44 protein-coding genes, 2 tRNA genes and 3 pseudogenes are annotated in these 56409 nt (G+C 36.8%); 41 read left to right on the forward strand and 8 right to left on the reverse strand.

Translation table 11 applies throughout. From position 1 onward, the window contains the following. Positions 1-868: pseudogene (locus tag ACFIM8_RS04820) on the forward strand (filamentous hemagglutinin); the annotation flags it as partial. Further along, positions 865-1266, forward strand: a complete 402-nt coding sequence (locus ACFIM8_RS04825; protein ID WP_375607604.1) for a hypothetical protein — start codon at positions 865-867, stop codon at positions 1264-1266. The pseudogene ACFIM8_RS04820 and the gene ACFIM8_RS04825, both read left to right, overlap by 4 nt. A gap of 102 nt (positions 1267-1368) precedes the next feature. Here the strand turns inward: ACFIM8_RS04825 and ACFIM8_RS04830 are convergent, their stop codons facing one another. Then, on the reverse strand, positions 1369-1569 hold the full coding sequence (locus tag ACFIM8_RS04830; protein ID WP_375606826.1) for a helix-turn-helix transcriptional regulator: 201 nt from the start codon (positions 1567-1569) through the stop codon (positions 1369-1371). A 206-nt stretch (positions 1570-1775) separates the two neighbouring features. Then, positions 1776-2942: a tyrosine-type recombinase/integrase gene (locus tag ACFIM8_RS04835; RefSeq protein ID WP_375606827.1), complete on the reverse strand. Its 1167-nt coding sequence runs from the start codon at positions 2940-2942 to the stop codon at positions 1776-1778. 172 nt (positions 2943-3114) lie between these two features. On the opposite strand from ACFIM8_RS04835, the gene ACFIM8_RS04840 reads away from it, so the two are divergent. From ACFIM8_RS04840 to ACFIM8_RS04850, 3 genes are all read left to right on the forward strand, one after another. Then, positions 3115-3756 (forward strand): hypothetical protein, encoded by a 642-nt coding sequence (locus ACFIM8_RS04840; RefSeq protein ID WP_375606828.1) that lies wholly within the window; start codon positions 3115-3117, stop codon positions 3754-3756. Next, positions 3753-4571 carry an alanine-zipper protein gene (locus ACFIM8_RS04845; protein WP_375614583.1) on the forward strand — a complete coding sequence of 273 codons (819 nt, stop codon included), beginning with the start codon at positions 3753-3755 and terminating at the stop codon, positions 4569-4571. Before ACFIM8_RS04840 ends, ACFIM8_RS04845 begins: the two co-directional genes overlap by 4 nt. 225 nt (positions 4572-4796) lie before the next feature. Further along, positions 4797-5009, forward strand: a complete 213-nt coding sequence (locus tag ACFIM8_RS04850) for a hypothetical protein (RefSeq protein ID WP_375606919.1) — start codon at positions 4797-4799, stop codon at positions 5007-5009. Positions 5010-6304: 1295 nt separating this feature from the next. Here the strand turns inward: ACFIM8_RS04850 and ACFIM8_RS04855 are convergent. Continuing rightward, the gene (locus ACFIM8_RS04855) at positions 6305-6712 is read right to left on the reverse strand and encodes an ATP-binding protein (RefSeq protein ID WP_375606920.1); all 408 of its coding nucleotides are present in this window, start codon (positions 6710-6712) and stop codon (positions 6305-6307) included. 267 nt (positions 6713-6979) lie between these two features. On the opposite strand from ACFIM8_RS04855, the pseudogene ACFIM8_RS04860 reads away from it, so the two are divergent. Beyond that, positions 6980-7381: pseudogene (locus tag ACFIM8_RS04860) on the forward strand (XRE family transcriptional regulator). A 102-nt stretch (positions 7382-7483) separates the two neighbouring features. Here the strand turns inward: ACFIM8_RS04860 and ACFIM8_RS04865 are convergent. Then, positions 7484-7559, reverse strand: a tRNA-Val gene (locus tag ACFIM8_RS04865). A gap of 174 nt (positions 7560-7733) precedes the next feature. Between ACFIM8_RS04865 and ACFIM8_RS04870 the strand changes: the two genes are divergently transcribed. The 24 genes from ACFIM8_RS04870 (at position 7734) to ACFIM8_RS04985 (ending at position 35978) form a co-directional block, all read left to right on the forward strand. Beyond that, positions 7734-7810 (forward strand) — tRNA-Asp (locus ACFIM8_RS04870). A 300-nt stretch (positions 7811-8110) separates the two neighbouring features. Beyond that, complete coding sequence (locus ACFIM8_RS04875) at positions 8111-8476, forward strand: NADH-quinone oxidoreductase subunit A (RefSeq protein ID WP_375606830.1); 366 nt, start codon at positions 8111-8113, stop codon at positions 8474-8476. Continuing rightward, complete coding sequence (locus ACFIM8_RS04880; RefSeq protein ID WP_375606831.1) at positions 8467-9048, forward strand: NuoB/complex I 20 kDa subunit family protein; 582 nt, start codon at positions 8467-8469, stop codon at positions 9046-9048. Before ACFIM8_RS04875 ends, ACFIM8_RS04880 begins: the two co-directional genes overlap by 10 nt. 17 nt (positions 9049-9065) lie before the next feature. Beyond that, positions 9066-9674, forward strand: coding sequence for an NADH-quinone oxidoreductase subunit C (locus tag ACFIM8_RS04885; protein ID WP_375614600.1), 609 nt, complete (start codon positions 9066-9068; stop codon positions 9672-9674). Between the two features lie 120 nt (positions 9675-9794). Beyond that, complete coding sequence (locus ACFIM8_RS04890; protein WP_375614584.1) at positions 9795-10985, forward strand: NADH-quinone oxidoreductase subunit D; 1191 nt, start codon at positions 9795-9797, stop codon at positions 10983-10985. After that, the gene (gene nuoE / locus ACFIM8_RS04895) at positions 10985-11656 is read left to right on the forward strand and encodes an NADH-quinone oxidoreductase subunit NuoE (RefSeq protein ID WP_375606833.1); all 672 of its coding nucleotides are present in this window, start codon (positions 10985-10987) and stop codon (positions 11654-11656) included. The genes ACFIM8_RS04890 and nuoE overlap by 1 nt, the downstream gene beginning before the upstream one ends. Positions 11657-11799: 143 nt before the next feature. Next, positions 11800-13107, forward strand: coding sequence for an NADH-quinone oxidoreductase subunit NuoF (gene nuoF, locus ACFIM8_RS04900; protein WP_375606834.1), 1308 nt, complete (start codon positions 11800-11802; stop codon positions 13105-13107). A gap of 63 nt (positions 13108-13170) precedes the next feature. Then, on the forward strand, positions 13171-15240 hold the full coding sequence (nuoG, locus tag ACFIM8_RS04905; RefSeq protein WP_375606835.1) for an NADH-quinone oxidoreductase subunit NuoG: 2070 nt from the start codon (positions 13171-13173) through the stop codon (positions 15238-15240). A 22-nt stretch (positions 15241-15262) separates the two neighbouring features. Beyond that, positions 15263-16309, forward strand: coding sequence for an NADH-quinone oxidoreductase subunit NuoH (nuoH, locus tag ACFIM8_RS04910; protein ID WP_375606922.1), 1047 nt, complete (start codon positions 15263-15265; stop codon positions 16307-16309). 14 nt (positions 16310-16323) lie between these two features. Next, entirely contained in the window at positions 16324-16815 is a 492-nt protein-coding gene (nuoI, locus tag ACFIM8_RS04915) for an NADH-quinone oxidoreductase subunit NuoI (RefSeq protein ID WP_375606836.1), read from the forward strand. Between the two features lie 94 nt (positions 16816-16909). After that, complete coding sequence (locus ACFIM8_RS04920) at positions 16910-17530, forward strand: NADH-quinone oxidoreductase subunit J (RefSeq protein ID WP_375608285.1); 621 nt, start codon at positions 16910-16912, stop codon at positions 17528-17530. A gap of 14 nt (positions 17531-17544) precedes the next feature. Then, positions 17545-17853: an NADH-quinone oxidoreductase subunit NuoK gene (gene nuoK, locus ACFIM8_RS04925; protein WP_015856359.1), complete on the forward strand. Its 309-nt coding sequence runs from the start codon at positions 17545-17547 to the stop codon at positions 17851-17853. Between the two features lie 6 nt (positions 17854-17859). Then, the gene (gene nuoL / locus ACFIM8_RS04930; RefSeq protein WP_375608333.1) at positions 17860-19824 is read left to right on the forward strand and encodes an NADH-quinone oxidoreductase subunit L; all 1965 of its coding nucleotides are present in this window, start codon (positions 17860-17862) and stop codon (positions 19822-19824) included. Then, entirely contained in the window at positions 19824-21293 is a 1470-nt protein-coding gene (locus tag ACFIM8_RS04935) for an NADH-quinone oxidoreductase subunit M (protein WP_375606838.1), read from the forward strand. The genes nuoL and ACFIM8_RS04935 overlap by 1 nt, the downstream gene beginning before the upstream one ends. Before the next feature lie 17 nt (positions 21294-21310). Next, entirely contained in the window at positions 21311-22765 is a 1455-nt protein-coding gene (gene nuoN, locus ACFIM8_RS04940) for an NADH-quinone oxidoreductase subunit NuoN (RefSeq protein WP_375609391.1), read from the forward strand. 5 nt (positions 22766-22770) lie between these two features. Beyond that, positions 22771-23577 carry a biotin--[acetyl-CoA-carboxylase] ligase gene (locus ACFIM8_RS04945; RefSeq protein WP_375614585.1) on the forward strand — a complete coding sequence of 269 codons (807 nt, stop codon included), beginning with the start codon at positions 22771-22773 and terminating at the stop codon, positions 23575-23577. Positions 23578-23626: 49 nt separating this feature from the next. Beyond that, positions 23627-25303 (forward strand): ribonuclease J, encoded by a 1677-nt coding sequence (locus ACFIM8_RS04950; protein ID WP_375606841.1) that lies wholly within the window; start codon positions 23627-23629, stop codon positions 25301-25303. A 200-nt stretch (positions 25304-25503) separates the two neighbouring features. Next, positions 25504-26829 carry a proline--tRNA ligase gene (proS, locus tag ACFIM8_RS04955; RefSeq protein WP_375606842.1) on the forward strand — a complete coding sequence of 442 codons (1326 nt, stop codon included), beginning with the start codon at positions 25504-25506 and terminating at the stop codon, positions 26827-26829. Between the two features lie 11 nt (positions 26830-26840). Continuing rightward, positions 26841-28109, forward strand: coding sequence for a lipoprotein-releasing ABC transporter permease subunit (locus ACFIM8_RS04960; protein ID WP_375614586.1), 1269 nt, complete (start codon positions 26841-26843; stop codon positions 28107-28109). Next, positions 28109-28789, forward strand: a complete 681-nt coding sequence (locus ACFIM8_RS04965; RefSeq protein WP_375606844.1) for an ABC transporter ATP-binding protein — start codon at positions 28109-28111, stop codon at positions 28787-28789. Before ACFIM8_RS04960 ends, ACFIM8_RS04965 begins: the two co-directional genes overlap by 1 nt. Positions 28790-28854: 65 nt before the next feature. After that, positions 28855-29142 carry a succinate dehydrogenase assembly factor 2 gene (locus tag ACFIM8_RS04970; protein ID WP_375606845.1) on the forward strand — a complete coding sequence of 96 codons (288 nt, stop codon included), beginning with the start codon at positions 28855-28857 and terminating at the stop codon, positions 29140-29142. 5 nt (positions 29143-29147) lie between these two features. Beyond that, positions 29148-32648, forward strand: coding sequence for a transcription-repair coupling factor (gene mfd / locus ACFIM8_RS04975; RefSeq protein ID WP_375606846.1), 3501 nt, complete (start codon positions 29148-29150; stop codon positions 32646-32648). A gap of 264 nt (positions 32649-32912) precedes the next feature. Further along, positions 32913-33752: a hypothetical protein gene (locus ACFIM8_RS04980; protein WP_375606847.1), complete on the forward strand. Its 840-nt coding sequence runs from the start codon at positions 32913-32915 to the stop codon at positions 33750-33752. Positions 33753-35366: 1614 nt separating this feature from the next. Continuing rightward, on the forward strand, positions 35367-35978 hold the full coding sequence (locus ACFIM8_RS04985; RefSeq protein ID WP_375610352.1) for an invasion associated locus B family protein: 612 nt from the start codon (positions 35367-35369) through the stop codon (positions 35976-35978). Positions 35979-36067: 89 nt separating this feature from the next. Here the strand turns inward: ACFIM8_RS04985 and ACFIM8_RS04990 are convergent, their stop codons facing one another. Continuing rightward, positions 36068-38698, reverse strand: a complete 2631-nt coding sequence (locus ACFIM8_RS04990; RefSeq protein WP_375606849.1) for an Rne/Rng family ribonuclease — start codon at positions 38696-38698, stop codon at positions 36068-36070. A 606-nt stretch (positions 38699-39304) separates the two neighbouring features. Between ACFIM8_RS04990 and ACFIM8_RS04995 the strand changes: the two genes are divergently transcribed. The 4 genes and pseudogenes from ACFIM8_RS04995 to ACFIM8_RS05010 all read left to right on the forward strand — a co-directional run. Next, a complete protein-coding gene (locus ACFIM8_RS04995) occupies positions 39305-40534 on the forward strand; it encodes an N-acetylmuramoyl-L-alanine amidase (RefSeq protein ID WP_375606850.1) in 1230 nt (409 codons plus the stop codon). Positions 40535-40704: 170 nt separating this feature from the next. After that, positions 40705-43170 carry a penicillin-binding protein 1A gene (locus ACFIM8_RS05000; RefSeq protein ID WP_375606851.1) on the forward strand — a complete coding sequence of 822 codons (2466 nt, stop codon included), beginning with the start codon at positions 40705-40707 and terminating at the stop codon, positions 43168-43170. A 167-nt stretch (positions 43171-43337) separates the two neighbouring features. Continuing rightward, a protein-coding gene (gene prfB / locus ACFIM8_RS05005; protein WP_375614587.1) for a peptide chain release factor 2 occupies positions 43338-44466 on the forward strand; the annotation gives its coding sequence in 2 pieces (ribosomal slippage) (positions 43338-43406 and positions 43408-44466; 1128 coding nt in all). Between the two features lie 462 nt (positions 44467-44928). Continuing rightward, positions 44929-45357, forward strand: a pseudogene (locus ACFIM8_RS05010) (hypothetical protein); the annotation flags it as partial. Between the two features lie 192 nt (positions 45358-45549). Here ACFIM8_RS05010 and ACFIM8_RS05015 read toward each other — a convergent pair. The 3 genes from ACFIM8_RS05015 to ACFIM8_RS05025 all read right to left on the reverse strand — a co-directional run bounded on the left by ACFIM8_RS05015 (position 45550) and on the right by ACFIM8_RS05025 (position 48503). Beyond that, positions 45550-46035 carry a peroxiredoxin gene (locus tag ACFIM8_RS05015; RefSeq protein ID WP_375614588.1) on the reverse strand — a complete coding sequence of 162 codons (486 nt, stop codon included), beginning with the start codon at positions 46033-46035 and terminating at the stop codon, positions 45550-45552. A gap of 213 nt (positions 46036-46248) precedes the next feature. Then, positions 46249-47502, reverse strand: coding sequence for a tyrosine--tRNA ligase (gene tyrS, locus ACFIM8_RS05020; RefSeq protein ID WP_375614589.1), 1254 nt, complete (start codon positions 47500-47502; stop codon positions 46249-46251). A gap of 320 nt (positions 47503-47822) precedes the next feature. Next, complete coding sequence (locus ACFIM8_RS05025; RefSeq protein ID WP_375606855.1) at positions 47823-48503, reverse strand: alpha/beta hydrolase; 681 nt, start codon at positions 48501-48503, stop codon at positions 47823-47825. A gap of 160 nt (positions 48504-48663) precedes the next feature. Between ACFIM8_RS05025 and ACFIM8_RS05030 the strand changes: the two genes are divergently transcribed. The 7 genes from ACFIM8_RS05030 to ACFIM8_RS05060 form a co-directional block, all read left to right on the forward strand. Further along, positions 48664-49839: a cysteine desulfurase family protein gene (locus ACFIM8_RS05030; RefSeq protein WP_375614590.1), complete on the forward strand. Its 1176-nt coding sequence runs from the start codon at positions 48664-48666 to the stop codon at positions 49837-49839. 139 nt (positions 49840-49978) lie between these two features. Then, entirely contained in the window at positions 49979-51490 is a 1512-nt protein-coding gene (gene sufB / locus ACFIM8_RS05035; RefSeq protein ID WP_375606857.1) for a Fe-S cluster assembly protein SufB, read from the forward strand. Positions 51491-51649: 159 nt separating this feature from the next. Continuing rightward, on the forward strand, positions 51650-52405 hold the full coding sequence (gene sufC / locus ACFIM8_RS05040) for a Fe-S cluster assembly ATPase SufC (protein WP_375606924.1): 756 nt from the start codon (positions 51650-51652) through the stop codon (positions 52403-52405). Positions 52406-52416: 11 nt separating this feature from the next. After that, positions 52417-53679, forward strand: coding sequence for a Fe-S cluster assembly protein SufD (gene sufD / locus ACFIM8_RS05045; protein ID WP_375608371.1), 1263 nt, complete (start codon positions 52417-52419; stop codon positions 53677-53679). Positions 53680-53689: 10 nt separating this feature from the next. Beyond that, positions 53690-54934, forward strand: a complete 1245-nt coding sequence (locus ACFIM8_RS05050; protein ID WP_375606859.1) for a cysteine desulfurase — start codon at positions 53690-53692, stop codon at positions 54932-54934. Continuing rightward, on the forward strand, positions 54927-55328 hold the full coding sequence (locus tag ACFIM8_RS05055) for an SUF system Fe-S cluster assembly protein (RefSeq protein ID WP_273787976.1): 402 nt from the start codon (positions 54927-54929) through the stop codon (positions 55326-55328). Before ACFIM8_RS05050 ends, ACFIM8_RS05055 begins: the two co-directional genes overlap by 8 nt. 83 nt (positions 55329-55411) lie before the next feature. Further along, a partial coding sequence (locus ACFIM8_RS05060; protein ID WP_375614591.1) for a site-specific DNA-methyltransferase occupies positions 55412-56409 on the forward strand: 998 nt, incomplete at its 3' end.

Genomic DNA, 56409 nt, shown 5'->3' on the forward strand with positions numbered 1-56409 from the left:
CCCAGTAGGTGAGGTTGCGCATGATGAAAATGGCAATGTCCTCTATTTAACCGATGAAAATGGAGAACCTATAAAAGGCAATGATGGAAAATATATTACTCTGTATCACTTTTTAAAGCCAGAGGAAGAAAAGCATTTACAAAAAGGCCCTAATGGTGCTGTTTATATGTTCTACAATGGCATTTTTAATTCACCAGATGATGTTGCGGGTAATGCTGTCCAATTGGCTGTTAATAAAAAAGGCCCCCTTTATTTTACATACTTCCCCCAAGCTGACGATGCGCTAGTAGAGTTAGGGATAGCGTTTTATCAGAAGTTTTTTGAAGGGAGCACTTGGGGTTTGAGTAATTCGACGAAGAAATTCCAAGACTTTATCACTCGTTATGGCAATGACAAAGCGATTATTAGCATGCATAGCCGAGGTAGCTTTACAGGGGGCAATGGATTGCGTGACCTTAAAAATCGTGGCATCCATGGTATAGGAGAAAAAACAGATATCTATCTTTTTGGACCAGCTGATAACTCTCTATCGATAGCGAATGCATTCTATTATGTGAGTGATGGTAAAAAAGATCATGTTTATTTACAAAACCATGTATTTGATCCCATTGGTATAGGAATTGGTCATAATCCACCTACTGCTTATAAGGTACCCTTGAAGTTCTCTTATGTATTATTTCCATCAGCAATTCCAATGAGAGAGCAAGGGGGTGCTCTCATTGGCCATAACCCTAGTACCCATAATTGTTATGGTGATGCAAGTAAAGAGTGTAGTGGGCGCTATGGAACATATCATACAATAGCAGTTTATGCACCTCATGCAATTTTAGATAATTTAGGTTTAGGTAATTTATGGAGAAAAAAATGAATACACGGTTTAAATTATTCAGCGGGCTTATTCTGTTAAGTATCGCTGGATGTGACTCAAAGCCTCCTTCAAGATACTTTGTTATATGGCAAAAGCCAGATGCAGATTCTACTGAAGTAGCAAAAGCATTGTTAGAGTGTGGTAAGCCAACTCCTTATAATGCCGATACAGAAAATAGTGGATTAGGTTTCGGTGAATGGGCAATAATTCATACTTGTATGCTTCAATCTGGCTTCCACTATAGAAGTGAAAATGGAAAGTGGTGTGAAAATTGTCAAGATGATAGGATTCCGGTGTATCCTCTTAGTGGTTCTATCACGCCTCAACGAAGTGTTGAGAGACGCTTAAATAGCCCTTATTGTAAAAAGCATTCAGAACAACTTGAATGCAAACCTTAGGTCTTGCTTCAGCAGAGAAAGCTTTGAATTTACACCAAATAAAGCTCCAGGTTGATGAGCTTGAGAAAGCCTTGTCCGTTCTTACGTGACAAGGTTTTCTTTTTATGCCGCGTCGTTATAACGTTGCTGTTTTGCTTGCTCGATGACATTCAAAAGATCTGATTGTAACCAACGCGATAAAAAACCAAATTTTAAAGGTTTTGGTAAAGAGCCATTGGTTACATGACGGCGGAAAGTTGAGACACTCATATGAAGCAATTTTGCACTTTCACGGTCTGTTAAAAGAATATCATTTTTTGTCATTTTAAAATCCTTTCACGATAAAAATGGTAACAAATCATAAGTATTTATTAAGCACATTTTTGTTTATTTTTGAAGGTATTTTATTTATATAAAACAATATTTTATCATATAATTTCTGATGTGATACGTGATGAATCTTATTGAGAAAGCATGAGAGAAAAGAGAGAGAAAGTTATCCACAGATATGGGGTTATGCACCCCATATCTTAGGATTGACCAGTGACATAAGCTGCCCATTTATTCATATAGACACGGCGCTGTTCTAGATAGTCAGTACGACGATAGGAGCGCTCTACTTGCCCTCCGGCCGTATGACTGAGAATGGTTTCAGCGACCTCATAAGGGGCATCGGTTGTTTCTGCTAGCCAATCGCGTAAACTAGAGCGAAAACCATGCGGGCAAGCTTCAATTTTATTTTTTCTCATATACGCCGCCATCATCGTATGTGAAAGAGGACCACGACCGGTAAGTGAAAAGATGAAATCACTTTTAGAGATACAGCGGGCTTGTTCAATTACTTTTATTGCTTCAGATGATAGGGGCACGCGAAACTCTGTTGTGGCATCACGCTTGCCTTTCATATTCTCAGCAGGGATTGTCCAGATATCATCTTCAATCTGATCTTCACGAATATGACGCAAAGGATTGCTACGAACCCCTGTAAGGATAAGTAGACGCAAAGCTAAATGTTTTATAGTTGTTGTTTTGCAGAGAAATTGGTAAAAAGCTGGCACATCTCTCCAATCCATGGCTGGTAAGCTTTGTTTTTTATGACGTTGTTTGCCTAAGAGAGCACGTGCTTTTTCTACTACTTGTAAATCAACATCTGACCCTAATGCAGCCGCATGTTTGAGACAAAGATTAAGACGCATCAGTGCTGTTCGAGCAGTTCCAGCTTTTGTATGCCAAATAGGGGCAAGGGTATCACGTATCTCTGTTTGTGTAATCTCTGAAACGGGGAGACAGCCTAATTTAGGGAGAATATGGAGGCGTAGATGTAAAAACCAATTACAAGCCTCACCATCATTTTTTAATTCAGCTTTACGGCTTTCAAAAGCATCTAGAGCAATATCTTTTAAATAATGGAGATTGCGCATTGCCTCACGCTTTTGTTTGTTGCGTTCTTTAATAGGGTCAGGCCCCTCACGTAAAACAGCCCGCCACCTAGTTGCCAATTCACGGGCTTGTTTTAAAGAAACATCTCGCAAGTCACCCAAGCCCATTTCGCGGCGCCGACCATGAATGGTATAACGATAAAGCCATTGAGCACCACCATCTTTACGCTTGTGAAGAAGCAGGCCGGCGCCATCATTATATTTGCCAGCCCCCAATGTTGCGACAGATCTTGCATTAAGACGGTTCATAAGAGCCATTTTAAAATCCTTTCTTATACAAATTTGATCCACACACTCATCCCGCTTGTGACGTGCAAAGGTGTGGTTTTGATTGATTCAAGATAAGCAGACTTAAAATGAGAGAATCTTGCGTTATTCGAGACTCTCATTCAACATACAAAACAGTGAATTATCATTATAATTAAATGCGTTGTTACAATCAGAGACAGCGGTAAGCACGTCAGAAGAGGCAAAGGCTCTTTCAGAACAGACAAAGGATGCGTGTGATGAAGTTAAAGCATCCGTTTCCTCTGTTAAGATAGTTGCAGAAGCGGTTCAGAAGAAATCAGAGGAAGCCGAGAGAGTTGCACAGACAAGTAAGGGAGTCTGTGGAGAAGCCAAGCAACTTGCAACAGAAGCTAAAGACACTTCCACTAATGCGCTTACCTCAGTCAATGATGTCAAGAATATTTCAGAAGAAGTGAAAGGTATTGCAGAAACGGCATTATCGACCGCTACCACAGCTAAACAGACAGGTGATGAGATCGGGCAAAAAGCTTTAGAAGCGTTAACGAAGTCGAGTGAATCTAAGAGTTTAGCAGAAACAGCTCATAGCACAGCAGTAAGTTCACAGCAGACAGCCGCTGATGCAAAAGCGAAAGCCGAAAGTGTAGAGACAGTTGCTAATGCAGCGAAAACCACAGCAGAAGAAGCCAAGAGTGTAGCGGATAGAGCAACAGCGACGGCTCATCAAGCTCAACAGGATGCAGAGGAGGCTACAAAATTAGCTTCTGAAGCGAAAGTGGTAGCAGAGTCTGCGGCGCGCGTTCAGGAGAGACGGCAGGGCAGGTGAGTGGGGAAGCGGTGAAGGGCATAGCACAAGAGGCGAAGCGTAAAGCGGAAGAAGCAGAAAGAATTGCACAAGAATCTAAAGATGCTTTGGATGATGTAAAGCAAGTAGCTGGTCGTGCGAAGTCGACAGCAGAAGAGGCAAAAAAGGTTTCTGAAAGCGCCCAGAAGAAGGCAGTACAGGTAGAGACAGTAGCGGATGAAGCCGAAAAAATAGCTAAAGAAGCCAAACAGACAGCAGGTTATGCCAAACATGATGCGGAGCAAGCCCGTAGTCAGGCAGAAAAGGCAGGAAAAACAGCGAATGAAGCGTGGAGTAAAGCTTATGACGCGAATGAAACAGCCAATAACGCTAAGACTATAGCAAGATTAGCAGAAATGGCAGGCGAAGAAGCAAAGAAAATAGCGGAGAAAGCCGATGACCGAGCGTATGAAGCCAAGAATGAAGTAGAAAAAGCCAAGAAAAAAGCCGAGTCGGCAGATTCACAAGCCTATCAAGCCAAGAGCGAAGCCGAAAAAGCCAAAGAAGTAGCCGATAGAGCGAAAAGGACAGCAGAAGAAGCCAAAAAAACAGCCGATACGACGAAACAAGAGCTTGGAGGTATCAAGAGTTCCCTAGCAACGGCAACAACAGCCCATACAGTAGCTTCACAGGCAAAAGCGCTAGCGGAAGAGGTAAACAATTTACTGAAACAGTCCAATTTAACGGTTTTTTCAATTTCCACACCGTTTCTTGTAGCGACAGGGAAAAAACAACTCACATTGAAGAAAGGAACGCGTATAACCTTGGCAAGCAAAGCGAACGGCAAAAGCAAATAGAGCATGCTTTAAAGACAGCAACAACCCGTTTTGAGGTAGAAAATGAAGTTAATCGAAAAAGTGATGTTGGTGTGCGCTCTGAACTTTCTCGTTGGGTGCGCAACAAATAGATCTATTTGTTGTGGTGGCTGGTTGCCCATTTATTTGGATAATAAGGATGTTGAGGTCATCAGTTCCAACCTTGCAAGAGATATTTTGAAGCATAACAAGCAGAGGCACATTTATGTGGTTGGAAAGATGGTCAAGAAACGAAGCAGCAAAGATAAAGATCTTATCCTTCACGAGATGATAGAGACCTATCAAGGCTTAAAGATGATGTCACGCATCATGAAGTGGTTATTACTGATTATATTTGTGTTTATTCTCGATATTGCACGCCTTATAGATGCGCTAGATAATATCTTCTCACATTTAAAACAGTGTTTTTCAAAGAATTGAAGAACAGAATACTTGACTGTCTTGCTTTGATCGATGATGTAACAAATCTTTTTTAATAATATCCATAAAAGTTCTATTTCTTGCTTTTATATTCCCAATAACAGCACTTGGAGATATAACTTGTACAAATGCATTACCCCTAGAAAGACTTTCCTAATAACATTTTCCTTCTTGAGAAAAAACTTCTATGAAATGATTTGTATCAAGCAATGTATATGCAAAATCATCATCTATTTCAGCTATTAAATATAAATATATCTCATTAACACCATATGCTTTAAGGAATCTGGCATAATTACTTAATTCTGCAACGCCTGAATTTTTGTAATCTGCCGTGGGCTTTTTTAATTCTATTAAGACAACACGTTTTTTTCTTCAGAGTCGAAATAGATAGCTATATCAGATCGGCTACATAATTCTGTTTTTTTCTTTCAGAATTAATAGATAACGAATCAACATTTGAAAGAAGTTCTTGTATTGTTTTCTCACTTTGTAAATGGTTATAACTCATAAATTTATCAGCTGTTTTTCCTTGGTGAATAAATAAATTATGAATGTCTTTTTCTAAAGTTTTTGGTGTTAATAATTTAGAGAATTGATTCAAAATATCATCTCGGAACTGAATGTATTGTGTTAATTCTAAACTAGCAATTTTTTGTGCTTTTTGAATATTTTTTTCCGCGTTTTCAATAAATGAATTTTCTTTGAAGACGCCCCCAATTACATCTTTTGTATCTAGGAAGTCTACTAAATAAGGATATTCTTCAGCAATTTTTTTGAGAAGAGTGCTCTTTTTTTTCTTTAATTTCCGGAAATTGGCTGTTAATATTTTATTTAAAGTGTTTTTAACGTTTGATTAATATTATCCCAAGTTAGTTGGGTTTCTAAGTCAGGATCTATTTTATTAATTTCAAACTCATTCCTTTCGTCGTTAACATACTTATCCAAAATAGGCGATTCTAATAAAAATATCATCATCACATTGTTTATTGGATTGATATTTATAAACTTTGAAAAAGGCATAACAGTACGATTATTAGCACAATAGTAAGCCTCTACTTTAGTTTTAGAATTTGTGTTCTCTTCAAAATAATAAGAAAGGCTGAAGGGAATATTTGAAAGACCGATTTTGAGAGTTTTATTTTCTAAGTAAGGTAAATCTTGCGTATTGATTGTTCTTTTCTCTAAGCTTTCTACATTATGTACATAAAAGTTAATTTGGATATTTTCATCTTTCTTTTAAAAAAGTAAAGGAAGAAGATGATAGTAAATTTCATTATGAACTAGGTTTATATCTAACACATTTTGTTTATAAGATCCTTCAAAAGATAAATGTGTATTCCACCATTTATCTTTTTCGCCATTTTCTTTTTTAAAAGAATCTTGTGTAAACTGTTGAGTGAAATTTGAGCATGATGTTCATCTTTGCTAAAAATAATGATTTTAACTTCTTCGAATATTTTCAAGTAAGTAATACGTCTAACCCCTTTACATCCTTCTTGAATTTTATAATCACTTTTATAAGTAGAGAAAGATTTGATATTCTCTTTTGTAAATCCATCTCCATTATCAAAAACACTTATAGAAAAAATTGGTTGATTCTCCCACAAATCTGCATTGCCATAAAGTTGGAATAAAATATCAATTTTTGTTGCATGAGCTTGTATAGAGTTAACGATAGATTCCTTAAGAACTGTAACGATATTCGTTTATGAAGAAAGATCGCGGATTATAGCATTAAGATTGACAAGCATAAGTACACCAATATATTTTATTTATATATCTCGTTGTAATATTTAAATTTTATAATGATATTAAACACACTATTCCTGATGAAAAGTTAATAATTTTTCACCATAAGAGATATTGTATATGCTTGATAACGGTTTTTGTATAGAGATATTGGATAAGATCTCCACACACTAAAAATAAAGACTAACCAAAATTTGAAAAACTTTATTAGAATCAGAATAAAATACTTATTCTTTCTAAAGGATTTTTTAAATGTTACCCCCTTTGGTAAAACTTTATGCAAACTTCGTATTGATCACTCAGAACCCCTCTTAGATATGGCTAAGAAATTAGATATATCTGTATCATTTTTATCTTCTGTAGAAATTGGCAAAAAATCTGTTCCTGTAGGACTGGAAGAAAAGATAATTGAACTCTATGCTTTAGATTAAGAGAAGGCTTTACTCTTAAGAAAAGAAGCTTATGTTTGACGCAAAAGTTTTACAATCAAGACTTCTGATCCGTTGAGGCGTGAAGCTGTTGGTGAGTTTGTTAGAAATTTAGAGAATTTTTCACAACAAAACTTAGCAGAATTAAAAGATGTTCTTGAGAAAGTTTGCAAAAAAAGAGGCGTTCTATAGAGATAGGTTGAAAAATCCTATTCCCCTAACTTTATTTAGGCATCCCTTATCTTTAAAAAAATATATGAAGAATCAAAAATTTAATAGGAATATAAAACAGAATGGTGGGCGATGAGAGACTCGAACTCCCGACATCCTCGGTGTAAACGAGGCGCTCTACCAGCTGAGCTAATCGCCCAATGCAATGATCAGCAATTGAATGGAGACTATTTAAGGAAGAATTTTTCTAAACGCAAGAATAAAGATGAGATTTGATAATTTTTTTTAAAAATGCATAATCCTTCTTGACATAAACGCATGAACCCCTTACACGACCGCTTGTACCAAATTAACATTGGTTCGAAAAAAATGCGCGGGTGTAGCTCAGTTGGTTAGAGTGCTGGCCTGTCACGCCGGAGGTCGCGGGTTCGAGCCCCGTCACTCGCGCCATTTCATGATTCCTTATGAAGTTTCCTTTATTAAAACATCCATATGCTATGAGTAATGTGGTGGAGTATTTGATTGGGGAATAAATATATTTTTTCTTTCTTTTTATATGGTTTATAAGATATAGGGCTTGCGTCTTTCTTTGCTCTGCGTTACCTATGCCGATAAGAAAAGTATCGCTCTGTATGCCTTTGAAGCAGTATGAATAGAGTTAATAGAGCGATTGTTAAATTTGTCTGTTTGGTCTCGCAATATTGAATCATTGTGTTAAACTCAGGCATTTCGTTATGATGGAAGAGGGTTATGGCTTATTTATTGAGCTCTTATTTACCGGTCTTGATCTTTATTATTGTTTCGGCAGTTATTGCTGGAGCTCTATTGATTATGCCTTACATTGTAGCATATCGTTCCCCCGATCCTGAAAAGTTATCGGCTTATGAATGTGGGTTTAATTCATTTAGTGATGCTCGCATGAAGTTTGATATTCGTTTCTATTTGGTATCAATTTTATTTATTATTTTTGATCTTGAAGTTGCTTTTCTTTTTCCTTGGGCTGTTTCATTCGAATCAATAGGTATGTTTGGCTTTTGGTCGATGATTGTGTTTTTAGCGATTTTGACTATTGGATTTATATATGAATGGAAAAAAGGAGCCCTTGAATGGAATTAAGATCTAATAATTCAACGATTGAGGCTCCAAAACCAAAAGGAATCATTGATCCAAATACTGGTGGGCTAATAGGATCTGACGATAAGTTTTTTCGTGATATCAATGCTGAATTATCAGATAAGGGGTTTTTAGTTACCTCGGCAGATGCTTTGATTACTTGGGCACGTACCGGTTCTTTAATGTGGATGAGTTTTGGTTTGGCTTGTTGTGCTATCGAAATGATGCAATGCTCAATGCCTCATTATGATAATGAGCGTTTTGGATATGCACCACGAGCTTCACCCCGCCAGTCAGATGTGATGGTGGTGGCAGGTACTCTAACAAATAAGATGGCTCCTGCTTTAAGAAAAGTGTATGATCAGATGCCAGAGCCGCGTTATGTGATTTCTATGGGATCATGTGCAAATGGTGGGGGATATTATCATTATTCCTATTCAGTGGTGCGTGGCTGTGATCGTATTGTGCCTGTCGATATTTATGTTCCAGGGTGTCCACCGACAGCAGAGGCATTATTATACGGCATATTATTGTTACAGAAAAAAATCCGTCGTACCGGATCCATAGAGCGATAGAGAGTTTTCTTGTCATGATGAATGAATCATTGGTTGAACTTGCGGCTTATTTGGAAAATAAGTTAGGAAATAAGCTTGAAGAGACTGTTCTTGCTTTTGGTGAATTGACTATTGTGGCACGTCTTGATGCAATTATCGATGTCTTAATGTTTGTTCGTGATGATTCTCGCTGTCAATTTATTAATCTCACAGACATTAGTGGTGTGGATTATCCTTCCCGCGATAAGCGCTTTGATGTTTCTTACCAATTATTATCCCCTCGTGAGAATTTACGCTTACGTGTAAAAGTTCGTACGGATGAAAATACTCCCGTTGCTTCAGCTTGTACGGTTTATCCTGGTGCAGAGTGGTATGAACGTGAAACGTATGATATGTATGGGATTTTATTTTCAGGACATCCGGATTTAAGACGGATTTTAACAGATTATGGTTTTGAAGGATATCCTTTACGTAAAGACTTTCCTGTGACAGGATTTGTTGAATGCCGTTATGATAATGAAGCAAAGAGGGTGATTTATGAGCCTGTTGTTTTGCGCCAAGAGATGCGTAATTTTGATTTTCTTTCTCCTTGGGAAGGAGGACAATATATTTTACCATGTGATGAAAAAGCAGACGGTAAAAAATGATATTGGTTTTGATAAGGCGTTCTATTAGAATAGCATATTTTTAAAATAATTAATGTTTTTAATATGATAGATTTTTTTAATATTTGATATGAAGTTTTTAAAAAAAGCAAGGGGTTGATTGTGGCTGAGGTCAATGTTCGAAACTTTAATATCAATTTTGGTCCGCAGCATCCTGCCGCGCATGGGGTTTTGCGCATGGTTCTGGAGCTGGACGGTGAAGTTGTTGAGCGTGTAGATCCACATATTGGGTTGTTGCATCGCGGTACTGAAAAATTAATGGAAACAAAGACTTATCTCCAAGCGGGTCCTTATCTAGATCGTTTGGATTATGTTGCTCCTATGAATCAGGAACATGCTTTTGTTCTTGCTATTGAAAAGTTATTAGATATAAAAGTTCCTAAAAGAGGGCAATTAATACGTGTTTTGTTTTCTGAAATTGGGCGTATTCTTAATCATTTGCTTAATGTAACGACACAGGCAATGGATGTTGGTGCTTTAACACCACCGCTTTGGGGATTTGAGCAACGTGAAAGATTGATGATTTTTTATGAGCGTGCCTGTGGTGCTCGTCTTCATGCAAATTATTTTCGCCCCGGTGGCGTGCATCAAGATTTACCAGAATCTTTAGTTGAGGATATTGGTGATTTTATTGATCCATTTCTTGTTTCTCTCGGAAAACTTGATGCGCTTGTGACCCCAAATCGAATTTTTAAGCAGCGTAATGTGGATATTGGCGTTGTAAGTATTGATGAAGCTTGGGCACGCGGTTTTTCTGGGGTTATGATTCGTGGAGCTGGTGTTCCATGGGATTTGCGTAAAAGTCAGCCTTATGAATGTTACGATGAAATGGAATTCGATATTCCTATAGGTAAAAATAGTGATTGTTATGATCGCTATCTTATTCGTATGGAAGAAATGCGTCAATCAGCTAAAATTATGCGTCAATGCGTAGAACGGTTACTGGGGACTGAAAAGAATGGACCAGTTTCGAGTTTGGATCGCAAAATTGTACCACCAAAGCGGAGCGAAATGAAAAGCTCAATGGAGGCACTGATTCATCACTTTAAACTCTATACGGAAGGGTTTCACACGCCCCCTGGAGAAGTGTATGTTGCTGTAGAGGCTCCAAAGGGTGAGTTTGGTGTTTATCTTGTTTCTGATGGAACCAATAAGCCTTATCGTGTCAAGTTGCGTGCTCCTGGATTTGCTCATCTCCAAGCTATGGATTTTTTAACTCGAGGCCATATGTTGGCGGATGCTACAGCTATTCTGGGTTCGATTGATATTGTTTTTGGGGAGGTTGATCGCTAATGTCCGTACGCCGTCTTGCAGATGATATCTATCAGCCCGCAGAGTTTTCTTTTACAAAAGAAAATCAAATATGGGTAAAAAATACTATAGAAAAGTATCCTGTCGGGCGTGAGCAATCAGCTGTCATTCCATTATTAATGCGTGCACAAGAGCAAGATGGTTGGGTGACACGTGCTGCAATTGAACATATCGCTCAAATTCTTTCTATGGCATATATCCGTGTCTTAGAAGTTGCTACTTTTTATACTCAGTTTCAGCTTAAGCCTGTTGGAACAAAAGCGCATATTCAAGTTTGTGGGACAACGCCTTGTATGTTACGTGGTTCTGATGAATTGATTAAAGTTTGTCAGAAAAAAATTCATCATGAGCCTTTTACAACCAATCAGGATGGAACATTGTCATGGGAAGAGGTGGAGTGTCTTGGTGCTTGTGTTAATGCTCCCATGGTTATGATTTTTAAAGATACTTACGAAGATCTTACAGCGGAACGCCTTGAAGAGATTATCGATGCATTTGAGGCGGGAAAGGGTCCTGAGATAGCTGTTGGTCCGCAAAATAGTCGTAAATCATCGGAGCCAATTAGTGGTTTAACATCTCTTCTTGATGATGAAGAAAAAAGTAAATCTCTCAAGGGATCAAAGAAAAAGGATAATAAGGGAATGGAATCTTAGTAAAAATTTTTTTGAAAAGATATTCCATTATGTCACTCATTTATAACAACATTTGATTAAAAGTAGAAAGTTTCAAGATTTTTTTTAAATTGCATTTGAGGAAAAGCTAAAAATGCTACGGGCAATAGAAAAAAAGGTGGGGTATGCTAGCTGATAAAGATCGTATCTTCACCAATATTTATGGTTTAAAAGACAAATCATTAAAGGCTGCGATGTCGCGTGGACATTGGAATGGTCTGAAAGGGATTATTGACAAAGGTCGTGACTGGATTATTGATGAGGTGAAGGCGTCGGGTTTACGCGGTCGTGGTGGTGCTGGTTTTCCTACCGGAATGAAATGGTCTTTTATGCCAAAGCAGAGTGATGGGCGTCCTCATTATTTGGTTGTCAATGCTGATGAATCAGAGCCTGGGACATGTAAAGACCGTGATATTTTACGGCATGATCCCCATACTTTGATTGAAGGATGTGCAATCGCTACTTTTGCTATGGGAGCCAATGTTGCTTTTATTTATATTCGTGGTGAATATATTCGTGAGCGTGAAGCGCTACAGGCTGCCGTTGATGAATGTTATGATGCAGGTTTGCTTGGCAAAAAAACAAAATATGGGCATGCTTGCGATATTATCATTCATCATGGAGCCGGTGCTTATATTTGTGGTGAAGAAACGGCCCTTCTTGAAAGTCTTGAGGGAAAAAAGGGACAACCTCGGCTTAAACCACCATTTCCTGCTAATATGGGGATTTATGGCTGTCCAACAACAGTCAACAATGTAGAGTCCATTGCCGTTGTTCCAACAATTTTGCGGCGAGGAGCTTCGTGGTTTTCATCAATTGGGCGGGCGAATAATGTTGGCACAAAATTATTTATGGTTTCAGGGCATGTTAACGCCCCTTGTACATTTGAAGACGCTCTTGGTGTTTCATTCCGTGAATTAATTGAAAAACATACGGGTGGTATTCGTGGTGGATGGAATAATCTTTTAGCAGTTATTCCAGGGGGGGCTTCTTGTCCAGTCGTCCGTGGTGAGGATATGATCGATGCGATTATGGATTTTGATGGGATGCGAGATGTCGGGTCTTCTTTTGGCACAGGGGGAATGATTGTTATGGATAAATCAACCGATATTATCAAAGCAATTTGGCGTATAGCTGTTTTTTTTAAGCACGAGAGTTGTGGTCAGTGTACACCGTGTCGTGAGGGGACGGGTTGGATGATGCGTCTTTTAGGACGTATGGTTGAGGGAAGAGCGCAAAAACGCGAGATTGATCTTTTATTTGAGGTTTCTCAACAAGTTGAAGGGCATACTATCTGTGCTCTTGGCGATGCTGCAGCGTGGCCTGTACAAGGGCTGATTCGTAATTTCCGTCCAGAAATTGAACGTAGAATTGATGAATATACGCGAAATGTCGTCCAAAGAAAAAATATTGCTTTGGAAGTCGTGGGATAGAAAATTTTTTAAAGAGCAACCGAATGCAAATTTTAAGTGGATTATCCGCAGGTTGGATGGGTGATGATAAATATCAAAGTTGATGGCAAAGAGATTGAAGTTCCTGATTACTACACGCTGCTTCAGGCTGCCGAGGCAGCTGGGGCAGAAATACCACGTTTTTGTTTTCATGAATCTTTGTCAATTGCTGGAAATTGTCGCATGTGTTTGGTTGAGGTTAAGGGTGGTCCTCCAAAACCTCAGGCTTCTTGTGCTATGGGGGTTCGTGATTTACGGTTAGGACCTAACGGTGAAGCGCCTGAGATTTTTACCAATACGGAGATGGTAAAAAAAGCACGTGAAGGTGTTATGGAATTTCTTCTCATTAATCATCCTTTGGATTGTCCAGTATGTGATCAAGGGGGAGAATGTGATCTTCAAGATCAAGCAATGCTTTATGGGCGAGATTGTTCTCGTTATACAGAAAATAAACGTGCTGTAGAAGATAAATATATTGGGCCTCTTGTCAAAACTGTTATGACACGGTGTATTCATTGTACACGGTGTGTTCGTTTTACAACGGAAGTAGCAGGTATTTCTGAGCTTGGTTTGATCGGTCGTGGTGAAGATGCTGAAATTACGACGTATCTTGAAAAAGCTATGACATCTGAATTACAGGGAAATGTTATTGATCTTTGTCCTGTAGGGGCTTTAACCTCAAAACCTTATGCATTTCATGCCCGTCCGTGGGAATTGGTCAAAACGGAATCGATTGATGTGATGGATGCGCTTGGTAGTGCTATCCGTATTGATAGCCGCGGTCGTGAAGTTATGCGGATTATGCCGCGCACGAATGAAGATGTAAATGAGGAATGGATCTCTGATAAAACGCGTTTTATTTGGGATGGATTACGGACTCAGCGGCTTGATAGGCCATATGTACGCAAAGATGGAAAGCTTCAACCTGTCAGTTGGACAGAAGCTTTTGCAAAAATTAAAATGGTGATCTCTAAAATCTTTCCAGAAAAAATTGGAGCCATTGCTGGAGATCTTGCTTCTGTTGAAGAAATGTATGCCCTTAAGGCATTATTGAGTTCGTTGGGCTCAACGCTCTTTGATTGTCGCCAAAGAGGAGTTGCTTTATCGCCTGAGTTTGGGCGTTCGAGTTATATTTTTAATCCTACAATTGCAGGTATTGAACAGGCTGATGCTCTGCTTATTGTGGGATCTAATCCACGTCATGAAGCGGCTGTTTTAAATGCACGCATTTTAAAGCGCCAACGAATAGGAAATTTTCCTATTGCATTAATTGGAGAGAAAGTTGATTTACGTTATCCTTATTCTTACCTTGGATCTGGAAGTGATACATTAACGACACTTATTCGGGGAGAGGATGCTTTTTTAAATGTCTTAAGAGAAGCAAAGAGGCCCCTTATTCTTATTGGAGAGGGAGCAATTTCAGGAAATGAAGGTTTACCTGTTTTAAAAAATCTTGCTAAATTAGCGGATGATATAGGTGCTCTTAGTGAGACATGGAATGGATTTGGAGTTCTTCATAATGCAGCATCAACTGTTGGAGGGTTGGATATAGGCTTTACTTCTAAGCTTGGGGTTGCCAATATTCTAAAAACCTGTGAAATTTTATTTCTACTTGGTGCTGATGAAGTAGAATTAGCTGATACAAAAGCTTTTATAGTTTATATTGGTAGCCATGGTGACAATGGTGCGCATGCTGCTGATGTTATTTTGCCTGCATCTGCTTATACTGAAAAATCAGGGCTTTATGTAAATACAGAAGGGCGTGTTCAAATGACAAATAGGGCTGGTTTTGCTCCAGGTGAAGCAAAAGAAGATTGGGCTATTTTACGTGCTTTATCGGATGTTTTAGGACAAAGGCTTCCTTTTGATTCTCTTTCTCAATTAAGACAATGTTTGTTTAATGATTATCCACATCTTTGTGCCGTTGATGATATAGTGCCTTCTGATATAAGTAATCTTAAGGTGCTTGGTTCAAAAATGGTTTCTCTAGAGAGTCAAACATTTACTTCTATGATTAAAGACTTTTATTTGACAAATCCGATAGCACGTGCTTCTGCCGTTATGGCTGAATGTTCATCTCTTGCAAAAAACCGTGTTACGCAAACTGTAGAGTAAAGGCAAAGGAAAAGGAATAATGATGTATGATTTCTTTATGACTTGGCTGTTGCCATTACTTATTATCGTTGGAAAAACACTGCTTCTTTTAGTCGTTCTTTTGATCTTAGTTGCTTATCTTCTTTACGCAGATAGAAAAATTTGGGCAGCGGTACAATTGCGTCGTGGACCAAACGTTGTTGGCCCATGGGGTTTGTTACAGTCTTTTGCAGATTTAATTAAATTTGTTGTTAAGGAGCCTATTATCCCTGCAGGTGCAAATAAGGGTGTTTTTCTTTTAGCTCCTTTTGTTTCAGCGACACTTGCTTTATCAACTTGGGCTGTTATTCCTGTCAATGAGGGCTGGGAGGTTGCAAAGATTAATGTTGGCTTGCTTTATATTTTAGCCATTTCATCTCTTGAAGTTTATGGTGTTATTATGGGGGGATGGGCATCAAATTCAAAATATCCTTTCTTAGGAGCTCTTCGTTCGGCGGCACAAATGGTTTCTTATGAAGTTTCCATTGGTTTTGTGCTTGTGAGTGTCATTTTAATAAGTGGTTCGTTAGATCTCACAACAATTGTTTTTAAACAAACGCACGGGCTTGGTACAACTCTTGGTCTTCCTTTTAACAGTTTTCTCGATTGGAATTGGTTGGTCCTTTTTCCAATGTTTATTATATTTTTTATTTCTGCGCTTGCAGAGACAAACCGTCCTCCGTTCGATTTGGTGGAAGCAGAATCTGAACTTGTTGCTGGTCATATGGTTGAATATTCTTCAACGCCTTACATGCTCTTCTTTCTAGGTGAATATGTTGCGATTGTTTTAATGTGCGCATTAACAACCATTCTATTTCTGGGCGGTTGGCTGCCTCCTTTAGATGTTTGGTGGCTTAATTGGGTTCCTGGTATCATTTGGTTTGTTTTAAAAGTCTGTTTTGTATTTTTTTGGTTTGCTATGGTTAAAGCTTTTGTTCCACGTTATCGCTATGATCAGCTCATGCGGCTTGGTTGGAAGGTTTTTCTTCCTCTCTCACTAGCAATGGTTGTGATAACTGCTTCTTTTTTAAAATTTACGGATTTCGTTTAAGAGGAGATTTTACGATGTCAGGTTTCATTCAGGCGGCAAAGTCACTTCTTCTATTGGAATTCGTGAGTGCTTTTTTCTTAGCTATGCGTCAATTTTTTTCACCAAAGCCCACAATTAATTATCCTTATGAAAAAGGTTTTGTATCTGGCCGTTTCCGTGGTGAGCATGCATTGCGTCGCTATCCAAATGGTGAAGAACGGTGTATTGCTTGTAAATTATGTGAAGCAATTTGCCCTGCACAAGCGATTACAATTGAGGCAGGTCCGCGACGTAATGATGGTACACGGAGAACTGTCCGTTATGATATCGATATGGTTAAGTGTATCTACTGCGGTTTTTGTCAAGAAGCGTGTCCGGTAGAAGCTATTGTTGAGGGACCAAATTTTGAATTTGCAACAGAAACACGTGAAGAACTCTATTATGATAAAGAAAAACTTTTAATGAATGGAGATCGTTGGGAGCGAGAAATTGCTCGAAATATATTGATGGATGCACCTTATCGTTAAGTGTATCATTAAATGAGGTGTCGGATAGTTTTCCGATAAATTGTAATCTGGTATGAAGTTTATACCAATTGTTTGAATAATTAAGGAGAAGCCTATGCTAACAGATCTAGCGGCGGCATTTTTCTATTTGTTTGCTTTTATTATGCTAACAAGTGCAGTTATTGTTATTACAGCACGCAATCCAGTGCATTCTGTTTTGTTTTTAATCCTCGCATTTTTTAATGCTGCGGCTTTATTTTTACTTGCAGGAGCAGAGTTTTTAGGACTTATTCTGCTTGTTGTTTATGTTGGAGCTGTCGCTGTTTTATTTTTATTTGTCGTTATGATGCTTGATGTCGATTTTGCTGAGTTAAAGAGTGGAACTCTTCGGTATGCTCCTATTGGAGCTCTTATTGGCGTTATTATCGCTGTAGAATTGATTGTTGTTTTTGTAAGTAGCTATTTTTCTCCAGTCTTGAGAGCGCATGTTACGCAACCAATGCCTGATTTAGCGCAGCGAACAAATACACAGGCATTAGGAGATATTCTCTATACGGATTATGTTTTCTATTTTCAAATTGCTGGAATAATTTTATTGGTTGCAATGATTGGTGCTATTGTTTTAACACTTCGTCATAAACTAGGAGTAAAGAGGCAATCTATTGCAGAGCAAGTTTCTAGAACGGTAGAAAGTGCCATTGAAATCAAGCAAGTTGAATCAGGAAAAGGTATTTAAGGGGGGCTATATAGATGTATATTGATATTACGCATTATCTCACAGTTTCTGCTTTGATGTTTACAATTGGTATTGCTGGAATTTTTCTCAACAGAAAAAATGTGATTATTATCTTGATGTCTATTGAGCTTATATTACTCTCAGTTAATCTTAATTTTGTTGCATTTTCAGCGTTTCTTCATGATCTCGTTGGGCAGATATTTGCTCTATTTGTCTTAACCGTAGCAGCTGCTGAAGCTGCCATTGGTTTAGCAATTCTTGTCGTTTTTTTCCGTAATCGTGGTTCCATTGCGGTTGAAGATGTTAATGTAATGAAAGGCTAACCAGTGATGTATTATACGATTGTCTTTCTTCCGCTTTTGGGTTTTCTCATTGCTGCACTAGGTGGGAAAACGATAGGAGATCGTGCGAGTGAATTAATAACATGTAGCTTTATGGTGATTGTTGCCATATTGTCGTGGGTGGCTTTTTTTAGTATTGCACTTGGTCATACTCCAGTGATTGATGTATTGGTACTACATTGGATGACTGTTGGTGACTTAAGCTTTAACTGGGCTTTACATATTGATACATTAACAGCAGTCATGCTTATTGTTGTAAACAGTGTTTCGGCATTAGTGCATATTTATTCAATTGGTTATATGCATCATGACCCCTCAAGGTCACGTTTTTTTTCTTATCTTTCTTTGTTTACATTTATGATGCTTATGTTAGTGACCTCCAATAATTTGATCCAAATGTTTTTTGGATGGGAAGGTGTAGGACTTGCTTCTTATCTGTTAATTGGTTTTTGGTTTCAACGCGATTCTGCTAATAAGGCTGCAATGAAAGCTTTTGTCGTCAATCGTGTTGGAGACTTTGGTTTTCTTTTAGGAATATTTAGTATTTTTGTTTTATTTCAATCGGTTGATTTTAGCTCTATTTTTGCAAAAGCTGCAAACAATAGCTTTATACAAAATATGACATTTTTAGGTTGGCAGTTTGATGGACAGATGGCAATTACCATTACATGTCTTTTATTATTTATTGGTGCGATGGGAAAATCCGCACAATTTCTTTTACATACTTGGCTTCCTGATGCAATGGAAGGGCCAACCCCTGTATCAGCACTTATTCATGCAGCGACAATGGTAACGGCTGGTGTTTTTATGGTTGCGCGTATGTCGCCAATTTTTGAACTTTCTTCAACTGCTTTGACAGTGATTATTATTGTTGGAGCAACAACGGCATTTTTTGCAGCAACTGTGGGGTTAGTGCAGAATGATATTAAGCGTGTTATTGCTTATTCTACATGTTCTCAACTTGGTTATATGTTTGTTGCATTAGGTGTTGGAGCTTATGGAGCTGCTGTCTTTCATCTTTTTACGCATGCTTTTTTTAAAGCCTTATTGTTTCTTGGGGCGGGCTCTGTCATTCATGCTGTATCTGATGAACAAGATATGCGAAAAATGGGCGGGTTACGCAAACATATAAAGGTCACCTATTGGATGATGATGGTCGGGACCATTGCATTGACCGGTGTTGGCGTTCCTGGAACACTTTTCGGGACTGCGGGTTTTTTCTCAAAAGATGCGATTATAGAGTCTGCTTTTGCATCCCATAATATTGCTTCAGGGTATGCTTTTTATCTTCTTGTTTTTGCAGCCTTATTAACAAGCTTTTATTCATGGCGGCTTATCTTTATGACGTTCCATGGAAAACCACGAGCAACTGTTGATGTTATGCATCATGTACATGAATCGCCCCCAGTGATGTTGATCCCTCTCTTTATTTTATCTATTGGAGCAATATTTGCTGGTGTTATTTTCCAACCTTATTTTTTTGGTGATTTATACGATACTTTTTGGAAGGGAGCATTGTTTACAAGCAGCCACAATCATATCCTTCATGATGCCCACCATGTTTTTAATTGGGTAAAATGGTCGCCTTTTATAGCAATGATTCTTGGGTTTATGTTGGCTTATTTATTTTATATTGCGGCTCCCTCTCTTCCCAAGAAAATGGCGCGTATTATGCCAGGAGTGTATCACTTTCTTTACCAAAAGTGGTATTTCGATCAATTATATAACTTTTTATTTGTTCGTCCTACCTTTAGAATTGGTTCTTTTCTTTGGAAAGTGGGAGACGGTAAGATTATTGATGGTCTAGGTCCCAATGGTATTGCAGCGCGTGTTGTTGATATTACAAATAGAGTTGTTCGAATGCAAACAGGCTATCTTTACCACTATGCATTTGCAATGCTTATCGGCGTTGCATTGCTCATTACATGGATGATGATCGGGGGCGTAAACTAATGACCGATTGGCCTATTCTTTCTACGGTTACATTTTTGCCGCTTGTTGGTGTTCTTCTGATTTTGTTTATCAAAGATGATAGTGAAGTAGCACGCCATAATATACGTAATGTTGCATTTTTTACGACTCTATTTGTTTTTATTATTTCTTTAATTATTTGGATAGGATTTGATTCTAGCAACCAAAATTTTCAAATGGTTGAAAAATCCAGTTGGTTAGGGGGGGGTATTAGCTATCATATGGGGGTCGATGGTATTTCTATTCTTTTTGTTGTTCTCTCGGCTTTTCTTTTGCCTTTCTGTATTTTAGCAAGTTGGGAGAATGTTAAAGAGAGATTAAAAGCCTATATGATTGCGTTTCTTCTTCTAGAAGTTGCGATTATTGGTGTTTTTTGTGCTCTTGATGCAATGCTATTCTATGTTTTTTTTGAAGGCAGCCTCATTCCAATGTTTATCATTATAGGTGTATGGGGAGGAGCACGTCGTGTTTATGCAAGTATAAAGTTTTTCTTATATACTTTACTTGGTTCAGTGCTTATGCTGGTTGCTCTTATGGTTATGTATTGGGAGGCTGGGACACTTGATATACCAACTTTACTCAATTATCAGTTTCCTGTTCATATGCAAATATGGTTGTGGCTTGCATTTTTTGCTTCTTTCGCAGTTAAAATGCCAATGTGGCCAGTTCATACATGGCTCCCTGATGCTCACGTAGAAGCACCGACGGCGGGTTCTGTTATTTTAGCTGGTGTCTTACTTAAATTAGGTGGGTATGGTTTTCTTCGTTTTTCTTTACCAATGTTTCCTATCGCTTCAGCAGATTTTGCGCCTTTTGTTTTCACATTATCGCTTATCGCTATTATTTATACATCACTGGTTGCACTTGTTCAAAGTGACATCAAAAAACTTATTGCATATTCCTCAATAGCGCATATGGGATATGTAACGATGGGTATTTTTGCTGCGAATGAACAGGGGATACAAGGGGCTATTTATCAGATGCTATCCCATGGAATTGTTTCAGCAGCATTGTTTCTTTGTGTTGGTGTTATCTATGATCGCTTGCATACACGTGAAATTTCAGCGTTTGGTGGTTTAGTGAATAATATGCCTAAATATGCTGTTGTTTTCTTAATTTTCACCATGGCAAATGTTGGTTTGCCTGGAAGCTCAGGGTTTTTGGGTGAATTTTTAACCTTAATAGGTGTTTTTCAAGTAAATAAATTGGTTGTTGTTTTAGCAACAACAGGTGTTATCTTATCGGCAGCCTATGCTCTTTATCTTTATCGGCGTGTGATTTTTGGTTCCTTGGATAAAGAGAATTTAAAAGTATTAATAGATCTTTCTTTAAGAGAAAAATTCCTCCTTTATCCAATGGTTATTCTTACAATATTCTTTGGTATCTATCCAACGCCTATTCTTAAGGCAACGGCGTTTTCCGTAGAAACCCTCATCAATAAACTGCACTAGATAAGGGAAGAATGCACATGCAAACTGAAATAATAGCGCAATTAGTCTTAATTCTTCCAGAGCTTTTAATTGCATTAGGAGCTGTCGTGCTGCTTATGATTGGTGTTTATTCCAATACACGTGCTTCTTTAACAGTGACAGGTTTAGCCATAGCACTTCTTGTGGCAACCATTGTTATTCTTATAGTTTTTCCGAAAAATGGCTCATTTCAAACCAATGCGCTCGTTATCGATTCCTTTAGTCGTTATATGAAAATTTTAATGCTTATTGGTGCGCTCTTTTCTCTTATCATGTCTGTTGGTTTTGCCAATGCACAAAAGTTTAATATATTTGAGTTTCCAGTGCTTGTTCTTTTAGCAACCCTTGGAATGATGTTTATGATTTCAGCGGGTAATATGCTGTCGCTTTATATGGGGTTAGAATTGCAATCTTTAGCTCTATATGTTTTAGCAGCGATTAATCGTAATAATGTGAAATCTTCTGAAGCCGGTATAAAATACTTTGTTTTAGGAGCATTATCTTCAGGGTTGCTTCTTTATGGTATTTCTTTGCTTTATGGTTTTACCGGTCAAATTGGTTTTCACGAAATTGCTCTTGCTTTAAAAGGCAAGAATGTACAATTAGGGGTTATTTTTGGAATTGTCTTTATTTTAGCTGGTTTGGCTTTCAAAATTTCTGCTGTTCCGTTTCATATGTGGACACCTGATGTTTATGAAGGAGCGCCCACACCGATTACAGCATTTTTTGCTGGTGCCCCTAAAGTCGCTGCAATGGCTTTAATCATCCGTATTATTGTGGTGACCTTTATTCCCCTAGGACGTGTTGATAACGTGATGCCTGCATGGCAACAAATTTTGGTGTTCATGGCAATTGCATCAATGATACTGGGTGCTTTTGCTGCAATCGGTCAGAATAATATTAAGCGCTTAATGGCTTATTCGTCGATCAGTCATATGGGTTATGCACTTGTTGGTTTATCTGCTGGAGATATGCTTGGGATAAAAAGCGTTATCCTTTATATGACTATTTATCTTGGAATGACGCTTGGTTCATTTGCCTTTATTCTTGGAATGCGCTCTCAGAATGGAAATGTTGAAAATATTTATGATCTTTCAGGGTTAGCAAAGACGAATCCGTTTATGGCTGTTGTGATGACAATACAGCTTTTTTCTTTAGCAAGCATACCTCCTATGGCTGGTTTTTTTGGAAAGTGGTATACATTTTCTGCTGCTGTCCACGCTGGACTTACGCCACTTGCTGTCGTTGGGATGATAGCGTCTGTAGTTGGGGCTTTTTACTATTTGCGAGTCATTAAAATTATGTGGTTTGATGATGCAAAAGCGCATTTTGTTGCTTTATCGAAAGAGCTTCAATTTTGTCTTGGTCTTTCTGTATTCTTTATTTTATTTTACGCGCTTTTTGGAGTTTGGTTCGCTGAGCTAGCAGAAAAAGCAGCAACAGCATTGTTTTAACGAATATGGTTTATACTTTATCAGATTTTGCACAAAAACAGGGATACACTGTTGAAGCGTACGATAGTGTTGATTCAACAAATCTCATTGCGCAACGAAAAGCGCAAAGTGGTCATCAAGGTAATCTTTGGATTGTTGCACAAGAACAATTACAGGGAAGAGCGAGAAGAGGGAGAACTTGGTCTAGTCCTAAAGGGAACCTTTATTCTAGTCTTTTGTTAATTGAGGATATTGTGCATCAAACTGCTGCTCAACTTGGTTTTGTTGCTGGAGTAAGTGTAGCAGAGGCAATAAAACAATTTATAAAAGATGAAAAGCAAACAAACAATATTGTGAGCTTAAAATGGCCAAACGATATTTTGCTCAGAGGTGTGAAAAGCTCTGGAATTTTGCTCGAGATTTTAAAATTGCCATCACAACAATATGCATTGGTTATTGGTATTGGAATAAATGTGAAATATAATTATGAAAACGCACTCTATCCCACTTCAAGTTTAAAGAATATTGGTTTGCATATTGAAGCAGAACAGTTATTTACGGTTCTGACGGAGTTTTTTTCTAAAAACTATCTCCTTTGGAAACAATCAGGAGGACGCAATATAATTCGCGAAAAGTGGCTTTTATACTCTGCTCATCTTGGGCAACATGTCAAAATAATCAATGATGAAAAAGTCATCGAGGGTATTTTTGATGGTCTTGATAGTGATTTTAACTGCATCATAAAACAAAATAATGGTCAAACAGCCATTATAACAGCTGGGGATGTTCATTTTGGTTCAGCTGCTTCTGCTCATGCAAATCGTATTAATTGATAAAGTTTTATTTCATCATCAGATTATCTTAATGATTTAGGAGATGTTTATGGTTGCGGCCAACGAGAATGAATTTGTTTTTTTACCTTTAGGAGGAGTAGGTGAAATAGGGATGAATCTCGCTGCTTATGGATTTGGTCCTGAAAATTTTCGTGAATGGTTGCTTGTTGATATGGGAGTTAGTTTTGCTGGACCTGAATTACCGGGAGCAGATCTTGTTTTGCCTGATATTCGTTTTCTAGAAAGTGAAAAACACAATATTCATGGTCTTGTTTTAACACATGCTCATGAAGATCATTATGGGGCCGTTCTTGATTTATGGCCAAAGTTACAGGTTCCAATTTACTGTACGCCTTTTACGGCAGGATTATTGGAAAGTAAAAGGCAAGCAGATTTTGAATCTCAAAAAATTTCACTCAATATTTTTCAAGCTGGTGATTGTTTTCAGGTAGGTTCCTTTGCTGTAGAGGCTATAGCCGTTAACCATTCAATACCAGAAGCTGTCTCTTTAGCAATTACAACCTCTTTGGGGACTGTGATTCATACTGGTGATTGGAAAATCGATCATACCCCTTCACTCGGGGCTGTAACCGATGAAAAAAGATTTCGTGCTTTAGGCAAAAAAGGTGTTTTAGCATTACTTTGTGATTCCACAAATGCGTGTCGGGATGGTATATCTCCATCAGAGCAGCAGGTTCAAACCAGTCTTTCTGAAATTATTTTGAAAGCTAAAGGGCGCGTTGCGATAGCAACTTTTGCTTCTAATATTGGTCGGATACGTTCTATTGCTCTTGCCGCTGAAGCTTCTGGGCGTAAGGTACTTGTCATTGGGCGTTCCCTTAAGCGAAGTATTATGGTTGCACAAGAGCTTGGTTATATGAATGGTTTAGCGCCATTTGTAACAGAAGATGATTATGGTTACATCCCGCGAAAAGATCTTGTTTTAATCGTCACAGGAAGCCAAGGTGAGCCGTGTGCTGCTTTGGCTAAACTTTCACGTGATGGAATGAGGAATATTGCACTCTCCGCTGGTGATACCGTTATTTATTCATCACGAAGTATTCCAGGAAACGAAAAATCTATTCTTGAGGTACAAAATCGTTTCATTGATTTGGGTATTGAAATTATTACGAATGAAGATGCTCTTGTTCATGTTTCAGGTCATCCCCGTCGTTCAGAACTTTTACAGATGTATGATTGGATAAAGCCACAGATACTTGTTCCTGTACATGGGGAAGCAATGCATCTTAAGACTCACGCAACTTTAGCCCGTCAAGCAGGTATTCAAACTGTTATGGATATCAGAAATGGCTATATGTTACGTCTCGCACCAAAGCCTGTAAAAGTTGTTGATCAAGTTCCTGTTGGACGTATCTATAAGGATGGTTGCCTAATTGGGGATGAAGATGAATTAGGGATTCGTGAACGCCGCAAACTCAGTTATGCTGGTCATGTTACTATTTCTCTCCATATAAATAATAAGTATGAATTATTGGGGGATATCGGTCTATCAACATTCGGGTTACCTGAAAATAATGGAAAAGGGGAGAGTTTGAAAGATATTCTTTTAGATATTGTAGAAAATACAGTTTATAACATCCCACGGCTAAAACGGAACAATAATGAACTTATTCGAGAGGCAACACGACGTGCAGTAAGAGCAGCTGTTCATGAGATTTGGCAAAAAAAACCTATCTGTACAGTTTTTTTGCATCGGTCAAAATAAAGAATTTTCCTATTACGTTATTTAAAGAGAAAAGCATTTTTATTTTATTGCTAAATAAGAAAAATAGAGAATAGAGCACAATAAATTTTGAAACAATAAGATCGTTATATTTGCAAGTATTCAGAATGCGGCTATAGATGAATGGAGGGTGTGTTAAATTGTTTCAATATGGTAGATCTGATTAGGAGTTAATTATTTCAATGCGTCTTTCTCAATATTTCCTTCCCCTGTTAAAAGAGAATCCTAAAGAAGCAGAAATTGTTTCTCATCGTTTTATGTTGCGTGCTGGGATGATTCGACAGCAAACATCAGGAATTTATTCTTGGCTTCCTTTGGGAAAAAAAGTGCTTGATAAAGTTTGTAAAATTATTCGTGAGGAGCAAGAACGCGCTGGTGCAATAGAAGTATTGATGCCTACAATTCAATCTGCTGATCTTTGGCGTGAAAGCGGTCGCTATGATGATTATGGTTTGGAAATGCTCCGCATTAAAGATCGTCAAAAACGTGATTTACTTTATGGTCCAACCAATGAAGAGATGGTAACAGATATTTTTCGCTCTTATGTTCGTTCTTATAAAGATCTTCCGCTTAATTTGTATCATATTCAATGGAAATTTCGTGATGAAATTCGTCCACGTTTTGGTGTGATGCGGGCACGAGAATTTTTAATGAAAGATGCTTATTCTTTTGATCTTGATTATGAAGGTTCTAAAACATCTTATAACCGTATGTTTGTTGCTTATTTACGCACTTTTTTTCGTCTTGGTTTAAAAGCAATTCCCATGCGTGCTGACACAGGTCCCATTGGGGGGGAGCTCAGTCATGAATTTATCATTTTGGCTGAAACGGGAGAGAGCGCTATCTTCTGTGATAGACAATTTCTTGAACTTACCGTTCCCCATAGTTCAATCGATTTCAGTGATAAAGCTGTTTTAGATGATATTGTTAAGCAATGGACATCTTTTTATGCAGCAACGGAAGAAATGCATGAGGAAGAGGAATGGGCTAAAATTTCTGAGAATAATCGTCTTTCAGCGCGTGGTATTGAGGTTGGGCATATTTTCCACTTTGGTACTAAATATTCCGCTCCAATGGGAGCAAAAGTTATGGGACAAGATGGAAAAGAGCATGTGGTCTCTATGGGATCTTATGGTATTGGGCCTTCGCGTCTTGTTGCGGCCGCTATTGAGGCTTCTCATGATGAAAATGGTATTATTTGGCCAAAGTCGATGGCACCGTTCGATTTTGGGATTATCAATATGAAGCCTGATGATGAAAAATGCACACAGGCATGTGAGTTTCTCTATCAGGGATTAAAGAAGGTTGGTTTTGATCCGTTATTAGATGATAGAAATGAACGTCCTGGATCAAAATTTGCAACAATGGATTTGATTGGTTTGCCAACGCAAATCATTGTTGGTCCTAACAGCATTGCACAAAATGAAGTTGAAATTAAAGATCGCAAAACAGGTGTAAAAAAATCTCTAAAGGTTGAAGATGTACTCAGCCAACTTTCTATAATTTAATAGGAAATATTATGAAGAGGCTGAAAAACAAATGCTTTTCATCTTATGAGTGGATGATCGCTTTTCGTTATATGATTCCGAATAAAAAACATGTCGTTGCCTCTGTTATTTCAATTATTTCTCTTATTGGGATTATGTTGGGCGTATTTGCTCTGGTTGTTGTTATGGCGGTGATGAATGGCTTTCGTACAGAACTTCTCAATCGTATTCTTGGTATGAATGGACATCTTATTGTTCAAACAGTTGATTCTGGTTTTTCTGATTATAAGACTCTTATTTCTTCTTTAGAAACTACAAACGGTGTGAAGTTTGCTTTACCTGTTATTGAAGGTCAAGCGCTTGTTCAAGGTGAAGTTCAAGGTGGCTCTGGCGCGTTAGTTCGTGGTATGCGCAAACAAGATCTAGAAAAGCTTAAAACAGTCTCTCAAAACATTAAATTAGGATCGATTTCTCGGTTTGATCAACAAGAAGGTGTTGCAATTGGAAGTGGCTTAGCAGAAAAATTAGGACTGACAGTTGGAAGAGATATTCGTATTATTACTCCAGATGGTGATGAGACTCCTTTTGGCGTTACTCCGCGCGTGAAAGCTTATAAAGTCGTTGCTATTTTTGAAGTTGGTATGTCTGAATATGATTCAATATTTATCTTTATGCCTCTTCATGAAGCACAAATGTTTTTTAATTTAGGAGATAAGGTTCAGTCTTTAGAGTTATTTCTAAATAATCCTGATGCAGTTGATCAAATAAAACCCGTTGTAGAAAAAGCAGTTGATCAACAGGTTTATTTAATTGATTGGCGTACACGCAATCAGGCTTTTTTTTCAGCTTTACAAATTGAACGAAATGTTATGTTTTTTATTCTTTCTCTGATCGTTCTTGTTGCTGCTTTAAATATTATTTCAGGGCTGATTATGCTTGTAAAAGATAAAAGTCATGATATTGCAATTTTACGCACGATGGGGGCGCAACAGAGTGCGATTTTGCGTATATTTATCATTACAGGAATGATGATTGGTTTTATTGGAACGATATTGGGGTTAGTTTTAGGTGTTATCGCGACCGCGAATATTAATCATATCCAAGATTTTATATCTTGGTTATTTAATGTTGACGTTTTTAATCCTCAACTTTATTTTTTAACAAAATTGCCTGCACAAATTGAGTGGAGACAGACCGTCTTGGTTGCTATGATGGCTTTATTTTTGTCGTTTCTTGCTGCTCTCATTCCGGCATGGCGTGCTGCTAAGCTAGATCCCGTACAAGCTTTGAGGTATGAATAATGACAGCTATTTTAGAGCTTGTAGAGATTGAAAGACGCTTTTTCGAGGGGCATAAGCCGCTCATTGTTTTAGATAAAGCGAATTTTATTCTTAATCGTGGAGAGCTTGTCGCACTTGTTGCACCATCTGGTGCTGGAAAATCAACACTTCTTCATATTGCTGGATTATTAGAAAAACCAACCGCTGGTGATGTGATGTTACGGGGTGTTTCTTGTGCAAAGCGTTCTGATAGTGAGCGAACAGCTATCAGACGAAATGATATTGGTTTTGTTTATCAATTTCATCATTTACTTCCAGAGTTTACGGCGTTAGAAAATGTCATGATACCGCAAATGATAGCAGGATTAAAAAAATCCATAGCAGAAGATCGTGCGCGTAAATTATTAACGTATCTGCGTATTTCTCATCGTGCTAACCATCGTCCCTCAGAGTTATCGGGAGGAGAACAACAACGTGTTGCTATTGCACGTGCAGTAGCAAATGGCCCTTCGGTTCTTTTGGCTGATGAACCTACAGGAAATCTTGATCCAGTAACTTCAGCTTATGTCTTTCAAGCTTTATCTATCCTTGTTCGTCAGTCTGGTCTTTCTGCTCTTATTGCAACACATAATTACGCTTTGGCTAAGCAAATGCATCGTCGAATTACACTTAAAGAACAAAAAATTATAGAACTTCCTTAAAGCAATGTATAAAATTTATACGAATAATTGAATAGTTTATATTACTTTATTCAAGGAGATTTTTTATGACAGTTTTTGCCGTTGACAAAAATCAATTAGATGCTCGTCGTCGTCGATTGATTTTTCGTGCATGGCATCGCGGTATTCGTGAAATGGATCTCATTTTTGGACATTATGTTGATGCTCATATCATTGAGATGAATGATAAAACGCTCTCTGAGCTTGAGTATATTATGTCTTTTGATGATCGTGATTTACTCACATGGATTACTGGAGAAATTTTGCCCCCCTCTGAAGTTGATAGTCCACTTTTCCGTGATATTGCCAATTATCGTACTTGCTTAAGTTATTAATCCCGATGCCTATATTTAAAAAAATTGTTATTCCCAAAAATAATTCTGTTCGTATGATTTTAGATGGCGTTACTGATGGATTTGAAGCCTTTGCGCTTGCTAAATTAAGTTCAGAAATTGCACAAGGTAAACCGCTCATCTATGTTATCCGTGACGGAACAAAAATTGCGCATTTACAACAAGTTTTAAATTTTATTGAACCCAATTTACCCGTACTTCAATTTCCTGCATGGGATTGTTTGCCTTATGATCGTGTGTCACCAGGAATTGCTGTTATGGCACGTCGACTATCAACATTGGCACACATAGCAAATTTACGGAAAGATCCACATCCTGCAATTATATTAACAACAGCAAATGCAATTATGCAAAAGTTGCCTCCTCGTGAAATGATAGAAGCTCAGCTTATTCACGCATGTGTTGGCCAACGCAATAACATGGGAAATCTTATTCAATTCCTAGAAACCAATGGTTTTGAACGCGTTACAGTTGTCCGTGATGTTGGTGAGTTTGCTGTAAGAGGAGGAATACTTGATATCTTTTCTCCGATGGATGTTGAACCTTTACGCCTTGATTTTTTTGGAGATACCCTAGAAAGTATCCGCGTATTTGATCCAGAAAGTCAAAGGACAACACGTCAAAAAACTGAACTTTTATTACAGGCAATGAGTGAGGTTGTTCTTACACCAGAACGAATCAGCCGATTTAAAAGCAATTATACCCGTACATTTGGTGTATCACAAAAAAATAACATGCTTTATGAAGCAATTGCTCAAGGACGGCGTTTTGCCGGTATGGAACATTGGCTTCCTTTTTTTTATGAAAACCTTGACACTTTTTTTGACCATTGTGGCAACCTACCGCTTGTTTTTGAGCATCTTATAGAAGAAGTTTTCATTGAGCGCTATCGCCTTATTGAAGACTATTATAATGCGCGTAAAGAGCGCGAAAATGATAAAGAAATTTCTACTTCTTATCATCCAATAGACCCTAGTCTTCTTTATTTAACGCCAGAGCGTGTTTTGGAATGTGTGCAACAATCTTCACAGCGTATTGATTTTTCACCTTTTAATATTCCACAAAGTTTGGAACAAACAGTTATTCACACCAATGTTAAACAGGGATATGATTTTGTAAAAGAGCGTAATGCGCAAGAAAAAAATGTTTTTTCAAATGTTATTGATCATATCGCCTCTTTACGCAATGCTGGCAAAAAAGTACTTTTAGCGTGTTGGAGTGAAGGGTCTCTCAATCGTTTGATACAAGTTCTTGATGAGCATGGATTGAAAAAAATAGATGTTGTAAAATCCTTGCAAACTGTCAAAGCAACACCACGAGATCATATATTAGCAGCTGTTATCATGATAGAACATGGTTTTGAGGCTGAAGATTTAGCTATTATAGCAGAGCAGGATATCCTAGGTGATCGCTTCATCAGATCACCAAAGCGGCGTAAGAATAATACAAATTTTATTTCTGAAATTTCTGCTTTAAATTCTGGTGATATTGTTGTGCATATCGACCATGGTATTGGCCAATTTGTTGGTCTTAAAACCATCACAACCACTGGAATTTTACGAGATTGCCTTGAAATTAAATATGCTGGAGGAGATCTCCTCTTTTTACCTGTTGAAAATATTGAGCTTCTCTCACGTTATGGCTCAGAAGGAACAGAGGTAACTTTAGATAAATTAGGGGGTGTTGCTTGGCAAGCACGTAAAGCGCGGCTTAAAAAACATTTATTGGAAATGGCAGGGCAATTAATCCGTATAGCTGCAGAGCGTATGACTCGTGCTGCGCCTGCTTTACTTCCACCAATTGGACCATTTGATGAGTTTGTTGCTTGCTTTCCCTATGAAGAAACGGAAGATCAAATGAATGCAATTGATGCTGTTCTGGATGATCTAGCCTCAGGCAAGCCGATGGATCGCTTGATATGCGGTGATGTTGGTTTTGGAAAAACTGAAGTAGCCATTCGAAGTGCTTTTGTTGCAGCATTAAATGGATATCAGGTTGCGGTTGTTGTACCAACAACTTTGCTTTCACGTCAACATTACAAAACATTTATTTCGCGTTTTCAAGGATTACCAGTTAAAATTGGACATGCTTCGAGGCTTGTAAAAGCGAAAGAACTTGCACGAGTAAAAAAAGGTGTTTCAGATGGTACAATCGATATTGTCATTGGAACCCATGCATTATTAAGTGGTGCAGTTAATTTTTTACGGTTAGGCCTTCTTATCATTGATGAGGAACAGCATTTTGGTGTCAAACACAAAGAGCGTTTAAAAGAGCTTAAAAGTGATATTCATGTTCTCACACTTTCAGCAACTCCCATACCACGCACTTTAGGGTTAGCTTTATCGGGTGTACGTGAACTTTCATTGATAACAACCCCCCCCATTGATAGAATGGCGGTTCGTACTTTTATTTCACCATTTGATGCACTTGTTATACGAGAGACCCTGCTTCGAGAATATTATCGTGGTGGACAAAGTTTCTATGTTTGTCCTCGTATTTCTGATCTGGCTTTTGTAGAAGAATATCTCAAAACACATGTGCCAGAACTGAAATTCGTTGTGGCTCATGGACAAATGCCGGCTGGACAACTTGATGATATCATGAATGCATTTTATGATGGGCAATATGATGTGCTACTCTCAACAACCATTATTGAATCGGGGCTTGATATTCCAACAGCCAATACTCTAATTGTGCATCGTGCTGAGATGTTTGGCCTTTCTGCCCTTTATCAGTTACGTGGTAGGGTAGGGCGTTCAAAACAACGTGCTTATGCTCTCTTTACATTTCCTGCTGGTAAAGTCTTAACAGCTGCTGCCGATCGCCGTCTTAAAGTTTTACAATCTCTTGACACCTTAGGGGCCGGTTTTCAATTGGCAAGCCATGACATGGATATCCGCGGTTCAGGCAATTTTTTAGGTGAAGAGCAATCGGGGCATATCAAAGAAGTTGGATTTGAACTCTATCAAAAAATGCTTGAAGAAGCTATTGCTGAATTAAAAGATGGAGAGCTAAATGAAGATAAGCAATGGTCTCCTCAAATTTCTCTTGGTACAACAGTGATGATACCAGAAAGTTTCGTGCCTGACTTATCATTACGTATGGGACTTTATCGTCGTTTAACAGAACTTGATGATTTAGAACAAATTGATGAATTTGCAGCGGAGTTAATTGATCGCTTTGGTCCTTTACCCATTGAGGTTCAACACCTTCTTAAAGTCTTTTATATCAAAACATTGTGTCGAAAAGCGCATGTAGAGAAATTAGATACAGGACCAAAGGGGATTGTTATACAGTTTCGTAATAACTATTTCGCAAATAGTGTTGCTCTTGTTCAGTGGGTTGGAAAACAAGGTTCGATGGCAAAAATTCGTCCAGATCAAAGTATCGCTCTTATTCGTGATTGGTCCACAGCGGATGAAAGGCTTGTTGGAGCAGCGAATATTATGACACAGCTTGTCGAAATGGCAGAACAACATTCTGTTTAAAAAATATCTTTATTATTTCAGAACTATTACTTATTTTTATAAAATTCTTATATAAAAACAATTATTTATTGATTTTATATAAGAATAAAATTTAAGTTTATAATAAAGAATCATTTATATATTTATTTGGTTTTTATTATACACGTATTGATATAATTAAGAAAATAGATTAGATTGTTTAACCCCAATAAATAGCACTTATCATATAATAAGCTAATAAGCTTCTATAAATTTTTTAGAAAGAAAAAATTTGGTAAAGATAACATGCTTTCTTCATTACAAAAGTGTCTAACTATCGTTTTTTTATTACTCACTTTGATATATGGCGTAAAAAACGCTCACGCTGAGTTATCTTCTGATGAACAATACCAACATTTAAAAAACAAAAGAAAGAATATTAAAGAGAGCATACAATTTATTGAAGAAAGTATGTCTCATTTGAACATTTGGGAAAAAAATATTTCTAAAGCAGAGTACTATGAGCGTTTGCAGGAACGGAATAAGCTATACAAAAAACTGAAAACTCTGAAGAATGAATATTATAATCTTGGTTCGAAATTACAGGATCTAGCTGAAAAAAAACAAAAAATTATCTTTAGAATACATATAGCGAGAGAGTACGAAGTAGGGGAGTATGAAGAAAAGTTGATTAAAGCAAAAGATTATTTAAAAAAAACTCAAATATTTAATGAATGGGGAATGAATGAGAAAAGTGGAGGTGATGATGAGATAATGAAAAATTATCTCATGTTTATTATTGCTTGCAACACGTTAGCGGATATATTGCAGAGTGATATAGGTGCTATTTTGCGCAAAGATTTTGATTGGAAAGATAAAGATTTTAGTTGGGCTAAAGGCGCAAATAATTCAATAAGTCCTAGTTTAGTCAGGGATATTAAAGAATTACTAACAGATGGCTCTTATAGTTATGAAAAACAAATATTTGACGATATAAAAAATAGTCTTACAAAAGATAATTGGTTTGTTAAAAATGCACCTGAGCTTTGTAGAACCATTAAAGAAGTACATAATATAATGCTGCCAAACAAGAAAAAGAATATTATAGATCGTATGCGTTCTCATGTTAAAGAATTATTCAATTAAAAAGTATTGTTTGATTTATGTTGAATTATATTCAAAATAGAAAAATACTTAATTTTTCTTAACAGTATAATTTAGAAAATTCATAAAAAATAATGCCATAAGAATATCCAATTAAAAATTTTCTCATATAAATACAGATAAATTAAGATTATATAATAAATAATATTTAAAATATGTTAGTAAAATATATTTTAATTTTTTGTTTTTAATATTAATTTATAATAAAGTAATTTTATGTATATAAGATATTATATATTGTTATTATCATATAAGATTTAATATATAAATAATAAACTCATATATCTTTTTTATGTTTTCTTTTTATGCATAATTTTTTGTGTTTGTAGTTTTTTATTTTTATCTGATTAATTATTTTAATGACGATACATCTCATATCATAAATCTTGTTTCATTAATACGATAAGAGAAATATTTATAGCTCTAAGTTGTGTTATATACAGAAACAAAATGATATTTTGAATTCATTTTTTTAAAAACTTAAATCATTAACGATTTATATCTTTGATGTTGTGAAAGATGAAAAGAATTTACAATTTAGCAGCTTCTTTTATTTGAGAAATAACTTAAAATAAATTGATAAAAGCTATATTTTTATTCACGTTGTAAAGCTGAGAGATGATATTTGTACAGAGGTACAATAATGGGTGTTTAATATATGAGCATAAATTTATTATGGCTTTGGGCACGTAAGATAATTCATAGGGGGTATTTTTATTCTTTTGTTTAGTAGTTTTATCTATAAAACTAATTCCGCTTATGATGTACAAGTGGAGAAATTTTATTGATTCAATAATAAGAGAGATTCGCGCTATTAGGATCTTTCACACAATATAGAAAAAAGATAAATTATTATTATAAATTAATATGTTATTATATTTTAAGGAAGTTTATTATAAATAAAATATTTTCAGTAGTCATAGATTTTTTCTCTAAGAAAATGTGTTGTTTAATTAAGAAAAAGCGCTTCTTTAGTAGCGTATTTTTAAACTAAACTGTTTAGTTAAACGCTATAGAATATAAAATTTTTTATTACAAAAGCGTATCACCATTGTTTTGTAAACAAGGGCAGAAATTTTAGACAATCAGTGGTTTAATTCATCAAATGTTTCAATAATATCATAGATGATTTTGTTTTTGTGTATCATACAAGGCACATAAGGAAAACAGTAAAATTTATCTGATATTTTGGAGCTTCATGCATTGCAACACCTGTTTCTAAGATTCTATGAGCTTAACACGAAGAGTAATAAATGTAAAAAGTTTAATTAGTAAGTTTTTTAGAGTAGTATTAGAGTTTATTTTAATTAATATTGCAATATTGATTCGTTTGTGTAATCTTAGTTTAAATGCACAGAGGTGTTTTATGGATAGATTGCATCAAATACCAATGTGATGAAGAGGGGAAATGATATGAGTGTATAAAATTAGAATGGCTCGTCGTATTTTTTCTCTAAATTTGACTTTTTTTTTTATATTGAAGTAAAAATAGTAAAATTAATTGTTATTTCATTATAAGTTAATAAATTAAGTTGGAATTATATTTAATATTTTTTTGAAGTTACTTAAAAGCGCGTTGAAAGGATTAACTTAATCATGTCGCATAAAAATGTTTATTCTGCTGTTTCAGTATTAGTTGGAGCCGCTGCCCTTTTTCTTATAGCTGGTATTTCTGCAAATGCGCAAACTTTATCACAAGGTTGGTACAAAGTTTGCAGTAAGCAGCATGATGTTGATATTTGTAATACAATGAATACTGTATTATCGAATACGGGACAACCTTTAACGGCTTTTAATCTTGTTGAAATAAAAGGGAAGCAAAATGAAAAACGTATAGGCATTCAAGTGCCGACAGGTCGTTTTTTGCCAGAAGGTGTTCATATTAAAATTGGTGATGATTTCTCTAAAAAAATCCCTTATGTGATTTGTAATGGACCAAGTTGTATTGCCAATGATGTTTTAGATGATAAGCTTATAGCAGCTATGAAAAGTGGTACAAAAATGGTTGTAACCACAGTTAATTTCCGTGGTTCAGCTAATCCTATTGAATTTTCTCTGAATGGATTTACAGCAGCCTATACCGGTCCTGGTATGGAAGAAAAAGATTTTCAACAAGAACAAATAAAGCTGCAGCAAGCTATTCAATCAAAACAAAAAGAAATTGAAGAGCGTATGCGTGCTGAGCAAGAAAAAGCAAAACAAAAGTAATAAAACCACACCATAAAATTTGGTCAAAACGTTTTCTATAATTGTTTATTTGAACCGCCACAGTTTTCTGTGGCGGTTTTTTAAAATCCTTAATTTTTCGAAAGAATTCTGCGTTTCCACCAACCAATACGTTCAGTTTTGGAAGAATCATTAGGCGTTGATGAAATAACAACGGGTTGATTAATTGTTTCTTCAATTTGGGAAGGAGAGGTTTCGATAATTTCCTCCATCTCGATTACAGTTTCTTGCTCTAATATTTTTTGTACTTGCGTTGTCTCTTTAGAAGATGATTTTTTACGTGTTCCACGTGTTGATTTTTTACTCTTTTCAAGAGCTTTATCTTCTACCTCATGAATAGATTTGTCTGCTTTTTTTGTTTTAGTTTTACGCACCGAACTGGTTGTAGGTTTTTCTTCAAGAGATTTTTGTTCTGCAATATTTTGATCATTCTCTAAAGAAAGTTGATTTTCTATTACTTTTGAAGAACGTGTTTTACGTTTTTTAGGTTTAATACTTGTATCATTTTTTTCAGATTCACTCTGTTGTTGTATACCTAGAGCTTGTGTATTATTTTTTGTTTCTTCAAGTTCAAAAGATTTAGCAGATGAAACACGACGTTTGCGATGCGCTGCTTTAATTTCTGCTAAAGCTTGCTTAGCAAAATCTCCCACTGGTTCTGCATAAGGAACGCGAATCTGATGAAAACTATTATCTTGATTGCGTCGACCACCACGACGTCCTCGACGACGTCCTCGATGATAAGAATCATCATTCAAGGTATCTTCTTTTTTATGAACGTTGGAGAGAGAATGATCAGTAATTTCACCGTGACGATTTTTGCGCCGACGCTTTTGGTTTGTTTCAATGGGAGATGGATTTTCAATAGATTCACTCTTTATGAAAACAGAATCTTCAATTTCTTGCTTATTGTCACCTTCCAATGAAGATTGAGAAATTCTCTCTGCTATTGAGCCTTTAGAAATAACAAGATGTTGTGTTCCAATACTATCATCTGCTTCAATACTAATATTAAGTTTAAAGCGAGCTTCTAAATTAACAAGAATATTGCGTTTATGATTTAATACATAAAGCGCAGTTGCTACGGGAGTGCGCACGATAATATTATGTTGCGAATTATGAAGAAGATATTCTTCAATTGAGCGCATGACATGTAACGCAATTGATGATTCAGAACGTATAGTTCCTGTTCCTGCGCAATGTGGGCATGGCTGTGTCGTACTTTCTAAAACCGATATGCGAATACGTTGACGACTCATTTCTAAAAGGCCGAAGTGTGAAATATGACCAACTTGAATACGAGCACGATCGTTTTTTAAACAATCTTTTAATTTTTTTTCGACAAGCTTCACATTACGTTCTTCAAGCATATCGATAAAATCAATCACAATTAAACCAGCAAGGTCACGCAAGCGTAATTGACGCGCGACTTCTTCAGCAGCTTCAAGGTTAGTTTGTAAGGCTGTCTTTTCGACAGAGAATTCTTTTGTAGAGCGGCCAGAATTTACGTCAATAGCAACAAGTGCTTCTGTTTGATTAATAACAAGATAACCACCAGATTTTAAAGAAACTTGTGGTTGCAACATTTTATCAAGTTGAATTTCAATATTATTTCTTGCAAAAATGGGCGTAGGATCACGGTAAGGTTGCACAACTTTTGCATGACTTGGCATGAGCATACGCATAAAGTCTTTCGCTTCACGATATCCTTGGTCTCCAGATACAAGAATTTCACTAATGTTCTTATTGTAAAGATCTCGTATAGAACGCTTGATGAGATTGCTTTCTTCATGGACAAGGCATGGCGCCGTTGACTCGAGTGTCAAAGTGCGAATAGTATCCCATAACCGCATAAGATATTCATAATCACGTTTAATTTCAGCTTTTGTTCTATTGGCACCAGCGGTTCGTAAGATAACTCCCATACCTTTTGGAACGGCTAATTCTTTTACGATTTCTTTAAGACGCTTACGGTCTTGTACGTTCGTAATTTTTCGTGAAATACCACCACCACGTGCTGTGTTGGGCATTAGAACAGAGTAACGACCAGCTAGAGATAGATATGTTGTAAGGGCAGCACCTTTATTACCACGCTCTTCTTTGATAACTTGTACCAACAAAATTTGACGTCGTTTAATGACTTCTTGAATTTTATACTGGCGCCCTTGTTTTCTTTGATAAATCGGGAGCTCTTCACGGATGTCCTCAGCACCGACCATTTCAATCTCATCGTAAGAGATATTGGCATTTAATGCTTCTTCTGTATTATCAATTATTGTCGCTTCAGATGTGATATCATTTTCAATATCGGCTGCTATAACATTGTTTTTTTCACTTTTTTTTGTTCTTCTGGAGCGTTTTTTATTTTTAGTTGCTTCTTCCGTAAAGGTATCTATAGAATTTTCTCCTACAGCTTCTTTTTCTTCTTCTTCAAGAAGAGCAAGGCGATCAGCAATAGGAATTTGATAATAATCAGGATGAATTTCAGAAAATGTTAAAAAACCATGTCGGTTTCCACCATATTCAACAAAAGCTGCTTGGAGAGACGGTTCTACACGCGTAATACGTGCGAGATAAATATTCCCCTTGAGCTGTTTTCTATGTTCTGATTCAAAATCAAGTTCTTCAATTTTGTTGCCGTGAACAACAACAACACGTGTTTCCTCCGGATGGGAGGCATCTATAAGCATTTTGTTTGACATAAGTTAATATCCTGAAGGCGACATGCACAATTTTATTCAAACGAATGCTATAACTATTCGTAAACATAAAAGGCTGTCTGCCATAAAAGGGAGGTACCAGAAAAACAGGACGGAACACCACGTGCAAAGGCATGACTGCATTTACACCATTTCTCATCATTATTTCCATCTGTTTTTTATGACTCATATTTCTTAAAAGTCTCCGGTAAAATAATCTTTAAAACAGTTCGGATATCCGAACCAACGAATCTTAAGTAATGCAATCCTAATGTTACAACATAGAAATTTTTCATCCATAAAAAAGTCTCAACGCATAATAGACAAAAAACCCCTAAAGACAACTTAATATGAGTTGTAGATAATTTAGATGACTATTATCAGCTAGGAAGCATAAATATTCTTTTATGTTGATATCATGCGTTTGGCAAGTAACAATGTAAATTTGGCAAGTAACAATGTAAATCATGTATAATTATAATATCTTTATGACCTTAATTCCATTTTGAGGTGTTTATTTAGCTTTTATTGAAAAATAGAGATAAATTGGTGTATCGTTTTATGTAACCAAGATAAATTATTACAAAGGTAATGTAGAGTATTTTGCTTATGATAAAAGTTTTTTTTACCAAAAAGCTGAAAACAGCTTATGGGGATGTTATTGTGCTCGTCACATACTTTTTATTATCTTTTTTGCTACTCCAAACTAGTGTTCAAGCCGCAGATCCTCTGAGACTTATTAATTTTCGAACCATTGGTGATAGTGTTCATACGCGTATTATTGCGGTTTTTAATTCAAAACCAAATGTTCGTTTACAGATTTTGGACAGGCCCGCACGTTTGGTTATCAATTTACCTACAATTGACTTTTCGATGCAAAATACGCCTTTAAAGAAACGGAATACATTATCCGTTATGCTTTCAGATGTGCGTTATGCTTTCTCTGACATACAGACTTCACGCATTATTTTGACAAGTAAAACGGCTTTTGTGGTTGAAAAAAATGTCGTAAAAAAATTAAATAATGGTTTATGGCAGTTGCTGATTGATATTCGTAAAAGTACACAAGAAAAATTTGATGAGATATTAAAAAAACAGCAAAGAAGCAATTTTGATACAAAAACACAGTTAATGCCAGCATATAATTTCCGTGTTGTTCTTGATCCTGGTCATGGTGGTATTGATGGTGGTGCACGGGGTGTTACTGGAATTTTAGAAAAAGATGTGACTTTAGACTTTGCGCGTGCATTGCGAGACGAATTACAAAAGGATTCTCATATTACCGTTGCTTTAACACGAGATTCCAATATTTTTTTAAGACTAAGTGAAAGAGTTAAAAAAGCGCAAGAGTTTGATGCTGATCTTTTTATATCTATTCACGCGGATACGATTGATCTACATTCTCTTCGCGGTGCCACAGTGTATACCATATCAGACAAAGCCTCTGATGCCATTGCAAAATCTTTAGCTGAAAATGAAAATAAAGTTGATTTGCTTGATGGTTTGCCTGCAGATGAAACGCTCGAAGTTACAGATATTTTGATGGATCTTACACGACGTGAAACACATACATTTTCGGTTAATTTTGCAAATAGTGTTATTTCAAGTTTATCAAAGAATCATATTAACTTGATTAATAACCCACATCGGTACGCTAATTTTCAAGTTTTAAGAGCTTCAGATATACCCTCAGTCTTGATAGAGATAGGTTATTTATCCAATAAAGAGGACGAAAAGTTATTAAATGATCCTCATTGGAGAAAACAAATGGCAGCCTCTATTGCTCATTCTATTCGTCAATTTGCTGATTATAGGCAGAAAATGATACAGCCTCTTTAAATTTGTGAGAAAATAGAGTATCAATAGGGGCTTCTAGTGTACCCTAGTATAAATAAAAGATAGAAAACAATTTCTCTTGATCTCAATCTTGTGGTGTTATCCACTTGGTGTGTTTGAAGTATAACGTATTTTTTCTTTGATTAATTCTTAAGAAAGCGATAGCCGTTTTTATGATGATTTTTTTAAGATATCTTCTTCGTTTTTTTGTTGCTATTGGACTTTGTGGTGCAATAATGTGGGGTGTTATGACCAGTGGTCAAGCAAATGCGCTTCCTGATTATGAAGTTCTTTCACTTTATGAGCCGCCAGTAATGACCCGCGTCCATGCTTCTGATGGTCGTCTTATGGCAGAGTTTGCAACAAAACACCGTCTTTATTTGCCGATTCAATCAATACCAAAGCTTGTTATAGATGCTTTTGTTTCGGCTGAAGACAAGAATTTTTATCATCATTTTGGTTTAGATCCCGAAGGGCTTTCTCGCGCTTTGATCAATAATATTCGTAATATTGGTTCTGGAAGACGTCCAGAGGGTGCATCAACTATAACGCAACAAGTCGCTAAAAACTTCCTTTTAAGTTCAGAAACAACGTTAGAACGTAAATTTAAGGAAGCTATTTTAGCAATGCGTATTGAGAAAACTTATTCAAAAGATCATATTCTCGAGCTTTACCTCAATGAAATTTATCTGGGTCGTGGCACTTATGGTATAGCAGCGGCTTCTTTGACTTATTTTAATAAATCCGTTAATGATCTGACGTTAGAACAATGTGCTTATTTGGCTGCTCTTCCAAAAGGACCAGCAAATTATGATCCATTTAAGAATACACAACGTGCTATTGAACGGCGTAATTGGGTTATAGACCGTATGATTGCAAATGGATATGTAACGCGTGAACAAGGTGAAAAAGCGAAAGCTAAACCTTTAGGAGCGACAATACGTGGGAGTGATAGCTATGTTTTTGCGGCTGATTATTTTACTGAAGAAGTGCGGCGTCGTTTAATACATCGCTATGGGGCTAAAACACTTTATGAAGGTGGGCTTTCCATTCGTACAACGCTTGATCCGCATTTACAACTTATTGCACGACGTGCTTTGCACAATGGATTAATTAGATTTGATCATGCGCAAGGATGGCGTGGAGCTTATGCGCATATTGATGAGAAAGGTGATTGGGGGACAGAACTTGCAAATATCACAGGGCTAAGTGATGTTCCTGAATGGCGTTTAGCTGTTGTTCTTTCTACTAATCCCAACAAAGTAGAGATTGGTTTACAGCCACAGCACGAAGCTTCAGGTATATTATCCCAAAAACGGGAAATTGCTGTTTTATCTGAAGCTGATTCAAAATGGGCTCTCCATGTTGTAAAAGAAAATGGTTATCGAAAAACTGTTCAGAACTTATCTCATGTTCTGCAAGTTGGGGATGTCATTTTTGTTGAAAAACTATCCAATACAAACAACACTTATCGTTTACAACAAATTCCAAAGGTTGAAGGTGCAATTGTTGCTATGGAACCTCATACAGGGCGTGTTCTTGCTATGGTGGGAGGATTTTCTTTTGCCGAATCTGAATTCAATCGTGCAACCCAAGCTTACCGCCAACCGGGGTCTGCTTTTAAGCCTTTTGTTTATGCAGCAGCTCTTGATAACGGATATACACCAGCATCCGTTGTTTTAGATGGCCCCATAGAAGTTCGTCAATATAATGGTGAAGTTTGGCAACCCAAAAATTATGGTGGTACCTTTGCAGGACCTTCAACGTTGCGTTACGGTATTGAGCATTCTCGTAATCTTATGACAATACGGCTTGCCAATGATATGGGAATGCCTCTTGTCGCTGAATATGCAGAACGTTTTGGGGTGGTAGATAAATTGCAGCCTTATCTTCCCATGGCTTTAGGGGCTGGTGAAACAACAGTATTACGGATGGTTACAGCTTATTCCGTTATTGCCAATGGCGGACGCTCTATTAAACCTTCTCTGATAGACAGAATTCAAGATCGTTATGGGAAGACAATTTATCGTCATGATGATCGTATTTGCGAAAATTGTAATACGAATTCATGGAATAATCAAAGTGAGCCCACATTGATTGATGAGCGAGATCAAGTTCTTGACCCTATGACGGCTTATCAAATTACATCGATGATGGAAGGGGTTGTTCAGCGTGGTACTGCGGCACGTTTACGTTATCTTAATCGACATATTGCCGCTAAAACAGGAACAACCAATGACTCTAAGGATGTCTGGTTTATGGGATTTACTCCTGACATTGTCGTTGGTATTTTTGTCGGTTATGATCAACCAGCTCCGTTAGGATATAATGGAACAGGAAGTTCATTAGCTGCACCTATTTTTGGTGATTTTATGGTAGATGCTCTTAAAGGGAAGCCAGATGTTCCCTTTAAGATGCCAAAGGGTATGATTTTAATGCCAATTAATCGAAAAACAGGAATGCTTGCCGAAAGAGGAGATCAAGATGTCATTATAGAAGCATTTAAACCAGGGACTGGTCCTGCTGATATCTATCAAGTCATTGGGAGTACGAATTCTTTTCAAGAAGGTGTTCCTGCAGTAACCACTTCTCCACAAGTCAATAAAGCTCTTGAAAGTGGGACGGGTGGGCTGTATTAATCGATAAATTTTTTTGCCATGAGTTATGGTTTTTATCTATTTTTTACAATGTCGGTTCCGTAAATAGAATGATAAAACCCTACCATTTTCTGATAGCTGCTTTTAAATTTGTATAAAATGCTAAGAGACATAACCAGAAAGAGTATTAAAAAATACGGTGTTAAATTATGCGAGCAGAAATAGAAACATTAGTTGATGAAATCCAGAAAGCAATTCAATTGCTAAGGGGGCATCTTTGACTGGGATCAATCACTAAAACGTCTCGAATATCTTAATCAAAAAGCGGAAGATCCATCCTTATGGGATGATGCGCAACGAGCACAGGATATGATGCGTGAGCGTCAACGTCTTGATGATTCAATTAATGGCCTTTTATCATTTACAAAAACTCTTGAAGAATGCATTGAGCTTATCGCGATGGGCGAAGAAGAAAGTGATGTTGAAATTATCGCTGAAGCAGAAAATTCAATACGTAATCTTAAAAGTGAGATAGATAAAAAGCAAATTGATGTGCTTCTTTCAGGAGAGGCGGATCCAAATGATACCTATTTAGAAGTTCATGCTGGGGCAGGGGGAACTGAGAGCCAAGATTGGGCTTCTATGCTCTTACGCATGTATATGCGCTGGGCTGAACAGCATGCAATGAAGGTTGAAGTTTTAGAAATTCATGATGGAGAAGAAGCAGGAATAAAGTCAGCGACTATTCTTGTAAAAGGGCATAATGCTTATGGAATGTTAAAAACAGAATCAGGCGTTCATCGCTTAGTGCGGATTTCCCCGTTTGATTCGAATGCAAAGCGCCATACCTCTTTTGCAAGCATTTGGGTTTATCCGGTTATTGATGATAATATTGAGGTTGATGTTTCAGAGGCAGATGTGCGGATTGATACATATCGTGCATCAGGAGCAGGAGGGCAACATGTTAATACGACAGATTCTGCCGTTCGCATCACACATATAAAAACGGGTATTGTTGTTCAATGTCAAACAGAGCGTTCTCAACATAAAAATCGCGCTACGGCTTGGTCGATGTTGCGTGCACGGCTTTATGAAGAAGAGCTTAAAAAAAGAGAAGAAGAAACCAATGCTGCTGAATCTTCTAAAACAGAAATCGGATGGGGACATCAAATTAGATCTTATGTTCTTCAACCCTATCAGCTTGTCAAAGATTTGCGTACAGGAATTGAAAATACTGATCCACAATCTGTACTTAATGGTAACTTAGATGTATTTATAGAAGCAGCGCTTGCTCGACGCATTTATGGACAAGATAAAAAAATTGAAGATATTAATTAATTATATATCATCCTTCAAGGATGCAAATTTGTTTCTTAAGTTGTTCATTTTACTGAGGTTGTGATTTACGGTAGCTCTTGATACTTGAGAGGTTCAAAGAGATATTCTCTTTTTTCCTTTCTTCAAGTTTTTTCTCACACGCCAATCCTGCTATATAAACGAATTGATTTATAATGATAATTCACTGTTTTGCCTATTGAATGAGAATCCCGCATATCGTAAGATTCTTTCATTTCAAACTTGTTTATGTTGAATCAAGCAAAATCACTACTTGCACATAACAAACGGGATGAGTGTGTGGATAAAAATTATAGAAAAAAGGACTCAAAATGGCTCTTATGAACTGTCTTAAGTACTAGGAGCGGTCTCAATCATCCACGAGCTGGAAAAGTGTGTGATGGTGCCGGCTTGTTTCTTCACAAGCGTAAAGATGGGGGTGCTCAATGGATTTTTTATTATTTCATGGGAGATTTATCATTATACCATTCACGAGGTGTCGTCGTGAAATGGATTTTGGAGGCAGATGTCTCTTTAAAACAAGCTTGTGAATGTGCACCCTAATGGCGCTTCTGTTTTACGTGAGGGGCGTGATCCTATTAAAGAACGCAATAAACAAAAGCGTGAGATAATAAGCAATCTCCATTATTTAAAAGATATTGCTCTAGAGACTTTTGAAAGTTGTAAAACCGAACTAAAGAATGATGGCAAAGGTGGCAAATGGTTTTTATCTTTACGGCTTTAATTCTCCCACAATTAGGCTGTATTTCTGTTTCAGAGATTACACAAACAGAGATACACAATATCTTGCTCTTATTTGGCATACAAAAGCTGGCGCTGCTTACAAAGCTCTCATTTCGTTTCAATCGTTGTCTCAAACATGCTGCTACACTATGACGGATGCAAGTAATTGATTTTGATTCATTCAAAATAAGAAGAATTTACGATATTCAGGAGGATAATTTAAATGTAGAATAATCAGTTGTTCTTATAAAGCAATATATTATAAAAATTGAAACCATTGGAAAAATTAATATCAATTGGGAAGGAAAACTTTTGCTTTTTAAGATAAATCAAGCATTCTCTTTACAAGTCACCATTACTATGTAAAAGTGTTGCAGCAGCTAAAACATTCTCAGCATGTCCAGATACACTTACTTTGCGCCATTCTTCTGTTATTATTCCATGTGCATCAATTAAAAAAGTGCTCCGTTCAACACCCATATATTTGCGTCCATACATACTTTTCTCCACCCAAACACCATAAGCTTCAAGGGTCCTTTTTTCTTCATCAGAAACCAAGATGACATCAAGTTCATGTTTTACTTTAAATTTATCATGTTTTTTTACATTATCTGGAGAGATTCCAATAACAACAACACCAATTTCATCAAATTTCGTCTTTAATTTTGTAAAATCAAGCGCTTCGCTTGTGCATCCACTGGTATCATCTTTGGGATAAAAATATAAAACAACAGGTTTTTCTTTAAAGTCAGAAAGACATACCGTCTCTCCTCCATCGCGTGGTAAATTAAAATCAGGAGCAAGAGTACCTTTCATTGAGTTTATCATTTTTTTATCTTTCTTTTTAAGCGCAAAGATCAATCACTAGCATACAGAGAAGGAATAAAGTTTCAACTCTCTAAAATAGAATTATTTTAAAGACTTTTTCGCCATCATATAAAATTATTCTGTCATAAGAATTAAATTAAAAAATGAGGGAAGAAAGCGTAAGAAAGATCAATATCATGGATATAAATATAGAATGAATGAGAAATCAATAGATTATAGCGGTTTGATCAAAATATGTTTTTTCTTTCCGAAAGAAAGTTTAATGATTCCTTCTGCTGTCACATCTTTTTCAATAATAAGGTGTGTTTCATCCTCAATAATTTGATCATTTACACGTACGCCCCCACCTTGAACGTGTCGGCGTGCCTCACTATTAGATTTAGCAAGTCCTGCTTGTACTAAAAGAGTGAGCAATCCAACACCTTTTTTTAATTTTGAGGAATTAATTTCAACAGTTGGAAGATTTTCTCCCAGAGTTTTTTCTTCAAACGTTTTGCGAGCCGTTTCTGCAGCTTCATCAGCAAGAACACGTCCATGCAACATTGCTGTAATTTCTGTTGCAAGAATTTTTTTTGCTTCGTTAATTTCAGTTCCTTGTAATAGAGAAAGTTTAAGAATCTCATCCATCGGTAATGGAGTATAGAGTTTTAGAAATCGTGTTACATCAGCATCTTCTGTATTGCGCCAGTATTGCCAAAATTGATAAGGTGAAAGCTTATCCGCATTCAGCCATACAGCCCCATTCAATGATTTACCCATTTTGGCACCGGAAGAGGTTGTCAGCAATGGTGATGTTAACGCATATAATTGCGGTGTTCCTAAACGATGCCCTAATTCGATTCCGTTAATAATATTGCCCCACTGATCAGAGCCCCCCATTTGCATACGCAACCCATAACGTTTATAAAGTTCAACAAAGTCATAAGCTTGCAGAATCATATAATTAAACTCTAAGAATGACAAAGAGTGCTCACGCTCAAGTCTGAGTCTGACAGAATCAAATGACAACATACGGTTGACAGAAAAATGCTTTCCTACATCACGCAAAAATTCTAAGTAGTTTAAATTGCATAACCATTCAGCATTATTCACAATACAAGCATCGGTTTCTCGGTCACCGAATGTCAAATAGTTAGCAAATACCTTTTTAATACCATCAATATTTGCAGCAATATCATCTTGTGTCAGAAGGCGTCGCGCTTCGTCTTTGAAGGAAGGATCACCAATCAATCCGGTCCCTCCACCCATTAAAGCAATGGGGCGATGACCCGTTTTTTGTAACCAATAAAGCATCATAATCTGAAGAAGACTTCCAGCATGTAAACTCGATGCTGTTGGATCAAATCCAGTATAAGCGCTTACAGTTTCTTTTGAAAAAAGATCATCTAAGCCTTTTTCATCTGAAATTTGGTGGATAAAACCACGTTCGCTCATAATATGTAAAAAATCAGATTTAAAGGCAAACACAGATTTAATTTCCTAATTTAAGAGTGCATTTATTGTATATAACAGGCGATTATATAATAAGTTATTAATGTGTTATCTATCATAACTGACGCACACCTCACAAGAGAAAGAGACATATTGGTAGTATAAAGATAATAACACAGGTATTATTTCTTTTTTACGCTAAAAAAGAGCCTTCTTAGTAATAGAAAAAAGGTATTCTGTTACTCTCATTTCTATCCTGAAATAAAATTTAGAAAAGTTTTAATATAGACTGAAAAAATACTTTGTTATGATCAGGGACGATTTTTGCTAATTTTTTATAAATCTATCGTATTTTCCTAAGTTAGTGAAAGTACTTCAGAAGGAGGAGCGAGAAGTTCATTGGAGATATGGTTATCCAAATAGTGGGCACATCGCTCAATAAGTTCTTCATGACATCCACTGAAAAAGTGATTAGCCTCTTCCAATATTTCTTGTGTGATGATGATACCTTTTTGTGTTTTTAATTTATCGACAAGTATTTGAACATCTTTTGGAGGGGCAACTTTATCGATACCGCCATGAATGATAAGTCCAGAAGATGGACAAGGTGCAAGAAATGAAAAGTCATAAACATTAGGCTGAGGAGCAACTGAGATAAATCCCTCAATTTCCGGTCGGCGCATTAAAAGCTGCATACCAATCCATGCTCCAAATGAGTATCCTGCTACCCAACAATTTTTAGAGTCTGGATGTTGTGTTTGCACCCAATCCAGAGCAGCAGCAGCATCTGAAAGTTCTCCTATTCCATAATCAAATTCACCCTGACTACGACCAATACCACGAAAGTTAAAACGTAAAGTTGTAAAGCCACGTTGTTGGAACATATAAAAGAGGTCATAGACAATTTTATGATTCATAGTTCCACCAAATTGGGGATGAGGATGCAAAATGATCGCAATGGGTGCATTTTTTTGTTGTGAAGGTTGATAACGCCCTTCGAGCCGACCCGCAGGACCGTTAAAAATAATTTCTGGCATAAAATGCTCCTTAATGCAATAAAAGGCTCTTTTTGACCCTGGTCGACTTTTACCATAGAATCTCTTAAATAATTATTAGATATTCTTTTTTTAGTGCACTTTTCAAGAAAATTGCGCTATTTTTTTAATCAATTCATAAGATTAATGATTGCGATGTAAAATGGTTATAAAACGCCGATATTTTGATCATAACGCAACAACACCACTCAAAAAAGTGGCACGGATGGCGCTACTAGAATCTTTAGAGATATTTGGTAATCCATCATCGGTTCATAAGGAAGGGCGTGCGGCTAAAACTTTGTTGCAAAAGGCCCGTCGGCAAATCGCTGAAAATCTTAAAACAGATCCAGATCACGTGATATTTACCTCTGGTGCGAGTGAAGCTGCAATGACTTTGTTAACACCCTTTTACAATATTGGGAAAGCAAAAGTTAAATTTTCTCATCTTTACCTTGGAGCGACTGAACATCCCTCTGTTGCAGAGGGAGGGCGTTTTTCTAAAGAGTTGATAAGCGTCATTGCTGTTGATCAAGATGGGCTCATTCAACAAGATAAATTAACATCACTCTTAGCGGCTCACGATAAAACAAAAGGTTTACCTCTTGTTGCTATTCAAGCTGCAAATAGTGAAACTGGTGTTGTTCAACCATTAAAAGAAATAGCTGCTGTTGTTCGCGATTTAGGAGGCACTCTTGTTGTTGATTTGACACAATATGTAGATAAAAATTTTGTTGATATTCATCAGCTAGGAGGAGACTTTTTTATACTGTCTGCCCATAAAATTGGCGGTCCTAAAGGGATAGGTGCTTTTGTTTCATGTGGTAATCTTCTCACTCCACATCCTCTTATTGTCGGGGGAGGACAGGAAAAAGGTTTACGGGGAGGAACAGAAGCATTGCCTCTTATAGCTGCTTTTGGAGCAGCAATGGCTGATTGTTTCACGCAAGAAGAAAGAAAACAATTAATATATTTACGCAATAAATTAGAAGATGGACTACAAAAAATAAGTAAAAATGTTGAAATTTTTGGTAAAAGAGTTCAACGTTTGCCAAATACAACTTACTTTACCGTGAAAAATATAAAAGCTGAAACGATGCAAATTGCTTTTGATTTAGAAGGGTTTTCTGTATCAGCTGGTTCTGCCTGTTCTTCGGGAAAAGTAAAACAAAGCAAAGTGTTGGAGGCAATGGGGTATCATGTTCCAAATGGTGCCATTCGCATTTCGCTAGGGCGTGGTACAACTTCTGAAGATATTGATGATTTTCTGTCGTTTTTTTCTCAAATTATAAGCAGGAAAAAAGGAGAAGATTTATCATCAGAAAGTTATAAAAATTAGAATTATTTTAAAAATAAAATAAGTTTGATTGAAATTTTTGCACTTTACCTATAGCCTAGGAGATAACTTGCTTACTTTAATCTTGTAAAAAACAAGACTTTAGTTACCGGTTTTTGACGCCAAAAAATGGAGAAAATTTATGCCGGCAGTACAAGAAACGATACGCCAAGTACGTGAAATAGATGTTGACCAATATAAATATGGTTTTGAAACCAATATTGAAACCGATAAAGCTCCAAAAGGCTTAAATGAGGATATTATCAAATTTATTTCCGTTAAAAAAAATGAGCCTGAATGGATGCTAACATGGCGCTTAAAAGCTTACCGCCGTTGGCTGACAATGCAAGAGCCTCATTGGGCGCGTCTTGAATATCCTAAAATTGATTTTCAGGAGCTTTATTATTATGCTGCTCCAAAAAATCATACAGGACCAAAATCTTTGGATGAAGTGGATCCTGAGTTATTAGCAACGTACGAAAAACTTGGCATTCCTCTTAAAGAACAAGAGATTTTGGCAGGAGTAAGAAAACAGTCTGATCCCTCCACTTTTGATGACAGTATGTCTGTATCGGGGCAGGTGGCTGTTGATGCAGTCTTTGATTCTGTTTCTGTTGTAACAACATTCAAAAAAGAGCTGGCACGTGCTGGTGTGATTTTTTGTTCTATTTCAGAGGCGATTATTGAACATTCTGAGCTTATTAAAGAATATTTAGGAACAGTTGTACCTATAAGTGATAATTATTATGCGGCTTTAAATGCAGCTGTCTTTACAGATGGTTCATTTGTTTATATTCCCAAAGGGGTTCGTTGTCCTATGGAGCTTTCAACTTATTTTAGGATTAATGAACGCAACACTGGCCAATTTGAACGAACATTGATTATCGCCGCTGAAGATTCCTATGTTTCTTATCTTGAAGGGTGTACAGCACCCCAACGTGATGAAAACCAACTTCATGCTGCTGTTGTTGAGCTTATTGCGCTTGAAAATGCAGAGATTAAATATTCTACAGTACAAAACTGGTATCCTGGCGATAAAGATGGAAAGGGCGGTATTTATAATTTTGTGACGAAGCGTGGAGATTGTCGAGGTGATAACTCTAAGATTTCATGGACACAAGTTGAGACTGGTTCTGCGATTACTTGGAAATATCCATCCTGCTTACTGCGCGGTGAGAACGCGCGTGGAGAATTTTATTCTATTGCTGTTGCAAACGGTCATCAACAAATTGATTCCGGTACAAAAATGATTCATTTAGGAAAAAATACATCCAGTCGTATTATTTCCAAAGGCATTTCTGCTGGTTTTTCAAATAACACGTATCGAGGACAAGTTACAGCGCATAGAAAAGCACAAAATGCGCGTAACTTTACGCAATGTGATAGTTTGTTAATCGGGAATGATTGTGGTGCGCATACAGTTCCTTATATTGAAGCAAAAAATGCAACAGCTCAGTTTGAACATGAAGCCACAACATCAAAAATTTCCGATGACCAACTTTTTTATGTTATGCAAAGAGGAATTCCTGAAGAAGAAGCTATCGCATTAATTGTAAATGGTTTTGTAAAAGAGGTCATTCAAAAACTTCCCATGGAATTTGCTGTCGAAGCGCAAAAGCTTATTGGTATTAGCCTTGAAGGTAGTGTTGGATAATTTTATTTAATGAGATAAATAGAAGACTTTATGTAACAAGGCTGTAACGGTAGCACATAATGCTAAAAATGACCTCTATGGTAATTACAAAAGTAGATGGATGCTAAGGTAAAATAATACGCATTGATATCTGAAAAACAGCCAAAACAGGATTAAATGATGTTAGAGATCAAAAATTTGCACGCCCGTATTGCTGAAACCGATACAGAAATTATTCGTGGTTTAAACTTGACAGTTCAAGACGGAGAAGTTGCCGCTATCATGGGACAAAATGGAGCCGGAAAATCAACTTTATCTTATTTGCTTGCTGGTCGTGATGATTATCAAATAACAGAAGGAGATATTCTCTATAATGGACAATCACTTTTAGAAATGGATCCAGCAGAACGTGCTGCATATGGTGTTTTTCTTGCATTTCAATATCCAATGGAAATACCAGGGGTAGCAACAATGGAATTTTTAAAAGTTGCGATGAATTCTCAACGCAAAGCGCGAGGTGACGAAGAACTTAAAATTCCTGAATTTATAAAATGTGTTAAAGAAGTTTCAGCCAAACTTGAAATAGATATGGATATGCTAAAGCGTCCATTAAATGTAGGTTTTTCAGGTGGAGAAAAAAAACGCGCTGAAATTTTACAAATGGCACTTCTTGAGCCTACACTTTGCATTTTAGATGAAACGGATTCTGGTTTAGATATTGATGCGCTAAAAATTGTTGCAGATGGTGTTAATAAACTTCGCGATTCAAAACGTTCATTTTTGGTGATTACCCATTATCAACGGCTGCTTAATTATATTATTCCTGATACGGTACATGTTCTTTATAAAGGACAAATTATCAAAAGCGGTGATAAATCCTTAGCACTTTATTTAGAGCAAAATGGGTATGCTGATCTTATTAGGGAAGCGGTTTGAGGTTATTAAATATGAATGCACAGCAAAACTTGTTAGCGGTTGAAGAAAATATACTCAGTAATTTTAATCAGTATGTAAACCACTTACCTGGTGATAAAGCTGTACAGGAAATCCGCAAGAAAACTATTGAGCAGTTTCAAACGACACGGCTTCCTTCCCGTAAAATCGAAAGTTGGCATTATACCAATCTGCGTACCTTACTGAAGTCTATTAGCAATTTTTCAAAAGTTCAAGACAATCAATTGGTTGATGCATTGCTTTCAGAAAGTGCTGTTTTCTCCATAAACAATGGAAAAACATCGATAGAGTCAAAGATAGACAATATTGCAGTAAAACGCCTTTCAGATGCATTAGAAGATAATTCTGTACAGATAAATCAAAACATTTCTGATGAAGATTTTATTGGACAGTTAAATACAGCTTTTGTTACAGATGGTTGGCTTTTTCACATCCCTGAAAATACAAAGTTAAATATCCCCATTGAGTTACAAAATATACAAATGGGGGGACAATCTCATATTTTTTCGGATATAAAAGTTGATAAAAATAGTCAAGTTATGTTTATTGAACATCAGGTTGGCAATGATAAAGATACCTTTGTCAGTTCAATATTTTCATTAAATGTTGCTGCTGATAGTGATGTTACGTGGATTCTCATTCGCAATCGTGATTTTAATTCTACACAATTTGGTCGATTTTGTGCTGTTCTTGATCAAAGAGCGAAGTTATCACTTTATGTCATTAATATAGGGAGTCAATTAAATCGCCAAGAAATCGATATTGAATTACAGGGAGAAGAATCTGACTTTCAATTACGCGTCATAAATTTATTATCAGGACAAACACATAGTGATCTTACAATGACTGTTCGTCACGTGGAAGAAAAATCAACATCAACCGAAATTATACGCAATGTGGTTACAGATAAGGCTGTTGGTGTTTTCCAAGGAATAATACGTGTTTCTCAAAAAGCGCAAAAAACAGATGCACGCATGGCTTGTAATAGCCTTATTCTTTCAGATGATGCAGAATTTAATGCAAAGCCTGAATTAGAGATTTTTGCTGATGATGTTGCATGCGGTCATGGTGCAACAGTTGCTAATATTAATCATGATTATCTTTTTTATCTCATGGCGCGCGGTATTCCATTTAAAACGGCTCGTGCACTTTTAATTAAAGGATTTATCTCTGAGCTTATTGATGACATCAAGCAAGATAATATTCAGATTATTTTGGAGAATATCATTGGTAAATGGCTTGAAAAAAATGTTTAAGGTGGAAAAAATGGAAAATAACGTACAAACATTTACTTATAATGTAGAAGAAATTCGGCGTGATTTTCCTCTTTTGCACCATCAAGTTTATGGAAAGCGATTAGCCTATCTTGATAGTGCTGCTTCTGCCCAAAAACCACAATCAGTACTCAGTGCAATGAATAATTATTATCACTATAGTTATGCTAATGTGCATAGGGGAATGTACTTTTTAGCCAATGCAGCAACGCAATCCTATGAAAATTCTCGTGAAACCGTTCGTGTTTTTCTAAATGCACAAAAAGCGGAGGAGATTGTTTTTACGAAAAATGCAACAGAAGCTATTAATACTGTTGCTTATGGTTGGGCTATGCCTAAACTCAAGGAAGGTGATGAGATTGTTCTAACGATTATGGAACATCATTCAAATATTATTCCTTGGCATTTTCTTCGGGAACAAAAAGGTGTTAAACTTATTTTTGTTCCTGTCGATGAAAATGGTGTTCTGCACATTGAAGATTTCCAAAAGTCTTTAAGCGAAAAAACGCGGCTTGTTGCTATAACGCATATGTCCAATATATTAGGAACTGTGCCTCCTGTTAAAGAGATTATTAAGCGAGCACATCAAAATTCTATTCCGGTTCTTGTTGATGGTTCTCAAGGGGCAGTACATTTAACCGTTGATGTGCAAGATCTCGATTGTGATTGGTATGTCTTTACAGGTCATAAGCTTTATGGACCCACTGGTATTGGTGTTCTGTATGGTAAAGAAGATAGATTAGAAGAAATGCGTCCTTTTCAAGGGGGAGGGGAAATGATCGAGGAGGTAACAACCGATAAGGTTTTTTATAATGCTCCTCCTTACCGTTTTGAAGCAGGCACTCCTCCTATCGTTGAATCTATTGGATTAGCAGCGGCTATTGATTATATACAAGAGAAAGGTTGTAGCACGATTCATGCCCATGAGAGGTCCCTTTTAGCTTATGCGCAGGAAAAACTTAAAATGGTTGAGTCATTGCGTATTTATGGTCATTCTCCCAATAAAGGAGCTATTATATCATTTACAATTGAAGGGATTCACGCCCATGATATCGCTATGTTTATTGATAGAAGAGGAGTTGCAATCCGCGCCGGAACTCATTGTGCTCAGCCTTTATTACAGCGCTTTGGTCTAGCATCTATTTGCCGCGTATCGTTAGCCATGTATAACACTCAAGAGGATATAGATCAATTAGTAGAAGCATTGCAAGAAACAAGGACATTTTTTAATGGCTGAATCAATTGAAGAGCGTCATTCTACAGAATCCGTTGAAACTGTAAGCGAAAATAAAAAATCTTACATATCAGCAATTCCAGCAGACGAAATTGATCGTATGACAAATGATATTATTGCTGCTCTCAAAACAGTTTATGACCCAGAGATTCCTGCTGATATTTATGAGCTAGGACTGATTTATCGTATTGATATTGAAGATGATCGTTCAGTAAAAATTGAAATGACTCTTACAGCACCGGGATGTCCTGTTGCAGGTGAAATGCCGGGGTGGGTAGAAAATGCAGTTAGTGCAGTTGAAGGGGTTTCGTATGTTGAAGTCACTATGACTTTTGATCCACCATGGACACCTGATTGTATGTCAGAAGAAGCTCAAATTGCTGTCGGATGGTACTAAAAGTATTGTTAAGAGACTCTAATCTAGCCATTCATGAATAAGCTGTTTACTTTTCACAAGCGTTTAAATTTAAGGGCGATCGCATGAGTTATAATAAACAAAAATTAGAACTCACTTGGATTGGAAAAGAAAAACGCCCCAAACTGGAACCTCGTATTTTATTGGAAGATCTTGAAAAATCTTATCACGCTCCGCACCAAGTATCTACCCAAGATATTTTTGATAATAAACTCATTTTTGGTGATAATTTGTTCGCGCTCAAAGCGCTGGAACAAGAATATATGGGGAAGGTAAAGTGTATCTATATCGATCCGCCTTATAATACAGGCAATGTCTTTGAACATTATGAAGATGGTTTGGAGCATTCCCTATGGCTCAGTCTTATGAGAGACAGGCTAGAATTGTTACATCGTTTACTGGCGGAAGATGGAAGTATTTGGATTTCCATTGATGATGATGAACAAGCCTATCTAAAAGTGATGATGGATGAAATTTTTGGTCGCCAAAATTTCATCAACAATATTATTTGGCAAAAGAAATATGCCCCACAGAATGATACAAAGTGGCTTTCCGATAACCATGATTTTATAATGGTTTATGCCAAAGATAAAACGATTTGGCGCCCTCAATTGCTTCCTCGTTCAAACGATATGGATGCGCGCTATAAAAATCCTGATAATGATCCTCGCGGTCCTTGGAAATCGGGAGATTTATCCGTGAAAAGAGTAACACCTAAGGACATTTATGAAATCATCACACCTTCTGGACGCAAAGTTATGCCTCCTAATGGTAGAAGTTGGGCGATGAGTGAAAAAAAATTCTCTGAATTATTGCAAGATAATCGTATTTGGTTTGGCCCCGCAGGAAGTAATGTTCCTTCTTTGAAGCGTTTTTTATCAGAAGTAAAGAATGGCATGGTTTCAATGACCATTTGGCTTTATGAGGAAGTAGGGCACAACCAAGATGCCAAAAAAGAAGTCAAAGCCTTTAATTCTTATAATGTTTTTACAACTCCTAAGCCCGAGCGATTAATGGAACGCATCATTCAACTTGCCACCAACTCTGGTGATCTTGTATTGGA

The organism is Bartonella sp. AC535YNZD (assembly GCF_042196625.1).
Taxonomy (GTDB): Bacteria; Pseudomonadota; Alphaproteobacteria; order Rhizobiales; family Rhizobiaceae; genus Bartonella.

What these genes read in the sequence shown, in the direction of transcription:
- ACFIM8_RS04825 (WP_375607604.1), top strand. Translation starts at nt 865, where the DNA reads ATGAATACACGGTTTAAATTATTCAGCGGGCTTATTCTGTTAAGTATC.
- ACFIM8_RS04830 (WP_375606826.1), bottom strand. Translation starts at nt 1,569, where the DNA reads ATGACAAAAAATGATATTCTTTTAACAGACCGTGAAAGTGCAAAATTG.
- ACFIM8_RS04835 (WP_375606827.1), bottom strand. Translation starts at nt 2,942, where the DNA reads ATGGCTCTTATGAACCGTCTTAATGCAAGATCTGTCGCAACATTGGGG.
- ACFIM8_RS04875 (WP_375606830.1), top strand. Translation starts at nt 8,111, where the DNA reads ATGGCTTATTTATTGAGCTCTTATTTACCGGTCTTGATCTTTATTATT.
- ACFIM8_RS04880 (WP_375606831.1), top strand. Translation starts at nt 8,467, where the DNA reads ATGGAATTAAGATCTAATAATTCAACGATTGAGGCTCCAAAACCAAAA.
- ACFIM8_RS04885 (WP_375614600.1), top strand. Translation starts at nt 9,066, where the DNA reads ATGAATGAATCATTGGTTGAACTTGCGGCTTATTTGGAAAATAAGTTA.
- nuoE (WP_375606833.1), top strand. Translation starts at nt 10,985, where the DNA reads ATGTCCGTACGCCGTCTTGCAGATGATATCTATCAGCCCGCAGAGTTT.
- nuoF (WP_375606834.1), top strand. Translation starts at nt 11,800, where the DNA reads ATGCTAGCTGATAAAGATCGTATCTTCACCAATATTTATGGTTTAAAA.
- nuoG (WP_375606835.1), top strand. Translation starts at nt 13,171, where the DNA reads ATGATAAATATCAAAGTTGATGGCAAAGAGATTGAAGTTCCTGATTAC.
- nuoH (WP_375606922.1), top strand. Translation starts at nt 15,263, where the DNA reads ATGTATGATTTCTTTATGACTTGGCTGTTGCCATTACTTATTATCGTT.
- nuoI (WP_375606836.1), top strand. Translation starts at nt 16,324, where the DNA reads ATGTCAGGTTTCATTCAGGCGGCAAAGTCACTTCTTCTATTGGAATTC.
- ACFIM8_RS04920 (WP_375608285.1), top strand. Translation starts at nt 16,910, where the DNA reads ATGCTAACAGATCTAGCGGCGGCATTTTTCTATTTGTTTGCTTTTATT.
- nuoK (WP_015856359.1), top strand. Translation starts at nt 17,545, where the DNA reads ATGTATATTGATATTACGCATTATCTCACAGTTTCTGCTTTGATGTTT.
- nuoL (WP_375608333.1), top strand. Translation starts at nt 17,860, where the DNA reads ATGTATTATACGATTGTCTTTCTTCCGCTTTTGGGTTTTCTCATTGCT.
- ACFIM8_RS04935 (WP_375606838.1), top strand. Translation starts at nt 19,824, where the DNA reads ATGACCGATTGGCCTATTCTTTCTACGGTTACATTTTTGCCGCTTGTT.
- nuoN (WP_375609391.1), top strand. Translation starts at nt 21,311, where the DNA reads ATGCAAACTGAAATAATAGCGCAATTAGTCTTAATTCTTCCAGAGCTT.
- ACFIM8_RS04945 (WP_375614585.1), top strand. Translation starts at nt 22,771, where the DNA reads ATGGTTTATACTTTATCAGATTTTGCACAAAAACAGGGATACACTGTT.
- ACFIM8_RS04950 (WP_375606841.1), top strand. Translation starts at nt 23,627, where the DNA reads ATGGTTGCGGCCAACGAGAATGAATTTGTTTTTTTACCTTTAGGAGGA.
- proS (WP_375606842.1), top strand. Translation starts at nt 25,504, where the DNA reads ATGCGTCTTTCTCAATATTTCCTTCCCCTGTTAAAAGAGAATCCTAAA.
- ACFIM8_RS04960 (WP_375614586.1), top strand. Translation starts at nt 26,841, where the DNA reads ATGAAGAGGCTGAAAAACAAATGCTTTTCATCTTATGAGTGGATGATC.
- ACFIM8_RS04965 (WP_375606844.1), top strand. Translation starts at nt 28,109, where the DNA reads ATGACAGCTATTTTAGAGCTTGTAGAGATTGAAAGACGCTTTTTCGAG.
- ACFIM8_RS04970 (WP_375606845.1), top strand. Translation starts at nt 28,855, where the DNA reads ATGACAGTTTTTGCCGTTGACAAAAATCAATTAGATGCTCGTCGTCGT.
- mfd (WP_375606846.1), top strand. Translation starts at nt 29,148, where the DNA reads ATGCCTATATTTAAAAAAATTGTTATTCCCAAAAATAATTCTGTTCGT.
- ACFIM8_RS04980 (WP_375606847.1), top strand. Translation starts at nt 32,913, where the DNA reads ATGCTTTCTTCATTACAAAAGTGTCTAACTATCGTTTTTTTATTACTC.
- ACFIM8_RS04985 (WP_375610352.1), top strand. Translation starts at nt 35,367, where the DNA reads ATGTCGCATAAAAATGTTTATTCTGCTGTTTCAGTATTAGTTGGAGCC.
- ACFIM8_RS04990 (WP_375606849.1), bottom strand. Translation starts at nt 38,698, where the DNA reads ATGTCAAACAAAATGCTTATAGATGCCTCCCATCCGGAGGAAACACGT.
- ACFIM8_RS04995 (WP_375606850.1), top strand. Translation starts at nt 39,305, where the DNA reads ATGATAAAAGTTTTTTTTACCAAAAAGCTGAAAACAGCTTATGGGGAT.
- ACFIM8_RS05000 (WP_375606851.1), top strand. Translation starts at nt 40,705, where the DNA reads ATGATGATTTTTTTAAGATATCTTCTTCGTTTTTTTGTTGCTATTGGA.
- ACFIM8_RS05015 (WP_375614588.1), bottom strand. Translation starts at nt 46,035, where the DNA reads ATGATAAACTCAATGAAAGGTACTCTTGCTCCTGATTTTAATTTACCA.
- ACFIM8_RS05025 (WP_375606855.1), bottom strand. Translation starts at nt 48,503, where the DNA reads ATGCCAGAAATTATTTTTAACGGTCCTGCGGGTCGGCTCGAAGGGCGT.
- ACFIM8_RS05030 (WP_375614590.1), top strand. Translation starts at nt 48,664, where the DNA reads ATGGTTATAAAACGCCGATATTTTGATCATAACGCAACAACACCACTC.
- sufB (WP_375606857.1), top strand. Translation starts at nt 49,979, where the DNA reads ATGCCGGCAGTACAAGAAACGATACGCCAAGTACGTGAAATAGATGTT.
- sufC (WP_375606924.1), top strand. Translation starts at nt 51,650, where the DNA reads ATGTTAGAGATCAAAAATTTGCACGCCCGTATTGCTGAAACCGATACA.
- sufD (WP_375608371.1), top strand. Translation starts at nt 52,417, where the DNA reads ATGAATGCACAGCAAAACTTGTTAGCGGTTGAAGAAAATATACTCAGT.
- ACFIM8_RS05050 (WP_375606859.1), top strand. Translation starts at nt 53,690, where the DNA reads ATGGAAAATAACGTACAAACATTTACTTATAATGTAGAAGAAATTCGG.
- ACFIM8_RS05055 (WP_273787976.1), top strand. Translation starts at nt 54,927, where the DNA reads ATGGCTGAATCAATTGAAGAGCGTCATTCTACAGAATCCGTTGAAACT.